At 50.1% G+C, this 56,831-nt stretch carries 61 protein-coding genes and 1 other RNA gene (2 of these 62 cut by a window edge); 27 read left to right on the forward strand and 35 right to left on the reverse strand.

The window, feature by feature from the left end:
• Positions 1-113: the 5' end (the start) of a 1,6-anhydro-N-acetylmuramyl-L-alanine amidase AmpD gene (gene ampD / locus QL223_RS16700; protein WP_281545356.1), read on the reverse strand. Its footprint begins 430 nt before the window's first position; the window shows 113 of its 543 coding nt (coding positions 1-113); it begins with the start codon at positions 111-113; its stop codon lies beyond the left edge, outside the window.
• 192 nt (positions 114-305) lie between these two features.
• Here ampD and nadC point away from each other — a divergent pair, with 192 nt between their 5' ends.
• From nadC to yacG, 8 genes are all read left to right on the forward strand, one after another.
• Positions 306-1,211 carry a carboxylating nicotinate-nucleotide diphosphorylase gene (nadC, locus tag QL223_RS16705; protein WP_281545357.1) on the forward strand — a complete coding sequence of 302 codons (906 nt, stop codon included), beginning with the start codon at positions 306-308 and terminating at the stop codon, positions 1,209-1,211.
• 222 nt (positions 1,212-1,433) lie between these two features.
• Positions 1,434-1,904 (forward strand): prepilin-type N-terminal cleavage/methylation domain-containing protein, encoded by a 471-nt coding sequence (locus QL223_RS16710; protein ID WP_281545358.1) that lies wholly within the window; start codon positions 1,434-1,436, stop codon positions 1,902-1,904.
• A gap of 17 nt (positions 1,905-1,921) precedes the next feature.
• Entirely contained in the window at positions 1,922-3,616 is a 1,695-nt protein-coding gene (gene pilB / locus QL223_RS16715; RefSeq protein WP_281545359.1) for a type IV-A pilus assembly ATPase PilB, read from the forward strand.
• Positions 3,617-3,627: 11 nt separating this feature from the next.
• Positions 3,628-4,851, forward strand: a complete 1,224-nt coding sequence (locus tag QL223_RS16720; RefSeq protein ID WP_281545360.1) for a type II secretion system F family protein — start codon at positions 3,628-3,630, stop codon at positions 4,849-4,851.
• Between the two features lie 371 nt (positions 4,852-5,222).
• Positions 5,223-6,092: an A24 family peptidase gene (locus tag QL223_RS16725; RefSeq protein WP_281545361.1), complete on the forward strand. Its 870-nt coding sequence runs from the start codon at positions 5,223-5,225 to the stop codon at positions 6,090-6,092.
• Between the two features lie 3 nt (positions 6,093-6,095).
• Entirely contained in the window at positions 6,096-6,695 is a 600-nt protein-coding gene (gene coaE, locus QL223_RS16730; RefSeq protein WP_281545362.1) for a dephospho-CoA kinase, read from the forward strand.
• Between the two features lie 12 nt (positions 6,696-6,707).
• Entirely contained in the window at positions 6,708-7,448 is a 741-nt protein-coding gene (gene zapD, locus QL223_RS16735; RefSeq protein WP_281545363.1) for a cell division protein ZapD, read from the forward strand.
• Positions 7,449-7,462: 14 nt separating this feature from the next.
• Entirely contained in the window at positions 7,463-7,660 is a 198-nt protein-coding gene (gene yacG / locus QL223_RS16740) for a DNA gyrase inhibitor YacG (protein WP_002537389.1), read from the forward strand.
• An 81-nt stretch (positions 7,661-7,741) separates the two neighbouring features.
• Here yacG and mutT read toward each other — a convergent pair whose 3' ends face one another.
• Positions 7,742-8,146, reverse strand: coding sequence for an 8-oxo-dGTP diphosphatase MutT (gene mutT, locus QL223_RS16745; protein ID WP_281545364.1), 405 nt, complete (start codon positions 8,144-8,146; stop codon positions 7,742-7,744).
• Positions 8,147-8,475: 329 nt separating this feature from the next.
• Positions 8,476-11,202 (reverse strand): preprotein translocase subunit SecA, encoded by a 2,727-nt coding sequence (secA, locus tag QL223_RS16750; RefSeq protein WP_281545365.1) that lies wholly within the window; start codon positions 11,200-11,202, stop codon positions 8,476-8,478.
• 429 nt (positions 11,203-11,631) lie between these two features.
• On the opposite strand from secA, the gene QL223_RS16755 reads away from it, so the two are divergent.
• Positions 11,632-12,096 (forward strand): DciA family protein, encoded by a 465-nt coding sequence (locus QL223_RS16755; protein WP_281545366.1) that lies wholly within the window; start codon positions 11,632-11,634, stop codon positions 12,094-12,096.
• A gap of 63 nt (positions 12,097-12,159) precedes the next feature.
• On the opposite strand, the gene lpxC is transcribed toward QL223_RS16755, so the two are convergent.
• From lpxC to rsmI, 17 genes are all read right to left on the reverse strand, one after another.
• Complete coding sequence (gene lpxC, locus QL223_RS16760) at positions 12,160-13,077, reverse strand: UDP-3-O-acyl-N-acetylglucosamine deacetylase (protein ID WP_039849731.1); 918 nt, start codon at positions 13,075-13,077, stop codon at positions 12,160-12,162.
• A 120-nt stretch (positions 13,078-13,197) separates the two neighbouring features.
• Positions 13,198-14,379 (reverse strand): cell division protein FtsZ, encoded by a 1,182-nt coding sequence (gene ftsZ, locus QL223_RS16765; protein WP_002537380.1) that lies wholly within the window; start codon positions 14,377-14,379, stop codon positions 13,198-13,200.
• Between the two features lie 33 nt (positions 14,380-14,412).
• The gene (gene ftsA / locus QL223_RS16770) at positions 14,413-15,669 is read right to left on the reverse strand and encodes a cell division protein FtsA (RefSeq protein WP_002537378.1); all 1,257 of its coding nucleotides are present in this window, start codon (positions 15,667-15,669) and stop codon (positions 14,413-14,415) included.
• A gap of 11 nt (positions 15,670-15,680) precedes the next feature.
• A complete protein-coding gene (locus QL223_RS16775) occupies positions 15,681-16,457 on the reverse strand; it encodes a cell division protein FtsQ/DivIB (protein ID WP_281545367.1) in 777 nt (258 codons plus the stop codon).
• Positions 16,458-16,664: 207 nt separating this feature from the next.
• Complete coding sequence (gene murC / locus QL223_RS16780) at positions 16,665-18,128, reverse strand: UDP-N-acetylmuramate--L-alanine ligase (RefSeq protein ID WP_281545368.1); 1,464 nt, start codon at positions 18,126-18,128, stop codon at positions 16,665-16,667.
• A gap of 11 nt (positions 18,129-18,139) precedes the next feature.
• Positions 18,140-19,210 (reverse strand): undecaprenyldiphospho-muramoylpentapeptide beta-N-acetylglucosaminyltransferase, encoded by a 1,071-nt coding sequence (gene murG / locus QL223_RS16785; protein ID WP_281545369.1) that lies wholly within the window; start codon positions 19,208-19,210, stop codon positions 18,140-18,142.
• On the reverse strand, positions 19,182-20,393 hold the full coding sequence (gene ftsW, locus QL223_RS16790) for a cell division protein FtsW (protein ID WP_002537371.1): 1,212 nt from the start codon (positions 20,391-20,393) through the stop codon (positions 19,182-19,184). The genes murG and ftsW overlap by 29 nt, the downstream gene beginning before the upstream one ends.
• Positions 20,390-21,742, reverse strand: a complete 1,353-nt coding sequence (murD, locus tag QL223_RS16795) for a UDP-N-acetylmuramoyl-L-alanine--D-glutamate ligase (protein WP_281545370.1) — start codon at positions 21,740-21,742, stop codon at positions 20,390-20,392. The genes ftsW and murD overlap by 4 nt, the downstream gene beginning before the upstream one ends.
• Positions 21,743-22,825, reverse strand: coding sequence for a phospho-N-acetylmuramoyl-pentapeptide-transferase (gene mraY / locus QL223_RS16800; protein ID WP_281545371.1), 1,083 nt, complete (start codon positions 22,823-22,825; stop codon positions 21,743-21,745). It lies immediately after the preceding gene.
• Positions 22,819-24,183, reverse strand: coding sequence for a UDP-N-acetylmuramoyl-tripeptide--D-alanyl-D-alanine ligase (gene murF / locus QL223_RS16805; protein WP_281545372.1), 1,365 nt, complete (start codon positions 24,181-24,183; stop codon positions 22,819-22,821). Before murF ends, mraY begins: the two co-directional genes overlap by 7 nt.
• Entirely contained in the window at positions 24,180-25,667 is a 1,488-nt protein-coding gene (murE, locus tag QL223_RS16810) for a UDP-N-acetylmuramoyl-L-alanyl-D-glutamate--2,6-diaminopimelate ligase (RefSeq protein ID WP_281545373.1), read from the reverse strand. The genes murF and murE overlap by 4 nt, the downstream gene beginning before the upstream one ends.
• On the reverse strand, positions 25,667-27,415 hold the full coding sequence (locus QL223_RS16815) for a peptidoglycan glycosyltransferase FtsI (protein WP_002537362.1): 1,749 nt from the start codon (positions 27,413-27,415) through the stop codon (positions 25,667-25,669). Before QL223_RS16815 ends, murE begins: the two co-directional genes overlap by 1 nt.
• A 1-nt stretch (position 27,416) precedes the next feature.
• Entirely contained in the window at positions 27,417-27,731 is a 315-nt protein-coding gene (gene ftsL / locus QL223_RS16820; protein WP_281545374.1) for a cell division protein FtsL, read from the reverse strand.
• Positions 27,731-28,684, reverse strand: a complete 954-nt coding sequence (gene rsmH / locus QL223_RS16825; RefSeq protein WP_002537359.1) for a 16S rRNA (cytosine(1402)-N(4))-methyltransferase RsmH — start codon at positions 28,682-28,684, stop codon at positions 27,731-27,733. Before rsmH ends, ftsL begins: the two co-directional genes overlap by 1 nt.
• Positions 28,685-28,696: 12 nt before the next feature.
• On the reverse strand, positions 28,697-29,155 hold the full coding sequence (gene mraZ, locus QL223_RS16830) for a division/cell wall cluster transcriptional repressor MraZ (RefSeq protein WP_002537357.1): 459 nt from the start codon (positions 29,153-29,155) through the stop codon (positions 28,697-28,699).
• A 295-nt stretch (positions 29,156-29,450) separates the two neighbouring features.
• Positions 29,451-29,830: RNase P RNA component class A (rnpB, locus tag QL223_RS16835), an RNA gene on the reverse strand.
• Between the two features lie 55 nt (positions 29,831-29,885).
• The gene (rsmI, locus tag QL223_RS16840; protein WP_002537354.1) at positions 29,886-30,746 is read right to left on the reverse strand and encodes a 16S rRNA (cytidine(1402)-2'-O)-methyltransferase; all 861 of its coding nucleotides are present in this window, start codon (positions 30,744-30,746) and stop codon (positions 29,886-29,888) included.
• Positions 30,747-30,801: 55 nt separating this feature from the next.
• Between rsmI and QL223_RS16845 the strand changes: the two genes are divergently transcribed.
• From QL223_RS16845 to QL223_RS16860, 4 genes are read left to right on the forward strand one after another with little or no spacing between them, the layout of a single operon-like run.
• Positions 30,802-32,643: a penicillin-binding protein activator gene (locus QL223_RS16845; RefSeq protein WP_348651395.1), complete on the forward strand. Its 1,842-nt coding sequence runs from the start codon at positions 30,802-30,804 to the stop codon at positions 32,641-32,643.
• Complete coding sequence (locus QL223_RS16850; protein WP_281545376.1) at positions 32,627-32,995, forward strand: YraN family protein; 369 nt, start codon at positions 32,627-32,629, stop codon at positions 32,993-32,995. The genes QL223_RS16845 and QL223_RS16850 overlap by 17 nt, the downstream gene beginning before the upstream one ends.
• Before the next feature lie 3 nt (positions 32,996-32,998).
• Positions 32,999-33,589: a phosphoheptose isomerase gene (locus tag QL223_RS16855; RefSeq protein ID WP_002537348.1), complete on the forward strand. Its 591-nt coding sequence runs from the start codon at positions 32,999-33,001 to the stop codon at positions 33,587-33,589.
• Positions 33,590-33,591: 2 nt separating this feature from the next.
• Entirely contained in the window at positions 33,592-34,140 is a 549-nt protein-coding gene (locus QL223_RS16860) for a BON domain-containing protein (RefSeq protein ID WP_281545377.1), read from the forward strand.
• Between the two features lie 308 nt (positions 34,141-34,448).
• Here the strand turns inward: QL223_RS16860 and sspB are convergent, their stop codons facing one another.
• The 8 genes from sspB to zapE form a co-directional block, all read right to left on the reverse strand.
• Positions 34,449-34,931 (reverse strand): ClpXP protease specificity-enhancing factor, encoded by a 483-nt coding sequence (gene sspB, locus QL223_RS16865; RefSeq protein WP_281545378.1) that lies wholly within the window; start codon positions 34,929-34,931, stop codon positions 34,449-34,451.
• Positions 34,931-35,566, reverse strand: a complete 636-nt coding sequence (gene sspA, locus QL223_RS16870) for a stringent starvation protein SspA (protein ID WP_002537343.1) — start codon at positions 35,564-35,566, stop codon at positions 34,931-34,933. Before sspA ends, sspB begins: the two co-directional genes overlap by 1 nt.
• Before the next feature lie 86 nt (positions 35,567-35,652).
• On the reverse strand, positions 35,653-36,390 hold the full coding sequence (locus QL223_RS16875) for a cytochrome c1 (protein ID WP_002537340.1): 738 nt from the start codon (positions 36,388-36,390) through the stop codon (positions 35,653-35,655).
• Complete coding sequence (locus QL223_RS16880; protein ID WP_062665984.1) at positions 36,387-37,652, reverse strand: cytochrome bc complex cytochrome b subunit; 1,266 nt, start codon at positions 37,650-37,652, stop codon at positions 36,387-36,389. Before QL223_RS16880 ends, QL223_RS16875 begins: the two co-directional genes overlap by 4 nt.
• Positions 37,652-38,242 carry a ubiquinol-cytochrome c reductase iron-sulfur subunit gene (petA, locus tag QL223_RS16885; protein ID WP_062665981.1) on the reverse strand — a complete coding sequence of 197 codons (591 nt, stop codon included), beginning with the start codon at positions 38,240-38,242 and terminating at the stop codon, positions 37,652-37,654. Before petA ends, QL223_RS16880 begins: the two co-directional genes overlap by 1 nt.
• Before the next feature lie 392 nt (positions 38,243-38,634).
• A complete protein-coding gene (gene rpsI / locus QL223_RS16890) occupies positions 38,635-39,024 on the reverse strand; it encodes a 30S ribosomal protein S9 (protein WP_002537334.1) in 390 nt (129 codons plus the stop codon).
• Between the two features lie 12 nt (positions 39,025-39,036).
• Positions 39,037-39,465 carry a 50S ribosomal protein L13 gene (rplM, locus tag QL223_RS16895; RefSeq protein ID WP_002537332.1) on the reverse strand — a complete coding sequence of 143 codons (429 nt, stop codon included), beginning with the start codon at positions 39,463-39,465 and terminating at the stop codon, positions 39,037-39,039.
• 233 nt (positions 39,466-39,698) lie between these two features.
• Entirely contained in the window at positions 39,699-40,802 is a 1,104-nt protein-coding gene (gene zapE, locus QL223_RS16900) for a cell division protein ZapE (protein ID WP_281545379.1), read from the reverse strand.
• Positions 40,803-40,983: 181 nt separating this feature from the next.
• Between zapE and zapG the strand changes: the two genes are divergently transcribed.
• From zapG to degS, 3 genes are all read left to right on the forward strand, one after another.
• Positions 40,984-41,397: a Z-ring associated protein ZapG gene (zapG, locus tag QL223_RS16905; protein ID WP_002537329.1), complete on the forward strand. Its 414-nt coding sequence runs from the start codon at positions 40,984-40,986 to the stop codon at positions 41,395-41,397.
• Between the two features lie 87 nt (positions 41,398-41,484).
• A complete protein-coding gene (locus tag QL223_RS16910) occupies positions 41,485-42,852 on the forward strand; it encodes a Do family serine endopeptidase (protein ID WP_281545380.1) in 1,368 nt (455 codons plus the stop codon).
• A gap of 141 nt (positions 42,853-42,993) precedes the next feature.
• Positions 42,994-44,058, forward strand: coding sequence for an outer membrane-stress sensor serine endopeptidase DegS (gene degS, locus QL223_RS16915; RefSeq protein ID WP_281545381.1), 1,065 nt, complete (start codon positions 42,994-42,996; stop codon positions 44,056-44,058).
• Between the two features lie 80 nt (positions 44,059-44,138).
• Here degS and murA read toward each other — a convergent pair whose 3' ends face one another.
• The 7 genes from murA to mlaF are packed head-to-tail and all read right to left on the reverse strand — an operon-like array spanning position 44,139 to position 48,702.
• Positions 44,139-45,395 (reverse strand): UDP-N-acetylglucosamine 1-carboxyvinyltransferase, encoded by a 1,257-nt coding sequence (murA, locus tag QL223_RS16920; protein ID WP_281545382.1) that lies wholly within the window; start codon positions 45,393-45,395, stop codon positions 44,139-44,141.
• 16 nt (positions 45,396-45,411) lie between these two features.
• A complete protein-coding gene (gene ibaG / locus QL223_RS16925; protein WP_002537320.1) occupies positions 45,412-45,669 on the reverse strand; it encodes a BolA family iron metabolism protein IbaG in 258 nt (85 codons plus the stop codon).
• A 2-nt stretch (positions 45,670-45,671) separates the two neighbouring features.
• Positions 45,672-45,995 (reverse strand): STAS domain-containing protein, encoded by a 324-nt coding sequence (locus QL223_RS16930; RefSeq protein ID WP_046304895.1) that lies wholly within the window; start codon positions 45,993-45,995, stop codon positions 45,672-45,674.
• A complete protein-coding gene (mlaC, locus tag QL223_RS16935; RefSeq protein WP_281545383.1) occupies positions 45,992-46,639 on the reverse strand; it encodes a phospholipid-binding protein MlaC in 648 nt (215 codons plus the stop codon). Before mlaC ends, QL223_RS16930 begins: the two co-directional genes overlap by 4 nt.
• Positions 46,640-46,644: 5 nt before the next feature.
• Positions 46,645-47,121, reverse strand: coding sequence for an outer membrane lipid asymmetry maintenance protein MlaD (gene mlaD / locus QL223_RS16940; protein ID WP_002537314.1), 477 nt, complete (start codon positions 47,119-47,121; stop codon positions 46,645-46,647).
• 4 nt (positions 47,122-47,125) lie between these two features.
• Positions 47,126-47,896 carry a lipid asymmetry maintenance ABC transporter permease subunit MlaE gene (gene mlaE / locus QL223_RS16945; protein ID WP_192815500.1) on the reverse strand — a complete coding sequence of 257 codons (771 nt, stop codon included), beginning with the start codon at positions 47,894-47,896 and terminating at the stop codon, positions 47,126-47,128.
• A gap of 8 nt (positions 47,897-47,904) precedes the next feature.
• Complete coding sequence (mlaF, locus tag QL223_RS16950) at positions 47,905-48,702, reverse strand: phospholipid ABC transporter ATP-binding protein MlaF (RefSeq protein ID WP_062665965.1); 798 nt, start codon at positions 48,700-48,702, stop codon at positions 47,905-47,907.
• 401 nt (positions 48,703-49,103) lie between these two features.
• Between mlaF and QL223_RS16955 the strand changes: the two genes are divergently transcribed.
• The 11 genes from QL223_RS16955 to QL223_RS17005 form a co-directional block, all read left to right on the forward strand.
• Positions 49,104-50,066: a calcium/sodium antiporter gene (locus QL223_RS16955; RefSeq protein WP_281545384.1), complete on the forward strand. Its 963-nt coding sequence runs from the start codon at positions 49,104-49,106 to the stop codon at positions 50,064-50,066.
• An 11-nt stretch (positions 50,067-50,077) separates the two neighbouring features.
• The gene (gene kdsD, locus QL223_RS16960; protein WP_281545385.1) at positions 50,078-51,043 is read left to right on the forward strand and encodes an arabinose-5-phosphate isomerase KdsD; all 966 of its coding nucleotides are present in this window, start codon (positions 50,078-50,080) and stop codon (positions 51,041-51,043) included.
• The gene (kdsC, locus tag QL223_RS16965) at positions 51,043-51,600 is read left to right on the forward strand and encodes a 3-deoxy-manno-octulosonate-8-phosphatase KdsC (RefSeq protein ID WP_281545386.1); all 558 of its coding nucleotides are present in this window, start codon (positions 51,043-51,045) and stop codon (positions 51,598-51,600) included. The genes kdsD and kdsC overlap by 1 nt, the downstream gene beginning before the upstream one ends.
• Entirely contained in the window at positions 51,597-52,163 is a 567-nt protein-coding gene (gene lptC / locus QL223_RS16970) for an LPS export ABC transporter periplasmic protein LptC (RefSeq protein ID WP_046304886.1), read from the forward strand. Before kdsC ends, lptC begins: the two co-directional genes overlap by 4 nt.
• Positions 52,144-52,653 carry a lipopolysaccharide transport periplasmic protein LptA gene (gene lptA, locus QL223_RS16975; RefSeq protein ID WP_002537307.1) on the forward strand — a complete coding sequence of 170 codons (510 nt, stop codon included), beginning with the start codon at positions 52,144-52,146 and terminating at the stop codon, positions 52,651-52,653. Before lptC ends, lptA begins: the two co-directional genes overlap by 20 nt.
• Positions 52,654-52,659: 6 nt before the next feature.
• A complete protein-coding gene (lptB, locus tag QL223_RS16980) occupies positions 52,660-53,385 on the forward strand; it encodes an LPS export ABC transporter ATP-binding protein (RefSeq protein WP_002537305.1) in 726 nt (241 codons plus the stop codon).
• A gap of 75 nt (positions 53,386-53,460) precedes the next feature.
• Entirely contained in the window at positions 53,461-54,951 is a 1,491-nt protein-coding gene (locus QL223_RS16985) for an RNA polymerase factor sigma-54 (protein WP_281545387.1), read from the forward strand.
• Positions 54,952-54,977: 26 nt separating this feature from the next.
• Complete coding sequence (hpf, locus tag QL223_RS16990) at positions 54,978-55,265, forward strand: ribosome hibernation promoting factor (RefSeq protein ID WP_002537302.1); 288 nt, start codon at positions 54,978-54,980, stop codon at positions 55,263-55,265.
• A 2-nt stretch (positions 55,266-55,267) separates the two neighbouring features.
• Positions 55,268-55,711, forward strand: a complete 444-nt coding sequence (gene ptsN / locus QL223_RS16995; RefSeq protein WP_002537300.1) for a PTS IIA-like nitrogen regulatory protein PtsN — start codon at positions 55,268-55,270, stop codon at positions 55,709-55,711.
• 20 nt (positions 55,712-55,731) lie between these two features.
• Positions 55,732-56,583 carry an RNase adapter RapZ gene (gene rapZ, locus QL223_RS17000; RefSeq protein ID WP_281545388.1) on the forward strand — a complete coding sequence of 284 codons (852 nt, stop codon included), beginning with the start codon at positions 55,732-55,734 and terminating at the stop codon, positions 56,581-56,583.
• Positions 56,580-56,831, forward strand: the 5' portion of a protein-coding gene (locus tag QL223_RS17005; RefSeq protein WP_002537296.1) for an HPr family phosphocarrier protein. The gene runs 24 nt beyond the window's last position; the window shows 252 of its 276 coding nt (coding positions 1-252); the start codon lies at positions 56,580-56,582; its stop codon lies off the right edge, out of view. The genes rapZ and QL223_RS17005 overlap by 4 nt, the downstream gene beginning before the upstream one ends.

The following is a 56,831-nucleotide window of genomic DNA, read 5'->3' on the forward strand; positions in this document are numbered from 1 at the left end:
CTGATGTTATGCACAACCAATAGCGAAATATCTTCTTCAACCGGGCGCTCATTAAAGTGAGGTGAAGGAACATAAGTGGCACTGTCCAACAAATGATCGGTAATGGTTAACATTGAAAACTCAGCCGTAAAACAGGTCTTTGACTATTTTAACTCGTCATCCGCCAAAACAGGCACAACTTTCTAACGAATCGACATACAGAGAACTCACCTCTTACCTCGCAAATTTCCCTTGCCGACGGTAAACTTGCATCCATCACTCAGGGCCAACCTGAATTAAACCGAACTCACAGTGATGGAACCACCATGTCCGATCTTTCAAATACTTCACGCGTCCACGATAGCCAAAGCCGTATCGCCTATCTCAAAGCACACCTCAAAGAAGATGTGGTTCGCTGCGTTACCGATACCTTGAAAGAAGACTTGGGCGGCGAGATTAATGCGGACAATGACATCACAGCCAGCCTGATTGCTGCAGACACTCAAGGTGAAGCAACCATCATCACCCGTGAAGCAGGCGTATTTTGCGGCCGAGCTTTTGCTGATGAAGTATTTCGTCAACTTGGCAGCACTGTCACTATCGACTGGAAAGTAGAAGACGGTGATAAGGTCGGGCCGAATCAGGTACTTTGCGAACTAAAAGGCCCAGCCCGCACTCTGTTGACTGGCGAGCGCAATGCGATGAACTTTATCCAGACACTTTCCGGCTGCGCAACAGAGACTGCCCGCTATGTTGAAAAAATTGCCGGCACCCAAACCCGACTGCTGGATACCCGTAAAACCATTCCGGGACTTCGCAACGCGCTGAAGTATGCCGTTTCCTGCGGCGGCGGCTTTAATCACCGCATCGGTGTTTACGATGCCTACCTGATTAAGGAAAACCACATCATTGCCTGCGGCGGTATTCAAGGTGCGGTAGAAACGGCTAAGAAGTTAAACCCCGGCAAACCGGTTGAAGTGGAAACTGAATCGCTGGATGAGCTGCAACAAGCGATTGATGCCGGAGCAGACATCGTGATGCTGGATAACTTCACCACCGACATGATGCGCCAAGCTGTGGAGCTCAACAAAGGGAAAGTCGCGCTAGAGGTTTCCGGCAACGTTACCCTTAAAACCATCCGCGAGTTTGCAGAAACAGGCGTGGATTACATTTCAGTCGGAGCACTGACTAAGCACATTCGCGCCATGGATTTATCCATGCGCCTTAAGTAACCCATTAATATAAAAACATTAATTGATAAAAGCAGGCATGACGCCTGCTTTTTTATTTCGTGCTTCACATTAAAGTAATTGATTAACAGGTCAATTACAGAAAAGACAATCCACCACTCGAAACCCGAATTTTATCTGCTGTTTTCCCCTCTCCATCCGCCGTATCTTGGAATCACTTTAAGCGCACAGTTGCGTATACAAATTAATCGGAGAGTAGTGGATATGAAAAAGCAAAAGGGTTTTAGCTTAATTGAGCTTCTGATTGTGGTTGGGATTATTGGAGCGCTAACGGCGATTGCTGTGCCAGCTTACTCAGAATATAAACGTCAATCAGATGTAGCAGCTGCTGTAGCCTCAGTCAAAACCTTGCTGACAAAAGCAGAAGAGCATTTATCTGAAAAAGGTTCGAACACCCTTCAAACTTTCATCACAGCCAGTGCCACGGAAGGAGGTCTCGGTCAGACTGAAGGAACTTATTCTGTTGGCGAACTAGGTAACATTACATCACCTACAGATTCTAATACTCTAGTATTCACGATGGGCGCGAATGTTTCATTTCCTGGCAAGAAAATCACTTACACGCGCAGCGATGTGATTTGGAGTTGCTCGATGGAAGAAGATATTTCCGGTGTTGAAGTTAAAGGTTGTAACGCAGCTACAAGCGGCGGAGGCGACCAAGGTGGCGAAGGCTAAAAAAGTCACCAGTCACAATGAATCACACACTTGCTTTTGCTTTGCGCCGAGCTGAATACCTTTCTTCGACGCAAGAGCAAGAAGTAATAACCAAAATCAAAGCCGAGGGTGTGAGCACACCTTCGGCTTTGCTTGCTTTAAAAATCCTGTCCAGTGAAGAGCTAGCCAAAGCCGTTTCAGATATTTTTGGCGAGCCTTTGCAGGATATTAAGCAGTTTCCTTGGGAAGCCACTAACGCGACACTCAACCAAAAAGATTTGGTGCTTTCTTCCCAATGCCTCCCTTTAGACATTCGCAACCAGCAACTGCTTTTAGGGGTTAGCGACCCAACACGTATTGATATTCAAGACGATTTCCAGTTCGCCACAGGCTATTCCGTCAATCCTGTTCTGTTGGAACATGCCCAAATTGAAGGGGCGATTCGACGGCTTTATGGTAAGAATGTCACGGAGAGGGTTCGCACCAACAGCGTCACAGACTCTGAGTTGGAAGCGCTGAGTAACAGCATCGATGACATTGCTGAAAACGAAGATCTGTTTTCAGACGATGCCCCCGTCAGCCGCTATATCCAACAAGTCCTGATGGATGCTGTCCGTAAACAAGCTTCTGATATCCATTTCGAACCTTTCGAGCAAAGCTACCAAATCCGTTTCCGTTTGGACGGTATTTTGCAAACCCACAGCACACCACCTGCCGGTATTTCGCGCCGTCTTTCCACCCGTTTAAAAATCATCGCCAAACTGAATATTGCTGAGCGCCGACTCCCACAAGACGGGCGGATTAAGCTGAACTTGTCCGAAGATAAGTCCATCGATATGCGGGTTTCTACCCTTCCTACGCTCTGGGGCGAAAAGGTGGTACTGCGGATTTTGGATGGTGGCAGTGTCGCGTTGGATATTGACTCTCTGGGTTACAACGCCCAGCAAAAGCAAGATTATCTGAATGCGCTGAATCGCCCACAAGGGATGATCTTGATGACTGGCCCGACGGGAAGCGGGAAAACCGTGTCTTTGTATACCGGTCTGAAGTATCTCAATACGGCAGATCGCAATATCTCCACCGCCGAAGACCCGGTTGAAATCAACCTTCCCGGCATTAATCAGGTCAATATCAACAATGATATCGGATTAGATTTTGCCAAAGCATTGCGTGCTTTTCTCCGTCAGGATCCAGATGTAGTGATGGTCGGCGAAATCCGTGATTTAGAAACCGCAGAAATCGGTATCAAGGCGGCACAGACTGGTCACTTGGTATTGTCGACTTTGCACACTAATTCAGCGGCAGAAAGTGTCACCCGTTTGGCAAACATGGGCGTTGCCGCCTACAACCTGGCCGCTTCACTCACCTTGATTATCGCCCAGCGTTTGGGACGTCGTCTTTGTCCACATTGCAAAGTACAACATGAAACCGATGACCATAATTTAACGGCTTTGACCCAACACTACCCTTCCCTCAAACCTGAGCTGGTTTATCAGGCCTCACCGGAAGGATGCGATCACTGCAACCATGGCTATTTAGGGCGTGTTGGTATTTATGAAGTGATGCCAGTCAGCAGAGATTTGGCAGAAGCGATTGGTAACGGCGCGTCAGCTTCCCGCATAGAAACCCTTGCCATGGGCAATGGCATGTTAACGCTGCAATTATCTGGTATCGAAAAACTAAATGAAGGCATCACCAGCCTTGCAGAACTGCAACGCGTGATCAGTCTGTAAAAGGAAATATCATGGCCACCAGTCCCAATAAACTTTTCTCTTATCAGTGGCGCGGCGTCACCTCTAAAGGCGCCAAAGTGAAAGGCCAGACACTGGCATTCTCTGAGCAAGAAGCCAGACAGGTCCTCCAGGAGCAACACATCCGGTTGGATAAAATTAAAAAACGCTCACCTTCTTCCTGGGTTCGCCGCAGAAACTCGGCGACGGCGAAAGATATCACCCTGTTTTCCCGCCAAATGGCAACCATGCTGGAAGCGGGCGTGCCGCTGGGAGAAACGCTGAGACTGCTAAAAGCCAGCGCAAAGAAAGCAGAAATGAAGCTGATCATCAGCCAGATTTACAGCCACATTGAAGCAGGATCCTCACTGGCGCAATCGATGAAAGCGAGCTCACCTCTTTTTGATCAGTTTTACTGTGATTTGGTTGCCACCGGTGAACAAACCGGTCGATTGGAACAAATCTTTGCGCGCATTTGTGTCTATCGCGAGAAGAGCGAGGAAACCCGCTCGAAAGTGGTTAAGGCGATGATCTATCCTTCTATAGTCTGCGTTATCGCCATAGCCGTGACCATCGGCATGCTGATCTTCGTGATCCCAACTTTCAAAGATGTGTTTTCTTCTTTCGGGGCAGAACTCCCTTGGTTTACCCAAAAGGTATTAAACGTATCAGATGCGATTCGGGACTACGGACTTTATATGCTCGTTGCGATCATTCTGGCTGTTACAGCCTTTAAAGGCTGCGTGAATAAAAGCTACAGCTTCCGTCTTAAAGTCAGCAAATTATCCCTGCATATTCCCGTGATTGGGGACGTGCTGACCAAAGCCACCATTTCTCGTTTCACCCGTACGTTGGCGACCACGTTTAGTGCGGGTATTCCGCTCCTCAATGGGTTATCTGCCGCAGGGAAAACGGCCAATAACAGCCACTTTAAAATGGTTATAGAGGAAGTACATAAGCAAACATCTGGCGGCCGCCCTCTTCACCGCTCCATCAAGGAAACCGGCGAGTTCCCGGACATGATGATCCAGATGGTGATGATCGGAGAAGAGTCTGGTGCGCTGGATGACATGCTGAATAAAGTGGCTGGTATCTATGAAGCCGACGTGGATAACACGGTCGACAATCTCGGTAAGATTCTTGAGCCGATGATCATTGTCACTTTGGGCCTGCTTATCGGCTCACTGGTGGTGGCGATGTATCTTCCGATGTTCAACCTGATGAGTGTAATGGGCTAGGCTTCCGACCCTTCTCTGTTTTGTGCCGCTAACTGCTTCATTTCACATGGAGCGAAGCGGCACAAGTCGTTATCATACCTAGGGTCTGTTCACCTTTGGTGATGATTTTTGCAGCGGTTTGTGGGGACTTTATACAAGGCAGAGGCTTCGATGTGTAGCTGGCCTACATGAGAAGCCGATAACGCAGGAGAAAGTCCCCACAAACGCTGCCCGAAGGGTTCTGCTCTAAGCGTTTTAAGCTTTGTTGAGGTGTATTTGCTTAGAATGACTAGGTAGCACACACCTCGCCGCGCCTAAAACGCTTATAGCGAGAACAAAATTCAACCAACAAAGGTCAACAGACCCTACCACCATTTACACAGGATTGATTGATGGACTGGCTTTTTGACTCTCCGGGTCTGTATGTTTTTCTCGCCTCGCTGTTTGGCCTGATCGTGGGCAGTTTTCTCAATGTGGTGATTTACCGCTTTCCCAAAATGATGGAAAGCCAGTGGCGACAGGAATGCCATGAGTGCTTTCCTGATGACATGCCGGCTCCAAAGGAAAGCGACATCTTCAACCTGAGCTTGCCACGGTCTCATTGCCCTTCTTGCCAAGCGCCAGTTCGCGCTATCGACAACATTCCTTTGTTGAGCTGGCTGATCCTTGGCGGTAAATGCCGCTCGTGCAAAACTAAAATCAGCGTTCGCTATCCTCTCATCGAAATCCTGACAGCAGTCCTTTCAGGCTTTGTGGCATTCACCTTGACTGGGTATTGGTCATTAGCAGTAATTGGCGCGACTTTCACACTTATCGCCCTTTGCTTTATCGACCTCGACACCATGCTGCTGCCGGATCAAATGACACTTCCTCTGATGTGGGCGGGTATTTTGCTCGCGCTTGTTGGCGTTTCTCCGGTGTCGCTGCAAGATGCGGTTATCGGTGCCATGGCAGGTTATCTCTCCCTTTGGACTGTATTCCAACTGTTTAAAATCCTGACAGGAAAGGAAGGAATGGGATATGGTGACTTTAAGCTATTAGCGGCTCTTGGCGCTTGGCTTGGCTGGCAAGCACTGCCGATGGTGGTGCTGATGGCCTCGTTTGTCGGTGCGATTGGCGGCATCATTATGATGCGTGTCAAAGGCACCGGAAAAGAAACGCCTTTCTCATTTGGACCGTATCTTGCGATTGCGGGGTGGATCAGTTTGCTCTGGGGCAATAAGATCATCGACTGGTACTTAACTTCTTATCTGGGTTACTGATTCATGGCATACGTGGTAGGCGTTACAGGCGGCATTGGTAGTGGAAAAACCACGGTTGCCAACCTGTTCGCGGAAAAAGGCATTGAAGTGATTGATGCCGATGTGATTGCCAGACAAGTGGTTGAACCGGGCTCTGAAGGCTTGAAAGCCATTTCAGAGAAGTTTGGCGCTTCCATGCTCAATGACGACGGCACGCTGAACCGAGGTGCACTGCGCGAGCATGTTTTCTCTCATCCAGAAGACAAGGAATGGCTTAACGGCCTGTTGCATCCCAAGATCAGACAAGAGATGATTACCCAAACCGCTCAGGCCAAGTCACCATATTGCCTGCTGGTCATTCCCCTTCTGGTGGAAAACGGTCTTCAATCGCTTTGCCAGCGTGTGCTGGTTGTCGATGTCAGCGAAGCCACGCAGGTGACCCGGACAACCCAACGGGACCAAGTGCCAGAAGAGCAGGTCAAAAATATTCTCGCCGCGCAGGCTACTCGTCAACAGAGACTCGAAGCCGCTGACGATATCATCTTTAATGAAAATGACAGCAAACCGCTGTCAGAACAGATTGAAACACTGCACCACCAGTATCTCGCTCTGGTGGCGCAATAAACGGGAAGCAAGATGAGCAGTGACACCCTTTACGAGCATCCCCTTACCGAGCAGGTTCGTGTATACCTGCGTCTTGAGTATCTTCTCGATCAAATCAACCAATCCTCAACGCTGACTGAAGATGGTCAGTGGCGCGTCTTTTTCCGCAGCCTGTTCGACTTGGTTGAGATTTTGGAACAGGTACAGGTGAAGGGCGACCTTGCCAAGGATTTAGAAAAACAACGTGCCAAGCTCGAAACCTGGCTCGATGTGCCAAATGTCGATACTGAACAACTAAAAGCGCTATTGCTTGAAAGCCGCCAGATCCAGCAAGCATTGCTGCAGGGTTCACGCCTTGGCCAGAAGCTTCGTGAAGATAAGTTTCTGTCATCTATCCGCCAACGCTTTTCCATTCCTGGTGGTACCTGCAGTTTTGATTTGCCTTCTCTGCACCACTGGCTGAATCTGCCGCTGGCACACAAGCAATCTAATGCGGAGCAATGGAAGCAGACTCTGGCTCCGCTGGATGACGCGCTAAGCTTCTGGTTGCGTCTGACCCGCGGCAGTGCTGGCCTTCAGCCATGTACGGTGGTGAATGGGTTTTATCAGCAGGATGTGGAAGGAGCAAGCTTGCTACGCATTCAACTCTCGAATGAATACAATGCCTTCCCGTTGGTATCCGGTCACAAGTCGCGTTTTGCCATCCGTTTTATGCCATTTGATGAGAGTCAGCCTGTCCCAGACATGATGGCCTTATCTCTGGCAGTTTGTTAATTAAAGAGGTTTTTGTGAGTCAAGAAAAGCCAACCATCGTCAATTGCCCACAATGTGGCATTCCTGTGGTTTGGGGCGATGTCAGCCCATTTCGTCCGTTTTGTAGCAAGAAATGCCAACTGATTGATCTTGGCGAATGGGCCGATGAAGAAAAGCGTATTGCCGGTGCACCGGATATGTCTGACAGTGACGGCTGGTCGGAAGATAACTGAGAAAGATATCAGGTTTCTAGGGTCCTAGGTCCTAGGTCCTAGGTCCTAGGTCCTAGGAGCCCATTTTCCATACTGAAACAATTAACCCAGAATCTCGCGGATTTTATCAAGCACCGGATCGTTCGCTTCGGGGAAGGTATAGTTTGCTAGCTGGCTGATAGCCACCCACTCTCCTGGCTGCCCTTCTTTACCAAACGGTTTACCTTCAAATTCTCTGACAAGAAAGAAATCGAAAGCCAACGCTTTATCAGGGTAGTCATGCGCCAGTGAAATAAATGGCTCAATAGTCTTAGCGGTAATCCCCACTTCTTCTTCAAGCTCTCGCTTAACCGCTTCCAGAGCAGATTCGCCGTCTTCGACTTTACCACCGGCAAATTCCCAAAAGCCGCCTTTGTGAGCCTTGGCTGGACGCTGGGTGATGAAAATCGCATTGGCTTCAGGGTTCAAAATGATCCCTGCAGCGATATGAAGTCGTTTCTTTTCCATTTAATTATCTCACTTCCATAAAAAAGGCCGCTAAGCGGCCTTTTCTTTTGCGTGCTTAGGGGCTGTTGACCTTTGGTGGTTAAATTTTGTTCTCGCTATAAGCGTTTTAGGCGCGGCGAGGTGTGTGCCGCCTAGTCATTCTAAGCAAATACACCTCAACAAAGCATAAAACGCTTAGAGCAGAACCCTTCGGGCAGCGTTTGTGGGGAATTTCTGCGGCGTTATCGGCTTCTCATGTAGGCCAGCTACACATCGAAGCCTCTGCCTTGCATAAAATCCCCCACAAACTGCTGCAAAAATCATCACCAAGGGTCAACAGCCCCTAGGGTTTAATCAATCTTACCGTGACACTGCTTGAACTTCTTACCGGAACCACAAGGGCAAGGCTCGTTACGACCTACTTTACGGCCATCACGAACCACAGTTTCAGACGAAGCGCTTTGTGATTCGCCGTCAGCCAATGGGTTTTCCGCTTCGGCATGGTTCATTTGCTGGCGGCGCGCTGCGGCTTCTGCCTGCGCGCGGCGCTGCTCTTCCATGCGATCCACTTCTTCTGGCTGCTGAACGCGCACTTTACTCAGTGTCATGATCACGTCTGATTTCAGTGATTCCAGCAGGCCTTCAAACAGTTCAAACGATTCGCGCTTGTATTCCTGTTTCGGGTTCTTCTGTGCATAACCACGCAGGTGGATACCCTGACGCAGGTGGTCCATTGCCGCCAAGTGCTCTTTCCAAAGCGTATCCAGCGTTTGCAGCATGACCGCTTTTTCGAAGTTGCGTAGGGTTTCAGCCCCCACAGCCGCTTCTTTCGATTGGTATACATCAACGATGTTGTTCAGGATCTGCTCACGCAGTTGCTCTTCATACAACTTGTCGTCGTTGTCCAACCACTGCTGCAAAGGAAGCTCAACGTCGAAGTCAGCTTTCAAGCGACCTTCAAGTCCTGCGATATCCCACATCTCTTCCAGAGATTGTGGCGGGATGTACTGATCAATCACCGCATTGACGATGTCTTCACGGTTTTGCTCAATCATTTCGCTGATGTCGGTATTTTCCATCAGCTCATCACGTAGCTCGTAAACCACCTTACGCTGGTCGTTGGCGACGTCATCGAATTCCAGCAGCTGCTTACGAATATCGAAGTTACGGCCTTCCACTTTACGCTGGGCGTTTTCAATCGCCTTGTTCACCCATGGGTGCTCAATCGCTTCGCCTTCTTCCATACCCAGCTTCTTCATCATGTTCGACACACGCTCAGAAGCAAAGATACGCATCAGTGAATCTTCCATCGACAGGTAGAAACGGCTTGAGCCTGGGTCACCCTGACGACCAGAACGGCCACGTAGCTGGTTATCGATACGGCGAGATTCATGACGCTCGGTACCAATGATGTGGAGACCACCCGCCGCTTTCACTGCGTCATGACGCTCACGCCATTTCGCTTTGATATCGTCAATTTGTTGCTCTGATGGGTTTTCCAACTTAGCAACTTCAGTCTGCCAGCTACCACCCAACACGATATCGGTACCACGACCCGCCATGTTGGTCGCGATGGTCACCGCACCCGGCGCACCCGCTTCAGCAACAATGTCTGCTTCTGATGCGTGGAATTTTGCGTTCAGTACTGAGTGTTTAACACCCGCTTTCTTCAGTGCATTCGAAAGCAGCTCTGATTTTTCAATCGACACCGTACCCACCAGTGAAGGCTGGCCTTTCTCGCTGCGTTCTTTGATATCTTCGATGATCGCGTTGAATTTCTCGCGTTCAGTCATGTAAACCTGATCCGCCATATCATCACGGACCATTGGTTTGTTGGTTGGAATAACCACGGTATCCAGACCATAAATTGACTGGAATTCGAACGCTTCGGTATCTGCGGTACCTGTCATACCTGACAGACGATCGTAGAGACGGAAGAAGTTCTGGAAAGTGATCGATGCCAGCGTCTGGTTTTCATTCTGGATCTTCACGCCTTCTTTGGCTTCAACAGCCTGGTGTAGACCTTCAGACCAACGACGGCCAGGCATAGTACGGCCTGTGTGTTCGTCAACGATGATGACTTCATCGTCTTTCACGATGTAATCAACGTCTTTTTCAAACAGTACGTGTGCACGCAATGCTGCATTGATGTGGTGAAGCAAAGTGATATTGGCTGGAGAGTACAGGGTGTCGTGCTCTTCCATCAGGCCATTTTTCTTCAGCAGCTCTTCAACAAACTCCTGACCGGTTTCTGTCAGGTGAGCTTGCTTGCCCTTTTCGTCGACAGTGAAATGGCCGTCACCACGGTACTCTTCGCTGTCTTCTTTGTCCTGGCGAACCAGCTGTGGGATCAGCGCGTTGATACGGGTGTACATATCAGAGCTGTCTTCTGCAGGGCCAGAAATAATAAGAGGAGTACGCGCTTCATCGATAAGGATGGAGTCAACTTCATCCACTACTGCAAAGTAGCGGGAGCGCTGAACGCGGTCTTCTGCACGGAATGCCATGTTGTCGCGAAGGTAATCGAAACCAAACTCGTTGTTCGTTCCGTAAAGAATGTCTGCAAGGTAGGCTTGCTTTTTCTCTTGCGGATGCATGTTCGGCACGTTCACGCCAACTGTCATATCCAGGAATTCAAACAGCGGACGGTTGGTTTCGGCATCACGCTTCGCCAGATAGTCATTCACTGTGACGATGTGAACGCCTTTGCCCGTCAGGGCGTGCAGATAAGCTGGCAGGGTAGCCGTAAGGGTTTTACCTTCACCGGTACGCATCTCTGCGATTTGGCCATTGTTCAGTACCATGCCGCCAATCATCTGAACGTCGAAGTGACGCATGCCGTAAACACGCTTAGACGCTTCACGCACGGTAGCAAAGGCTTCCGGCAGAATAGCGTCCAGTGATTCACCTTGCTCGATACGTTGGCGATATTCAGCAGTTTTGGCTTTCAGCTCTTCATCGCTGAGCGCTTCAAATTGCGGTTCAAGGTTGTTGATTTCATTTACAACTTTGCGAAGGCGACGCAGTGTGCGGTCATTGCGGCTTCCGATTACTTTGGTAATTAGTTTCGATAACATGGCTTTGCCGTTTCTCTCATTTTGTCGCTTTAGCATATTGGCCAAAGCCTGGATCCAGTGCGGCAGAGAACAATCAGCATATCCCTCTGCCAAAATTCTTTCGGAAGAATTAACGATGCGTTATAGCGTTGATCTGGTGCCTTTGGAGTCAGATTTCAAGGCCTGAGAATCAGTTAATCACGCTAAGGTACTTCAAGGCTGATTATAATAAGGCATATCTATCGCTCATCCCACCTGTAATGCGGGTTCATCGACTTTCGTTGACAAAAATTAGAACCCGTTCATTGACTAGAACCTTTTTAGTGCAGTTTATGTTCAGTTATGGTGCAAAGTTATTACGCCATATCAAGGTTTATGCAGGGATGACATGGAGAGAACAGCCGGGAATTGATACTCTTTAACTAAGCCAATTTGGGATAACAGACATCAATGCGAGACCATCGACCACAAGCCGCCCAGGAGCTGCTGGAAAACTCATTGACCGGACAGGTGCGTCAACGAGCCATGGCGCTTTCCCAGCTTAATGAGCAGGTTCAGGCTTTGCTTCCAGCCCAATCGGCAAAACAATGCCGCGTAGCGAATTACCGTGATGGTATTTTGATTCTGGAATGCGGCTCTTCTGCATGGGCTACTAGGCTCAACTATGACAGACATACACTGATGTCCGCACTTCGAAGAGATACGCTCCCGTCTCTAATGACGATTGAGATTAAGGTAAACCCTGCGCTGGCTGTTGACCTTGTCAGACAGGAAGAGACTAAAGAAGCGGAGAAAAAGTGGCGTAAAGTGAGTCCAATGGCCGCAGAATATCTCAAGGCTATTGCGGAAAGCGCGCCAGATAAGGTCAAAAAGCGGCTTGAAGCTATCGCAGCGATGTCGAACCGAGAAGAATAATCACCTTCCCGCAGCCATAAAAAAACCGAAGCCTTGGCTTCGGTTTTTTTGTTGTTCTTTGGCTTATGCCAGAACCATACCTGGTTGTGCGAATGTCACTGGGAGCGTCTGCTCATCTTCAAATGTCGCCCATTCCCATGCTTCCTGATCAGCCAGTACTGCACGCAGCAACTGGTTATTCAGTGCATGGCCTGACTTATAAGCACGCATTTCACCAATGATGTTGTGGCCGCACATGTAAAGGTCACCAATGGCATCCAATACTTTGTGTTTCACCAACTCATTGTCAAAACGCAGGCCTTCTTCGTTCAGGATGCGGTAATCATCAAGGACGATGGCACAATCAAAGCTACCACCCAGGCACAGGTTACGTGACTGTAGGTACTCGATATCACGCATGAAACCAAAGGTACGTGCGCGGCTGATGTCTTTGATGAAAGACTGAGAAGAGAAGTCCAACACCAGATTTTGTTGCTCTGCTTCAATTGCCGGGTGATTGAAATCGATGGCGAAGTCGAGGCGGAAGCCGTCATACGGCAGCAGCTCTGCCCACTTGTCGCCGTCTTCGATGCGAACAGGTTTCTTAATGCGTACAAAACGTTTTGGTGCATTAAGTGTTTCAATACCCGCAGATTGCAGCAGATAAATGAACGGGCTTGCGCTGCCGTCCATGATTGGAATCTCTGGTGCGTCTACTTCGATAATCACGTTATCGATGCCCATACCAGCCAGAGCAGCATTAAGGTGCTCAACGGTTGAGATACGTACGCCATCATCATTAACCAGTGCAGTACACAGCATGGTGTCGCGCACAGACGCTGGATCCGCCGGAAAATCTACCGGTGGGTTCAGGTCAGTACGGCGATAAATCACGCCTGTGTTCGCTGCAGCCGGGCGCAGGATCAAGGTGACCTTACGGCCAGAGTGCAAACCAACTCCGGTCGTCTGAACAATAGTTTTTAATGTTCTTTGTCTAATCATCTGCCATTCCCAACTGAATACTTGTTTTTGCGCCCCAAATCACTCATTACAGTGTCACACTAGGGCAAAACGGGCAGCATGATACCATGCTGCTGTATACAAACCAAGCACTGCCTATTGTTAATCCGCTTGTTTACGTAAAAACGCAGGGATATCTAGGTAGTCTTGTTCCTGTTTCGGCTTCGGTGCAACGTTAGAAGTCTGTGGTTGAACAGACGGTTCTGCAGGACGTCCACCTTGCACAGGCGTTGCCGCCTTTGGTGTTTCTTGCAAAGGTTGTGCCTTATTTTCTACCGGTGCTGGTTTTTGCTGTGTGCCTGGCACCAAAGTGATGTCCGGCTTACGCTCGTTACCAATACCTGTAGCGACCACAGTCACACGAAGTTCGTCACTCATTTCTGGATCCATGGACGAACCGATAACCACAGTGGCGTTATCTGAGGCGAACGCTTTAACAGTGTTGCCCACAGTTTCAAATTCATCCAGTCGCATATCAAAACCTGCCGTAATGTTCACCAGAACACCACGTGCGCCTGCCAGATCAATATCTTCCAGCAGTGGGCTTGAAATTGCCATTTCAGCGGCTTCTTCTGCACGGTCTTCACCGGTTGCAACGCCGCTACCCATCATGGCATGGCCCATTTCAGACATCACAGTGCGGACGTCCGCAAAGTCGACGTTGATAAGGCCAGGACGAGTGATCAGCTCTGCGATGCCCTGTACTGCGTTACGCAATACATCATTTGCTTTCGCAAACGCATCCAGCAAGGTGATGCCGCGACCCAGAACTTTCAGCAACTTCTCGTTAGGGATAGTGATCAGAGAATCGACGTGCTTGGAAAGCTCTTCGATACCCTGTTCTGCAAACGCCATACGCTTCTTACCTTCGAAGCTGAATGGCTTGGTCACTACCGCTACGGTCAGAATGCCCAGCTCTTTCGCTACCTCAGCAATCACAGGAGCCGCACCGGTACCGGTACCACCGCCCATGCCTGCTGCGATAAATACCATATCGGCACCTTCGAGCTCAGCTTTAATCGCTTCGCGATCTTCCATTGCAGATTCACGGCCTACCTGTGGGTTTGCACCCGCACCCAGACCTTTTGTGATATCGCCACCAATTTGGATAACGGTGCTTACCGCTGTCTTGCGCAGAGCCTGTGCATCAGTATTGACAGTGATGAACTCCACCCCTTCAATTGACTCACGCACCATGTGCTCGACTGCATTACCACCGCCGCCGCCAACACCAACGACTTTAATTACTGCATCGTTGGACATTTCCATCATCGGTTCAAACATGTGTTCTCTCCGTCTTTCCTGTTCGCATCAGGTTTAAAATTCTTTCTTAAGCCAGCCACTAAGTTTACTGAACATGCCTGATACAGTTCTTTTAGGCTCCGGCTCGCTCGATTCGTTCAATAGGTTTTCTTTGCCGTAATGCAGTAACCCAACTGCAGTGGCGTGATAGGTTGCGTTGACATAGTCAGTCAGCCCTGTCACACCATCAGGAAGCCCCACGCGTACCTGGTTCTGGAAGACGCGCTCAGCGCATTCCACCAGCCCATGCATTTGCGCAGCACCACCCGTAAGGACGATACCTGCGGCCAGTTGGTGTTTTACACCTTGTCCGCGTAGACGTTCCTGAACACGTTCCAACTCTTGCTGCACCAACCCCAGCAATTCGCTGCAACGCGGTTCAATGACTTCGGCCAGTGTTTGACGCTGCAGGCTCCGTGAAGGACGACCTCCAACGCTTGGCACATTGACCTTGGCATCTTTGTTCACCAACTCGCTTAACGCACACCCATGCTTCACTTTGATTTTCTCAGCGTCACTAAGAGGTGTACCGAAGGCATAAGCAATGTCGCTGGTGATGACATTTCCAGCGTAAGGAATCACGGCTGCATGACGCAAAGCGCCGCCAGTCCATACGGCAATGTCCATGGTTCCGCCGCCAATATCGACGACGCATACCCCCAACTCTCTCTCGTCGGCAGTGATGACTGCATGGCTTGCCGCCAGACCAGAGAAAATTAATTGGTCCACTTTCAGGCCACAACGTTCCACCGCTTTTTCGATATTTCGCGCAGTATCGTTGTGACAAGTGATAAGGTGCACGCTGGCTTCCATACGCACACCGGAAAGACCAACAGGATTCTTAATCCCTTCCTGATAGTCGATTTTGTATTCCTGCGGGATAACGTGCAGCACGCGCTGCTCGTCGCTGATCTTCACCGACTTCGCCGTGTGAATTACCATGTCGACGTCATCCTGTGTGACTTCCTCATCGGAAATCGTTCCCATACCACGTTCGGTCTGGCAATGAATATGCTTTCCTGATAGCGACAGATAGACTGAACGAATCTTGCAGTCAGACATCAGCTCTGCGTCGTTAACCGCGCGCTCCACTGATTTAACAACAGACTCAAGATCGTTGACACCGCCTTTATCCATGCCTTGTGAAGGTGTAGAGCCCACACCCAGCACATTGATCGCACCGTCAGGCAAAATCTCACTGACCAGAACAGAAACCTTGGAGGTTCCGATATCCAATCCAACAATCAGCGGTCTGTCAGTTGTTTGTTTCATTCCACCTACTCTCAGGTATTCTCGTCACTGGCTTCTACTTCCGGAGCTTTCCAGCCTACCGCAGCACCAGTGTCATAGCGCAAGTCCACATATTGAATCGCTCTGTCGGTCGACTTGAAATCATCAAGCAGTGCGACAAAGCGTTTTAATCGCTCGTTGCGGGACTCACGTCCTAATTCAATGCGCACCCCATCCCGGGTGACAATTCGCCACGAGCGGCGCTCATTGAGCGCCAAGGCAGCAATTTCTAATTTTGTTGGAGCCAGAATGCCACGCATTTCGCGCCACGCTTCCAGCACTTCTTTTTCGCTACCATCTGGGCCATGTAATGAAACTAAGCCCAAATTTTTTACCTCAGCAGGATCCGCGCCAAACACGTCCCCGCCAACATCCAAAAGAAACGATCCATTCCAGACTGCCTGAGGCTGGTATTCAGTCACATTGACTTTGATCGTATCCGGCCATTGCTTTCGGACGGCGACATTCGCGACCCAAGGCAGTGCAGAAATTGCACTGTGGATATCATCCACATCCTGAATCATAAAGCTGTTCAAACCACCGAGTTGTAGCACCGCATTGCGCACTTCCAATGGTGTTAAGTGTTCCAGCTCACCTTGTACAATAATCTGGGACAACGGCAATTGCTCTTCGTCCCCCATCCAGGTGATGACACGGAGCAATGACCAGAGGATAGCCAGAATGACAAATACTAAAAACACCAGCCCCCCCCAATGTTCTTTCAACATTGAAGGCTGAGCCGGTATGTCCTCTACGGTCACATTTGTCATATCAGGCTATTGCCTCTCTATCATCAGGCAACCTGCGGCTTTGCCTTAGCAAAGCCGACCGATTATAACGGTCAGTTTGACAGGTCACCAACCCTTCTTGGCGTTGAAGTGATGAAGCTGAGATCAAATACATGCAAAACAACCAAAAACAGGTTAAAAGTTAGACATCACTCTGCCCAAGCTCAGTCATTCCGCATGTATTCAGGTTTATCCCTGCTCGCTCAACGCCTTTTTATCCAGCTTTAATTCGGCCAGTTTTCTAGCCACTTTACCAATATCACCTGCACCTTGTGTCAGCACCAGGTCGCCCGGTTGAATCACTGCGGCTAACGCTGCAGGTAAAGCATCCACATCCGGTACAAAGATCGGATCGATTTTTCCTCGGCCACGAATAGTGCGACAAAGACTTCGGCCATCTGCACCCGCAATTGGCGCTTCACCAGCAGAATACACATCCAGCATCAGCAATACGTCAACCTGTTCAAGCACATTGGCGAAATCGTCATACAAATCTCGGGTGCGGCTGTAACGGTGTGGCTGGAACACCATGACCAGGCGGTTATCTTCCCAACCCGCACGCGCAGCTTGAATGGTGACATCCACTTCGCTGGGGTGGTGACCGTAATCATCCACCAGCAGCGCATGGCCGTCTTCCACCGGGAACAAACCCAGTTGGTCAAAGCGACGGCCAGTGCCTTCAAAGCTCGCCAGTGCACGCAAAATAGCGTCATCTTCCACACCATCCTCCGTTGCCACTGCAACCGCAGCTGCCGCATTCAATGCATTGTGTCGGCCTGGAATATTCAGTTCGATGTGAATCTCCGGTTTGCCAGCACGCAAAATGGTGAAAATACCTTTCTGACCTTCCTGACGGTAATCTTTCAGGCGCACGTCAGCATCTTCCGAGAAACCATAAGTGATCACCTGACGTCCAATGCTTGGGATCAACTCACGCACCACAGGATCGTCAACACACATCACTGCCTGACCGTAGAAAGGCAACTTGTGCAGAAAATCGATAAAAGTCTGCTTCAGGTTGTCGAAGTTGCCACCATAGGTATCCATATGATCCGCTTCGATGTTGGTGACAATCGCCACCATCGGCTGCAAGTGCAGGAAAGAAGCATCACTTTCATCGGCTTCTGCAATCAGGTAGCGGCTACAGCCCAAACGCGCATTGGTACCAGCACTTTTTACCAGACCACCGTTCACAAACGTCGGATCCAGACCTGCTTCCTGATAAATCAGCGTGGTCAAAGCTGTAGTGGTGGTTTTACCGTGCGTACCTGCAACGGCAATACCATGGCGGTAACGCATCAACTCGGCCAACATCTCTGCACGGCGAACCACTGGGATACGTGCAGCCTTCGCGGCAACCAGCTCTGGGTTGTCCTGACGGATAGCCGTAGAAACCACTACGACGCTAGCGCCATCGACATTGGTCTCGGCGTGACCGAAGAAAACTTTAGCGCCTTTACTCTCCAAACGCTGAGTCACTGCATTCTCAGAAAGGTCAGAGCCCGTAATTTCATAACCTTCGTTGATCAGCACTTCCGCAATACCGCACATACCGGCACCGCCAATACCCACAAAGTGAATGCGCTTCACACGGCGCATTTCCGGCACCATGGTTCGAATTTTTTCTAATTGATGACTATCAAATTTGCCCATCACTTTGTTCTCTACTTCGCTACGTCTTTGATGACACTGGCCACACGCTCAGCAGCATTGGTAATTGCTGCGGCTTTAGCGGCCTTCGACATCGCCATCAATGACGATGAATCTTTATCTTCCAGTGCCGCCGCCAATGCGTCAGCACTCAAATCCGGTTGTTCTATCATTAGCGCCGCGCCACTCTCGACGAGGTGCTCGGCATTCAGTGCCTGCTGGCGATCTTTATGCTGGAAAGGAACGAAGATCGACGGCACACCTGCAGCAGACACTTCCGATACCGTCAAAGCGCCAGAGCGACAAATCAGGATGTCTGCCCAATCGTAGGCTTCAGCGACATCATCAATAAACTCAGTGACTTCAGCATTCGCCACCCCCGCTTTCTGGAAGCGCTCCGCCGTGTCTGCCTGATTGCCTTTACCGGCCTGATGACGAATCACCACTTCACGGTTCAACTTCGCCATCGCTTCAGGCACTGTGTGGTTTAAGATTCGAGCCCCCTGGCTGCCTCCCATCACCAGTACTTTCAGCGGTGTGCCATCTACATAAACCTTATGTTCTGGCAAGGCGCAAACATCCTTTCTTACCGGATTGCCAACGACTTCTTTGTTAACAAACGCACCAGGAAAAGCCTGCAACACACGCTTGGCGATCTTTGCCAACCATTGGTTGGTTAACCCTGCGACGGCATTTTGCTCGTGGAGGACAACAGGAATGCCGCTTAACCATGCAGCCAAACCACCTGGTCCACTCACATATCCGCCCATTCCCAGCACAGCATTAGGTTCCCAGTTTTTGATATGGCGCTTTGCCTGAACAACAGCATTAAGTACCATCCAAGGGGCGAGAAGTTTACGCGCAAAGCCCGAACCACGCAGCCCTTTTACTTCAATAAAGTCGATCTCAATGCCATGTTTTGGCACCAAATCCGCTTCCATCCTGTCTGCCGTTCCCAGCCAGCGAATTTCCCAACCTTGTTCCTGCAACTCTTTCGCTACCGCAAGTCCAGGGAAAACGTGACCGCCGGTTCCACCAGCCATCACCAATAATCGTTTATGCTTTTGTTCGTTTTCGTTTTTCATGAGAGACAATTCGTTGGTGCGCCTGCGCCGTTTCCAAACGGTATTCGTGGTCAATGCGAAGAAGTAGCGCCACCGCCGTCGACATAATAAATAAACTGGAACCGCCATAACTGACCAGCGGTAACGTCAAACCTTTAGTCGGCATAATACCTGCCGCTGCACCGACATTCACCAGCGCCTGAAAAGCAAACCAAATGCCAATACCAAATGCCAGAAAACCACCGAAAAGCTGGTTCGCTTCAAGGCAACGCTTCCCGATAAAGAGTGCACGAAAAACCAATGCGAATACCATCAGCAAAACGACAGTGACGCCAATCAGGCCAAGCTCTTCTGCCAACACCGCAATAACAAAGTCCGTATGGGCTTCCGGTAGGTATTCGAGTTTCTGGATAGAATTCCCCAGCCCCTGACCCCACCAGCTGCCACGGCCAAAGGCCATCAAAGATTGCGTCAGCTGATAGCCACTGCCAAACGGGTCTTGCCAAGGATCTAAGAAGGAGGTCACACGAGCGACACGGTAGGGCTCAGCAATAATCAAAAGACCCACCAGCCCAAGACCGGTAAACAGCAGAACACCGAACTGCCATAGCTTGGCGCCAGCAATAAATAGCATGCCCACCGTCGTGACAAACATGACGACAACAGAGCCAAGGTCAGGCTGAAGCAGCAAAAGACCAGCAATCACCACCAGCACTGCCAGTGGTTTCAAAAAACCGGTGACGCTTTCTCTGACTTCACCATGGCGACGAACAAGATAACCTGCAATAAACAGGAAGAGTGATAATTTGGCCACTTCTGCTGGCTGCAGGTTAAAAAAGCCCATTGGCAGCCAACGGGATGCACCGTTTACCGATTTACCGACCAGCAGAACCGCCAGCAAAAGCGCGAGCGAAATAAAAAGCAAAGGAATGCTGAGTTGTTGCCAACGCGACAAAGGTATCTGCATAGCCACGCCGGCAATGATGAGTGCGCCTACCAGATAGACGCCCTGACGCATGGCGAAATAAAACGGCTCATCAACCAGACGGACAGAAACAGGAATGGAAGCAGAGGACACCATGATGAGACCGACCATCATCAGGCCGAATGACAGCCACACCAGTTGGCGGTCATACAATGCCGTTGGCGCTGGATTCGAGAACCAGCGCATCAGACGGTTGTCTTCCCACTTCGCACTCATCATTCCGTCACGCTCTCCTCAGCGCTTCGCTGTGCAATCTCTTGCGCGTATGCAGCAAAGGTATCGCCTCGCACCATAAAGTTGGTGAACTGATCGAAGCTAGCGCATGCTGGAGACAACAACACCATGTCGCCAGGTTTCGCGGTCGATGCCGCGATATCCATGGCTTCCTGCATGGTTTCAATCACCACGGGCGACTCAACCAGATTTGTAAAAGCATGACCATCTCGGCCATAGCAGTACAAAGTCACATTCAGCTTGTCGAGGATAGGTTTCAGCGAAGAAAAATCTGCGCCTTTGCCATCGCCACCCACCAAAAGATGCAGACGCCCTGCCAACTGCAGGCCATCAAGCGCCGCTTCAGTGCTCGCGGGGTTAGTCGCTTTTGAGTCATTCACCCAAAGCACGCCGTTGTGTTTGATCACTTGCTGACAACGATGAGGTAAACCTCGGTATCCACGCATTGCCTGACATTGCGCTTCACGGCTCACACCCACAGCATCAGCCAGCGCCATCGCCGCCAGACAGTTAGCCACGTTGTGACGGCCCACCAGCGCGATATCGGACACCGCCATCACTGGTTCACCTTTTGCTGTCAGCCACTCTGCGCCGTCTTTCTCGGTGAGTGTGTACTCACCTGACGTGAAGCCGAAGCTGATAGCAGGCACATTGTCGCCTTTGGACTGTGTATTTTTGGTTTGGAGATCGTCTTGGTTCCAGACCGACAGTTTGGTTTGGTCGAAAATACGCAATTTGGCTTCGCGGTAGTCATCCATCCCTTCATAGCGATCCATATGATCTTCTGAAAGATTGAGGAACACTGCCGCTTCCAAATTCAGGGAGGAGGTCGTTTCAAGCTGGAAGCTCGACAGCTCCAGTACATAAAGCTCATGCTCATTGGCCAGCATATCCAAAGCTGCAAAGCCGATATTACCGCCAACACCGACATTAATGCCTGCCGCTTTTGCCATCTCACCAACCAGACTGGTCACGGTGCTTTTACCGTTTGAGCCGGTAATACCAATAACTGGCGCGTTTACATCACGGGCGAAGAGTTCAATGTCACCGACAATCTCAATGCCTTTCGCAGCCGCTTCTTTAAGCTCTGGCGTTGCCAGCGCAATACCTGGGCTTGCCACAATCTGATCAGCTGAAAGCAACCAATCCATATTCCAGCCACCAGCGTGCAATGCCACATTTTTCGGTAACTGCTCTGCGCCAGGCGGGTTTGCACGGGTATCAATCACTTTCACAGTCGCGCCATCATCTTTTCTCACAAGATGATTAACGACAGAAAGCCCGGTCATACCGAGCCCAATCACCACAATGTTTTTCGCGGCGTCTGTCTTCATTTAGCGCACCTTCAATGTTGCCAGTCCTGCAAGAACCAGCATCAGGGTAATAATCCAGAATCGTACAATCACGCGCGGCTCTGGCCAGCCTTTCAATTCGTAGTGGTGGTGGATGGGCGCCATACGGAAAATGCGCTGACCACGCAGTTTGTAAGAGCCCACTTGCAGGATCACTGACAAGGTTTCCATCACGAACACACCGCCCATGATCACCAACAGGAACTCCTGACGCACCAGCACGGCAATCGTGCCTAGGGCACCACCCAGAGCCAGTGAGCCCACATCACCCATAAATACTTGGGCCGGATAGGTGTTAAACCACAAGAAGCCCAGACCAGCGCCAACAATCGCCGCACAGACAATCACCAATTCATCGGCATCTTTGATATATGGGATGTGCAGGTATTCAGCAAAGTTCACGTTACCTGTCGCCCAGGCAATAAAGGCAAAACCACTGGCTACCATCACAGTCGGCATAATGGCCAAGCCATCAAGACCATCAGTGAGGTTCACTGCGTTACTTGAGCCAACAATCACAAAATAGGTGAAGACGATGTAGAACAAGCCAAGCTGAGGCATTATGTCTTTGAAGAAAGGCACCACAAGTTGGGTGGCTGCAGTATCTTTACCGTGAATATAGAGCGCGAAGGCCACCACCAGCGCAATGGCGGATTGCCAGAAATACTTCCAGCGGGCAATCAGGCCGTCTGTGTTCTTGCGTACCACTTTACGGTAGTCATCAACAAAACCAACGGCACCGTAACCCAGTGTCACAAACAATACCGCCCAGACGTAAGGGTTGGATAAGTCAGCCCACAGCAGCACAGTGACCGTAATCGCGGTCAAAATCATGATGCCGCCCATGGTCGGCGTACCACGCTTGCTGAAATGAGACTCTGGACCTTCGTTACGCACGACCTGACCAATTTGCAGCATCTGCAAACGGGCAATCAGGCGAGGCCCCATCCAAAGTGACAGCGTCAATGCAGTCAACACGCTCAGGATGGCGCGGAATGTCAGATAATCAAACAGTCGGAAAAACGGAATGTGTTGGGTTAGGATATCTGATAGCCAATCTAGCATTTGGCTGCCTCCTCTAGTGCTGCAACCACTTCAGACATCTTCATTCCGTTGGCCCCTTTGACCAAAACGGATACTTCGCGTTTTGTTTTCATCAGTTCTACTACATGCGCAATCAATGCGCTTTTATCTTCAAAGTGCTGACCCCCGCAACGTTCGCTGATCGCGGCGCTGGCAGGTCCATAAGTAATCACGGTTTGGATAGAGGCTTTGCTGAGGTGCTCTGCAACTTCTCCATGCACCGATTCGGAATGTTCGCCCATCTCCCCCATATCAGCCAAGACGATGACTTTGTCGCCGTCGAAGCCATCCAGTAAATCCACCGCCGCTTTCATTGCTGCGAGACTGGCGTTGTAACTGTCATCAATCAGGCGAAGACCCGGGCGCGGGAAGCTTATCGCACCGCGACCTTTGACAGGCGACACAGAAGCGAGACCTCGGATCACATCATCCATCGTCACCTTACTATCGATTTTGGTCGCAGCAATGGCAGCAAGAATCGCGTTCGCCACGTTGTGTTCACCGGGAAGGCTGAGTGTCACCGGATAGGTGCCTTGCGGTGAAACCAGTTCGAAGGCATAACAGCCGTTATCGACCTGATGAATATTCTCGGCACGGTAGTCTGCAGGCTTGTCAGTCACTGTCATGGTAAGTACTTGCTTACTTTTCAGTACGTCATCCCAAAATGCGCCACCATTGCTGTCCTGATTAACGATGGCAAGCTCGCCGTCAGCAAGCCCCTGGAAGATTTCACCTTTGGCTTTCGCTACGCCATCAAGGGAACCGAAGCCTTCCAAATGCGCAGCAGCCAGATTGGTGACCATCGCCAGATCAGGCTTAACCAAAGACGTGGTATAGGCAATTTCACCAATATGGTTAGCGCCCAGTTCCATCACCGCGTACTCATCGGAAGGTTGTAGGCGAAGCAAAGTCAGCGGTACACCGATGTCATTGTTGAAGTTGCCGGCGGTATAAAGCGTCTGACCTTTTGGAGACAAAATGGCAGCCAGCATTTCTTTGACTGTGGTTTTACCGCAACTACCTGTGAGCGCAATCGTCTTCACGTCACATTGAGATTTCACCCATGCGCCCAGTTGCCCCAAAGCCAGCTTGGTGTCTTTCACAATCAGTTGTGGCAGTGCGACATCGACAGGTTTGGAAACCAAAAGCGCTGACGCGCCATTTTCATGCGCAGTTTCTACAAAATCATGGGCATCGAATCGCTCGCCCACCAGCGCGACAAACAAAGCACCATTGCCAAGCGTTCGCGTGTCGGTGGAAACGGCATCAATCACCACATCTTCGCCGACCAGATCAGCGTCTAAAACAGTCTGCAGTGATTTCAATGAAACTGGGATCATGCCTCTTCCTCCAACAAACGGCGTACGGTCTCACGATCGGAATAGTGAACAGTACCTGATGCCAGCACTTGATAGTCTTCGTGTCCTTTTCCTGCGACCAGAATCACGTCTTTTTCTGACGCATTTTCAAATGCATAGCTACACGCTTCCGCGCGGTCGTGAAGGATAATAGCCAGATCGGGATCGACCATGCCTTTAAGCATGTCAGCCACAATCGCTTCCGGAGATTCAGAGCGGGGATTGTCGTCGGTCAGAATAGCGACATCAGCCAATCTTTCAGCAATGTCTGCCATCATTGGGCGTTTACCTGTATCCCTGTCGCCACCACAACCGAAAATACACCAAAGCTTACCGTCGCAATGACGGCGAAGAGCCATCAGCGCTTTTTCAAGGGCATCGGGGGTGTGAGCGTAATCCACCACCAGCATGGGATTGTCAGCGCGATGAAAAACTTCCATGCGCCCAATCACCGCCTGCAATTTGCTGGCAGTAGCCATCAGGGCTTCTTTTTCGTAGCCAAGTCCCAAAAGCGTGGTCAGGCTGACCAAAAGGTTCATCACATTGAATTCGCCAACCAGTGGCGCGGTAAATTGGCCAGCGCCCCATGAAGAGTCAAAGCTGATGGTCACGCCGCTTGTCGCGTAGTCAACAGATGTTAGCCAAAGTTTGCGGCCTTGATGCTGAACAACATTGTCCTCCAACATAGAAACCGCCACCGCTTCCGGCATGTTGCTGACCCAGTTTGCACCAACCTGATCGTCAACGTTAATCACGGAAACCGGTGAGCCATAATGGGTAAACAGGCGAAGCTTGGCTTCAGCGTATGCTTCCATGGTGCCATGGTAATCAAGGTGATCACGGCTGAGGTTAGTGAAGATAGCAGCGTCAAAAGCCACGGCTTTCACGCGATCTTGCACCAAACCATGAGAAGACACTTCCATCGCCACGTGAGTCGCCCGCTGATGGTTAAACGCTGCCAGTTGCTGCTGAATATCCAACGCGCTGCCCGTGGTGTTCAAAGCTGGCTCTAATGCATCAAGGAAGCCGTTACCTGTGGTTCCCATCACTGCAGCTTTACCTTCAAGCAGGTCAATCCACTGCGCAACCAACTGGCTCACCGTGGTTTTACCATTGGTGCCTGTCACACCAATCACTTTCATCATTTTGCTGGGTGATTGATAGAAACGGTCAGCAATTTCCGACAGGGTGGATTTCAAGTGAGGGAAGGCAACGACAGGCACACCATTTTGCAAGGTGACATCAAAATGGCCGTTAGTATCACCATCATCGGCAATCACCGCCGTTGCGCCGGCTTCAATAGCAGCAGGAATAAAACGTCGCGCGTCCAGGGAATGCCCCTGAACGGCAATAAATACATCACCCGGTTGGATCTGGCGGTTATCCAGCGTCAAACCGGTAATAGGTGTCTCTGGGATGGCGTCATACCAAGGCGCCAATAATTCTTTAAAGCTCGTGTTCGGCATCAGTTCCGATTGTCCGTATTAGCAATCTGTAAAAATGGCTGCTGAGCGTCCGGTGCGATATTGAGGATCTGCAACGCGCTCTTCATCACGTCAGAAAACACGGGGGCCGCAACCTGACCACCGTAATATTTGTCGCCTTGGGGTTCATTGATCACCACCACCATGGCAATGCGCGGCTCGCTCAAAGGTGCGATCCCCGCCGTATAACCGATATATTCATCACCGTAGCCACCGGCCACCGCAACTTTCGCTGTACCTGTTTTTGCCCCGACACGATAACCGTCAACCGCTGCGCGGCGGGCACTGCCGCCTTCCTGCGTCACGGACTCCAGCATGTCGAGGACTTTTCGGGTGTTTTCTTGTGATGCGACCTGTTTACCCGGTACCACGGATTCTGTTTTCAAAATCGACAGCGGGCGATTCACACCTTCCGCGCCAAGTACTGCGTAAGCACGGGCGAGCTGAGCCGGCGTGATAGAAAGGCCATAACCAAAGGAAAGCGTCGCGCGTTCAAAATCAGACCAACGACGACGGTTCGGATAGAGTCCATAAGACTCACCAACCAGGTTCACACCTGTTGCGTCGCCGATGCCAAAGCTGCTGTAAAGGCCAAGCAGTGCTTCGACCGGCATAGAAAGAGACAGTTTACTGACACCGATGTTACTGGATTTTTGGAGAATTTTACGGAGATTTGCTTCACCGACTTTGGAAACATCACGAACTCGCGCGCCACCGATGCTCATCACGCCGTTACCCGTATCAATGATGGTCGACTCATCCGCTACGCCGTTTTCCAGTGCTGCCAATACCACCAGAGGTTTGATAGTGGAGCCAGGCTCGAAAACGTCAGTAATGGCACGGTTGCGCATTTTAAAGCTTTTCAGATCGGCGCGGTTATTCGGGTTGTACGACGGTGCATTCACCATCGCCAGTACTTCACCAGTACGCACATCGACCATGACCAATGAGCCTGATGTCGCACGGTAGTCCGCAACCGCTTGCTTAATTGCGCGATAAGAAATCGCCTGAAGGCGCTGATCGATACTGAGTTGAAGTGGCTTGCCTTCTTCCTTGGCCTCTTTGGAAATCACTTCCACGACGCGACCATAGCGGTCTTTGCGCACGGTACGACGGCCCGGTTCGCCACTCAGCCAACCGTCATAGCCACGTTCGATCCCTTCAAGGCCACGACCATCAATGCCAGTTACGCCCACAAGGTGAGCACTGACTTCACCGGCCGGATAAAAACGACGGGACTCATCATTCATGCCAATTCCCGGTAAGCGAAGACCGGAAACATAGTCAGCTACAGCAGGGCCAACCTGACGTTGCAGGTAGATAAAGCGTTTGGTTTTATTACGCTCGATGCGGTTTACCATTGCCTGACGATCGATACCCAACACATCAGCCAGCGCGTACCAGCGGTCAATGTCTTTCAGGCCACCGTTTTTAAACACAGTCACCGGATCCACATACACGGCCTCGACTGGCACACTGACGGCCAATGACTCGCCATTGCGATCGGTAATAATGCCACGTGCGGAATGAAGGGCTTTGACACGGACAGAACGCATATCGCCTTCCTGAAGAAGGCGATCTGGTTCGATGACCTGAATGAATGCAGCGCGGGCAATCAAGGCGACCATGGCAAGGGAAATACAGAAACAGACCGTGACAAAGCGCCACCGAATCAAATTCGGTGTTGGCTTTTTCGCTCGCTGATTGGTCGGTTTCGTTTTTCCCTTCACGCTATTGGCTCACTATGACTTCACGTCGACTGTCTGGACGGATCATGTCCTGATCCTGCCGTGCCATGGCTTCGACACGGCTGTGTTCTGATAACGCATGCTCCTCAAGCAACTGGTTACGCCATTCGACTTCCAGTTGCTCGCGCTCCATCAAAAGTTGGTCATGATGGGCTATCACAGCTCGCGTTTGCTGGGTGATGTAAACCACGCCCAATGCAGAAAGCAGCACCAGAACCAAAAGCACCATAGGAACCCGACCGATACTGGTCAGGTCCTGCAGAATTTGCCTTGTCAGTCCTGGATTTTCTGCCGACATCAGTCACCCAATTTTTCTGCCACACGCAGCACCGAGCTTCGGGAGCGAGTGTTGTCTGAGACTTCCACGTCAGACGGTTTCAGTGCTTTGCCCACCAACTTCATCTTTGCCTGACCCAGTGCACGGATTTGATCTTCGGTCAGTGGCACGCCATGTGGCACATCCGGCCCTTTGCTTTGTTTACGCATAAAGCGTTTCACCAAACGGTCTTCCAATGAGTGGAAGCTGATGATAGACAGACGTCCACCCGGCGCCAGCACTTCAAGCGCACCTTGCATCGCCGTTTCAATCTCTTCCAGCTCACTGTTGATGTAAATGCGAATCGCCTGAAAACAGCGGGTCGCAGGGTGCTTTTTACGATCACGGGAAGGTGATACCGCAGCAATCAAGTTGGCCAGCTGCAAAGTGCGGGTTAACGGCTCTTTGGTTTCATCTTCGCGGTGCGCAACAATCGCGCGGGCAATACGCTTGGCAAATCGCTCTTCGCCAAACTCTTTCAACACCCAGGCAATGTCGTCCGCTTCCGCTTCGGCAAGCCATTGAGAAGCTGGAATACCTGAAGTCGGATCCATGCGCATGTCCAAAGGACCATCGCGCATAAAGCTAAAGCCACGCTCTGGATCGTCTAATTGCGGTGAAGACACCCCAAGGTCCAGCAACACACCATCAATCTTGCCACTCAGACCACGTTCTTCGATGTATTGTTGAATGCCGGAAAATGGGCCATGAATAATGTTGAAGCGTGGGTCATCAATCGTGCCTGCTTCTTCAATCGCCTGCGGATCGCGGTCAATACTGTAAAGCTGACCACCGTCACCCAGACGACGTAAAATTTCTCGGGTATGTCCACCACGGCCAAACGTACCATCGACATAAATGCCGTCAGGTTTGAGTGCGAGGCCTTCGATGGATTCGTGGAGGAGGACGGAAATGTGTGAAAACTGCTCTGACATAATATTGATTACCTAAAGCGATAAGTTACTGAGCCTGTCGCTCAGCGCTTCCGCTGATTCGGCTTGATGTTGAATATCCTGGTCGATCTGTTGCTGCCACTTGTCGCTGTTCCAAATCTCAAACTTGTTGAGCTGTCCCACCAGCATGGCTTTACCATTCAAACCGGCGTAATCGCGCAGTGTAGGTGCTATCAGAATTCGCCCCTGTCCGTCCATCTCACACTCAAACGCATGACCAAGCAGCAATCGCTGTAAACGACGCTCGGCTGGATTGAGGCTGGATAAGCGGGATAGCTTGGCTTCGATGCGCTCCCATTCAGGCAAGGGGTAAAGCAGCAGGCATGGTAACTGATGATCAATGGTGCAGACAAACACGCCATCGCACAACGCATCGAGTTCTTCCCGATAACGCTTTGGCAATGCGACGCGACCTTTCGCGTCGGGCGATATGGCGCTGACGCCCCTCAACATGTCACTGACTACCCTTTTTCACCAGAATAACCCACTTTATTCCACATTTTCCCACTAGGAAGTGTAAGTATCAGGCAAAAAGAAAGTCAAGCAAGCATCGAGCGCGACAAAGATCACGTAATCGCGAAGCGCATTCTATTTCAACAGCTTGAACACCTTGCTGAGCCGTGCATTTTTTAACCGCACGGCATTCCCCATTAGGGCCTGTTGACTTTTACTGAAGCCAAAACAAAAGAAGGCGAGCTAATGCTCGCCTTCTCTGGGGCAAGTTTATTGCTAAACTCGCCCATTTTATTTAGTGAGTCGGCCTATAAGCCGGGTTCTGTACCGTAAAAACGGTGGTAGCCATTCGTCTAGGCCTGCAATCGCTCACAGGCTCCAGCAACCTACCCGTCCCCAACGCGGGCCGCGCCAAAGGGGACCTATTTGGTCTTGCTCCGGGTGGAGTTTACCGTGCCACGAACTGTTGCCAGTCGCGCGGTGCGCTCTTACCGCACCCTTTCACCCTTACCTGTTCTCCGAAGAGTCATCGGCGGTTTGCTCTCTGTTGCACTGGTCGTAGGCTTGCGCCCCCCAGGCGTTACCTGGCACCCTGCCCTGTGGAGCCCGGACTTTCCTCCCCCTCGTCAGTCTCCCAAAGGACATCAACGAAGCAGCGGCTACCCGGCCAACTCAGGCGGCGGATTATATAGAGTTCACCGCCACGGATCCAGCGAAAACACCGGACTTCTTACTCTAGGTTTTCTAAACCCCACTTATAGAGGGCATTTTTTTTCACGTTATACAGCTCAGCCGCAATCGCAGACGCCTTCTTCAGTGGCAGTTCCTTCGCCAGCAAAGTAACCGCTTTGGTTGCCTCCAATGGCAAATCCTCTTTCTCGGCGCGGTGACCCGCAATCAAAAGCACCATCTCACCACGGATACGGTTACTGTCTTCATTCAGCCATTCAATCAACTCACCCAGCGGCGCGCCATGAATGGTTTCATAGGTTTTGGTCAGCTCCCGTGCCAAGACTACCTGACGCTCCGCACCCAATACCGCCAGCATGTCGTCGAGCGTATCGAGAATACGGTGTGGCGATTCGTAAAAAATCAGAGTTCGTGGGTCTTCTGCAATGTCAGAAAACTTATCACGGCGACCTTTGCTTTTTGGCGGCAGGAAGCCTTCGAAGCTGAAGCGATCAGAAGGTAAGCCAGACGCACTCAACGCGGTGATAACTGCACAAGGCCCCGGTAAAGGAACAACTTTGACACCCGCCTGACGACAACGGGTCACCAAATGGTAACCTGGATCGGATATCAACGGCGTGCCCGCATCAGACACCAGCGCGATGTTTTGCCCACTGACTAATTTTTCAATCAGAAAATCTGCTTTCTGTTGTTCATTATGGTCATGCAGCGCGAAAGTTCGGGTGGTGATTCCAAAATGGGACAGTAGTTTACCAGTGTGGCGGGTATCCTCGGCAGCGATGATGTCGACCTGCTGCAAAATCTCCAAAGCACGCTGGGTGATATCTCCCAGGTTTCCGATCGGTGTCGGCACGATATATAAAGTTGAGACGTCAACCATGGTTGAAGTTTCATCAGTCATTTGTTTCACAACCCTTCGGCGATTAATATAGAGGGCAACAAGTTACGGACAGAAGATGTTCATGCGTAAAATAACCCATAAGTGCAAAAGTGTATCACGAGTTCTTCCACCAATCGCGCTGGCATTGGTGCTTTCGGCGTGTACCACCACACCACCTGTTGAGCAAGGACCGCAATATGACATCACAGCGCCGGCGCTGGAGTCATCGACTTTCTATTTGCTGAAAGCAGAAACCGAAACCGGAGAAGCAAAAGCTGACTGGTATCTGTTGGCGTTAAAAGCACTGATTGCTGAAAAACAGTACGCACAAGCCGATGTTTTAGTCAGTCGTTTGGCAAAACTGCCACTGACCCCACTGCAACTTTCCGAATGGCAACTGAACCGCGCTTTGTTATCTCAGCAAAAAGGCGATCTGCAGACCGCTGTTGATAACCTGAACTTCCAGCCATCTTGGGGTATTCCGGCTATTCAATATCAGCGCTATTACCTTTTGAAAGGTGAACTTTACGAAGCACTGGGCAACATGCCAGGCGCTGTGCTCTCTTATGCAGAGGGCTCTCCTTACATCACGGACAATTACGATAAGCAGCAAAACTGGGAAAACGTTTGGACACTGCTGGTGAAAATGCCACCTTCAGAGCTGAACTCTCTGTCTGCAACCACCAATCCAGTTCTGAATGGCTGGGTCGAGCTGGTAAACCTCTTGCGCCGTTACTCGGGTCGCCCTGCTCAGCAACAAGAAGCCCTGAACCAATGGCTGGCAGCCAACCCATCTCATCCGGCTAACCGCTACCTACCGAATGACCTGACTGCACTTCAGTCGATGGAGATCCTCCGTCCTGATCGCATCGGCGTGATGCTGCCACTAAGCGACAAATTCGCGGCACAAGGCGAAGCTATTCGTAATGGTTTGGTACAAGCGCTCCTGGATGATGATTCTGGCAATACTGCGCCTTCAGTGATGTTCTATGACACCAACGGACTGTCAACGACTGACATCGTGAATCAGATGCGTGCTGACGGCATCCAGTTTGCCATTGGCCCTCTGCGTAAAGACAAAGTGGAAGAATTCCTGACTGTCAGCCAAAACGCGATTCCCACATTGGCGCTGAATATTCCAAACGAAGACGAGGGCGCGGCGAATACTTGCTTCTTCACACTCTCTCCAGAGCAAGAAGCTGAGCAAGCTGCACTACATATTGAACAGAACAAACATCAATACCCATTGGTGATTGCTCCAGATAATGGCTTTGGTCGACGCGTCAGTGAAGCCTTCTCTAAACAGTGGGAAGAGCAAACTGGCGAACCTGCGGAAGTGGAGTTTTTCAAGAATCGTGCGGCCATGCAGAAAACCGTACAACGCGTATTTGGCTTAACAGAGAGCCAAGGGCGTATTCAGCAGATGCAACAGCTTCTGGGAATGGAAATGGAATCAGAGCAGCGCAGCCGCCGCGATGTTGATGCCGTTTACCTTGTTGCCAACGCAGGCGAACTCACGCTGCTTAAGCCTTTCATTGAAGTCGCCATCAACCCAGACGTTCAACCACCGAAATTGTACTCAAGCTCACGCTCTAACAACCGTGTGAACGGCGTTGGCGAAATTGGGGAACTTCGCGGTATCGAATTCAGTGACGTTCCACTTCTGGTTGAACCTAACAATCCTACCGCTGCGCGCTTCAACCAACTCTGGCCAGGGCTGGATAATGGCATGACTCGCCTTTACGCACTGGGGATGGACGCGTATGCGTTGATTGAAGCACTTCCTCAAATGCAGGCATTGCCGGAATACCGTTTTGAAGGGTTGTCAGGTGAATTGTCACTGGGTGATTACTGCACCGTCAACCGTAGTGTTTCCTGGGCGATGTTTGGGGATCAGGGGATTGTTTCGGTTAAGTAAAAAGCAAACCGGCGATCACTACGAAACACAAGCCTGCCGCTTTCTCGAGCGGCAGGGTCTTAAGACCATCGAAAAGAATGCCCGCTTCAAGGGCGGCGAATTGGATCTCATCATGCGGGAGCAAAACTGCATCGTTTTCGTTGAGGTCAAATACCGTAACCAAACCACCTACGGTGGCGCTGCAGCCAGTATTTCTCCACAAAAACAACAGCGCATGCTCAAGGCGGCCTATTTGTGGCTGGCGAAAAATGGCCTGTCCGCGACACATACCGAGTTTAGATTTGATGCCGTGACTTTTGAAGGCAACGTAAACTCGGTAAACTGGATGAAAAATATCGTATTTGAAGGGTAATCAATGCTAGATAGCATCAAAGAGAGTTTCACCGAGAGTATCCAGACACAGATCGCTGCAGCAGAAGCCTTGCCAGAGCAGATTTCCAAAGCCGCGATGGTCATGGTGCAGTGTCTGCTTAACGGCAACAAAATCCTGTGTTGTGGTAATGGTGGCTCCGCAGCAAATGCCCAGCATTTCGCTTCCTGTCTGCTTAACCGCTTTGAAACAGAGCGCCCTAGCTTGCCTGCATTAGCGTTGACAGCGGATACCGTCACCCTGACAGCGGTCGCGAACGATTACCACCACGATGAAGTCTTCTCCAAGCAGGTACGAGCATTCGGACAAGGCGGAGACGTGCTATTGGCACTGTCTACCAGCGGTAACAGCAAAGACATCATCAAGGCAATGGAAGCCGCGGTTACCCGTGACATGACCATTGTTGCGCTTACCGGCAAAGATGGCGGTGAAATGGCAGGCCTCTTGGGTGAGCAGGATGTGGAAATCCGTATCCCTTCCCAGCGCACATCCCGCGTACAGGAAGTTCACCTGATCACCTTGCATACCCTCTGCGATCTTATCGATCAATACCTGTTCCCGACGCACGGAGAATAACCATGAAAAAGGCGCTTTTACTTGCAGCAGTATTGGGGTTGAGTGCCTGTTCCGCGATTTACGAGCAGGATACCCGTACCGCGAAGACGGAATGGCAAGACACACAACTAGGAATGGAAGTCGCTGGGATAGTTAATAAAGCCCCTTTTAAAGGCGATACCCGTGTTAACGCCGTTTCCTACGATGGCAAACTGTTATTGATTGGTCAGGCGAAAACCGAAGACCTCAAAAACGCTATCGTGACTAAAGTTCGAGAACTCGAAGGCATAGAGACCATCTACGACCAAATACGCATCAAGGCGCCGTTGTCTGTGGGTGATGTTTCCAAAGACACTTGGATCACCACTAAGGTGAAATCTGCGCTCATCGGCAGTAAGAAGCTCCGTAACGTGAACATTAAAGTGATCACAGAAGACAGCGAGGTCTTTTTGCTAGGCTATGTCACCCGCGAGCAAGCTGATGAAGCCACGGAAATCGCCCGTAACTTGAGTGGTGTTAAGCAGGTTATAAAAGGCTTTCAGTATTACGAGCCAAGTTCGATCGGCGAGTAACTTTTAGGGGCTGTTGACCTTTGGTGATGATTTTTGCAGCAGTTTGTTGGGATTTTATTCAAGGCAGAGGCTTCGACGTGTAGCTGGCCTACATGAGAAGCCGATAACGCAGGAGAAAACCCCAACAAACGCTGCCCGAAGGGTTCTGCCCTAAGCGTTTTATGCTTTGTTGAGGTGTATTTGCTTAGAATGACTAGGCGGCACACACCTCGCCGCGCCTAAAACGCTTAGGGCTAGAACAAAATTTAACCACCAAAGGTCAACATCCCCTGGATTCAGACATGAAAAAAGCAGCCTAGGCTGCTTTTTTATTTGACGACGGTTAGCGTCGGACGACCTTTCGGTTTCTGCGCTGGTTCTGAAGTTGGCTCATCAGTCTCCACAACAGTTTCAACGTCTTCCTGTACTTCATCGACAGCATTGATTTCCGGTTCAGATTCAATGCGCTCCAGCTCTTCATCGTATGCTGGCTCTGGATCGAACATGGTGCCAGCACCATTTTCACGTGCATAAATTGCCATCACAGCATACATAGGCACAGTCACCAGCATCGGTCGACCACCGAATCGTGCATTGAAACTGATTTCGTCATTACCCAATTCAAGGTTGCCAACCGCACGCGGTGCAACGTTCAATACGATCTGTCCATCCTGTACGTACTCAAAAGGTACATTCACGTAGGGCATGGTTGCATCCACAACCAAGTGTGGCGTCAGATCGTTGTCGAGTAACCAGTCGTAAAACGCCCGTAACAGATACGGGCGTCGAGGCTTGAGATTGATGTCGCTCATTATTGCGCCAGACGCATCTCACGCTCAGCTTCAGTCAGAGAAGCCAGGAATGAATCACGTTCAAATACGCGCGCCATGTAAGTTTTCACTTCTTTAGCGCCAGGACCGCTCAGTTCGATGCCCATTACCGGCAAACGCCACAGCAGCGGAGCCAGGTAGCAATCAACCAAGCTAAACTCTTCGCTCATGAAGAACGGATACTCGGCAAACACAGGAGCAAGAGCCAAAAGCTCTTCACGCAATTGACGACGCGCTTTGTCGGCTTCTTCTGCATTGCCTTTTTCAATTTTCTCAGCCAGTGTGTACCAGTTACGTTCGATGCGGTACATCATCAGACGGCTGTTACCACGTGCTACCGGGTAAACCGGCATCAGCGGCGGATGTGGAAAACGCTCATCCAGGTATTCCATGATGATGTTTGCGTTATACAACGCCAACTCACGGTCAACCAGAGTCGGAACCGAGTTATACGGATTCAGATCGAGTAAATCCTCTGGCAGGTTATTTGGATCAACAAGCTCAATCTCGTATGTCACACCTTTCTCTGCCAGAACGATGCGAACCTGATGGCTATACATGTCTGATGCGTCTGAATACAACGTCATCACCGAGCGTTTATTGGCAGCAACAGCCATTAACCCCTCCAGAATGTTTCATCTATAGAAAAAACAATGGGAGCACCTGCTCCCATTGTGGATCAGCAACTCACTAGATTAACCGATCAGTGAACGTCACGCCAATACTCTTTCTTGAGCAAAATGGCTAGGATGAGGAAAATGACCATAAAGCCAATCACCCAGTAACCCATTTGCTGACGCTCAAGCTTGTTAGGCTCACCTGAGTACTCAAGGAAGTTCACCAAGTCACGGACCGCGTCGTCGTACTCTTCAGGGCTCAACTCACCGTTACCCAATGATTCGATACCGATGAACTCCTGAACCTGTTCACCATCAACCAGTACCGTTTTGTACTGCTTAACAGGTGTACCTTGAAGCTCTTCCAGTACGTGAGGCATACCCACGCTTGGGAACACTGAGTTATTCACACCAAACGGACGAGAGTCATCTTGGTAGAAAGAACGCAGGTAGGTGTAAATCCAGTCTGTACCACGAACACGAGCAACCAACGTCAGGTCTGGTGCCGGGCCACCAAAGAAGGTCGCACCATCTTCTGCGGTCATCGCATTGGTCACCAGATCACCGATTTTCGCATTGCTGTCAAAAACCAGATTTTCCAGCATCAGTTCTTTCGGGATATCCAAGTCTTCTGAGATACGCTCATAGCGCTGGTACTGAGTGGCATGACAGCCAAAACAGTAGTTCATGAAAAGCTTGGCACCGTTTTGCAATGATGCTTTATCTGACAAATCGTTGTTTGCTGCATCCAATGGAATGCTTGGACCCGCCGCCATCGCCAGAGAAGGCAGCAGAGCAAACAGCATTACAATCCACTTCTTCATTTGTAGTTCACCCTCTCCGGTAATGGTTTCGTCGCTTCGTTTTTGCTGTAGAAGAACAGCGCAACAAAGAACATGAAGTAACCAAAGCTAAAGATCTGTGCCATCAAGGTATAAGTTGGGGTTGCTGGCAGCGCACCCAGGATACCCAACGCAATGAACGAAACAGTAAATTGCGCAATGTTTGCCAGATGGATTTTGCTGCGGTAACGGTATGAACGTACTTTACAGCGATCCAGCCATGGCAGCAGGAACAGAACGGCAATGGAGAGGCCCATCAGCACAACGCCCATCAATTTGTCAGGAACTGCACGTAGGATGGCGTAGAACGGAGTGAAGTACCACACTGGCGCAATGTGCTCAGGTGTCTTCAGCGGGTTAGCTGCTTCAAAGTTAGGTGGCTCAAGGAAGTAGCCGCCCATCTCTGGATTGAAGAAGATAACGTAAGCAAACAGAATACCGAACAGACCCACACCAATCAGATCCTTCACTGTACCGTATGGGTGGAAAGGCACAGAGTCGATGATGTCGTACTTCTTGGTGTAGTACTCGTGGAATGGGAACTGAGTTTCGTAACCTTCGCCTTTAGTGCCTTTAGGCAGCTTGGTTTCGATACCATCCGGGTTGTTTGAGCCCACTTCATGAAGTGCCAAGATGTGCAGTACTACCAGCAACAGAATCACGATGGGTAGCGCTACAACATGGAGTGCAAAGAAGCGGTTCAGTGTTGCACCAGACAGAACATAGTCACCACGAATCCACAATGTCAGGTCGTCACCGATAACCGGAATAGCACCAAACAAGGAAATGATTACCTGTGCCCCCCAGTAAGACATCTGACCCCATGGCAGCAGGTAGCCCATGAAAGCTTCCGCCATCAACGCCAGGAAGATCAACATACCGAAGATCCACAGTAGCTCGCGTGGTTTCTGGTACGAACCATAAATCAGACCACGGAACATGTGCAGGTAAACGACCACGAAAAACGCAGAGGCACCGGTGGAGTGCATGTAGCGCAACAGCCAACCGTATTCCACATCTCGCATAATGTATTCAATTGACGCAAAAGCCCCTTCCGCAGAAGGGTTGTAGCTCATCGTTAGCCAAATACCGGTTAAAAGCTGATTGACCAGTACCAGCATGGCCAGTGAGCCAAACAAGTACCAGAAGTTAAAGTTTTTCGGCATTGGGTATTCGGATAAATGCTTTTTATAAGCATTCACCGCTGGAAGACGTTTCTCAAACCAGTTAAGCAAGTTTTCCATTACGCTGTCCCCTCATCTGCGCCAACCAAAATACGGTTATCGTTAAGGTACGTGTAAGGTGGAACAACCAGATTAAGTGGTGCTGGTACGCTTTTAAATACACGGCCAGCCATGTCAAACTTGGAACCATGACAAGGACAGAAGAAACCAGAAGATACGCCTTCTACCTGCTCGCCAAAGCTATCTGGCAGGTAAGTTGGTGAACAGCCAAGGTGTGTACATAGGCCTACAGCGACGAAGATTTCTGGTTTAACAGAACGGTACGTATTAACGATGTATTCAGGCTGTTGTGGTTCAAGGGATTCGGGATCACGTAATTTGTCCCCAATCTGGTCTAATTTTTCTAACGTCTGCTTACTACGGCGCACGATCCACACGGGTTTACCCTGCCAAATCGCCCTAACAAGCTGACCTTCTTCAATCTTACTCACATCGACTTCGACCGGGGCACCGGCAGCTTTCGCTTTGGCGCTTGGATTCCAAGACTTGATAAAAGGTACAGCGACTGCAGCTGCACCCACACCACCAACCACTGCGGTTGATAGAGTCAGGAAACGACGTCGGCCGGAATTCACTGGCGCATTGCTCATCCAACATTCTCCCATGTGCTCCCGCATGGATTCTTATAACTTTCCTTATGCGTCCCTGGAGCGTACGGCTAACTCAAATTAAGTATTCTTATTGCGTAGAAACGGGTGGTTTGTCCAACAAAAACCTATTAATACGTCGCCTAAATGATAAGGAAAACCCCACTTTTTGACAAGATAAAGCTACCTTTTTGTAACAAATGTGAGGTATACACCGTTTTTTTAACTAACTGCCAAAAAAGAAAAAATTTGCGGAAATATCAAAATGAGGAAATTGGGGACAAGCGCACAGTTCGCGCATTGACGGGAGGGATAAATGCCTGAATGGAGGTAATAAAAAGCCCGGCATAAGCCAGGCTTTTTGGACCATAATTCCCGGATAATCCGGAAGCGAATTAACGCTTAGAGAATTGTGGACGACGACGTGCTTTACGCAGACCAACTTTCTTACGTTCAACGCGACGTGCGTCACGAGTAACGAAGCCAGCTGCGCGCAGTGCAGGACGCAGAGTCTCATCGTATTCCATCAGCGCACGGGTGATACCGTGGCGGATTGCACCTGCTTGACCAGAGATACCACCACCAGCAACGGTGATGTACAGGTCCAGCTTCTCAGTCATTTCTACCAGCTCAAGAGGTTGCATAACAACCATGCGAGCGGTTGGACGACCGAAGTAGGTTTCCAGAGAACGCTTGTTGATTACGATGTTACCGCTGCCCGGCTTGATGAATACACGAGCTGCGGAGCTTTTGCGACGACCTGTGCCGTAGTATTGTTCTGCCATTTTGAAGTCCCCTTAGATGTCCAGTACTTGCGGTTGTTGTGCCGCGTGCTTGTGCTCTGCGCCCGCGTAAACTTTCAGTTTACGGTACATTGCACGACCTAGAGGACCGCGTGGTAGCATACCTTTAACAGCAAGCTCGATAACCATTTCTGGTTTCTTAGCGATCAGTTTGTCGAAGCTGATTGACTTGATGCCACCCATGAAACCAGAGTGGTGGTAGTACATCTTGTCAGTAGTTTTCGCGCCAGTTACTTTAACTTTTTCCGCGTTGATAACTACGATGTAGTCACCAGTGTCAACGTGCGGAGTGTACTCCGGCTTGTGCTTACCACGCAGACGAGATGCGATTTCAGTTGCGATACGACCCAGAGTTTTACCTTCTGCGTCTACAATGTACCAGTCGCGTTTTACAGTTTCTGGTTTAGCAACGAATGTTTTCATGCTAATAATTACCCGATAAATTTAGATTTCACTTAAGGAGCTCTCGCTCCCACTGTTAAGAGCCCATTCAGCACCCCTTCGAGTGGTGGTTCCCTCGGCCGAAGCCTTTCAACAGTAACGGTGGGTCGCAGGATTATAAGGAAGGGTGGAGAAAAAATCACCTTTTTTTCAAAAAAAGTCCTGACTTTTTCTCCATTGGATTTTTATCAATACTGTCATTACCGCAAGACTGGTTATGGAAGATGCTCCAAAGCCAAGTAATCATGGCTTTGCATCTCCTTCAAACGCGAAATGCAGCGCCTAAATTCGAATGACAAGCGCCCATCTGTGTACAGTGAATTCAAGGCAACTTCAGCTGAAATGATAAGTTTCACGTGTCTTTCGTAGAATTCATCGACCATCGCGATAAATCGACGCGCAGCATCATCCTTTGAGAGGCCCATTTGCGGTACGTTTGCCAGTAAAACCGTGTGGTAAAGGCGAGCTATCTCTATATAGTCAGATTGGCTACGCGGACTATCGCATAACGTGGCGAATTCAAAGTGAACTACCCCTTCGGCTTCACGCTCTGCGATCAGCTTTCGGTTGTTAATTTCGATTTCCAGTGATTCATGACAAGGCTCGGTGGCCAGCTTATAGAAGTACTCTTTGAGGTTTTCGCCTGCAGCTTCATCTAACGGAAAATGAAAGATCTCTGCCTGCTCCAACGTTCGTAAACGATAATCCGTGCCCGCATCAACGTTCACCACTTCGCAATGCTGATTAATAAGGGCGATGGCAGGGAGGAATCGAGCACGTTGCAAGCCGTTTCGGTAAAGTTCATCTGGAACAATATTTGACGTCGCAACCAGACAGATCCCACGCTCAAACAAAGCTTCCATCAGCGTCCCTAAGATCATCGCATCCGTAATATCAGAAACGAAAAACTCATCAAAACAAAGAATATGGGCTTCATCGGCGAGCTTATCGGCAATCTTCTGCAAAGGATCCTGTTCGCCATCAAGGAGCTTCAACTCGTGATGGACACGGTGCATAAAGCGGTGAAAGTGCATCCGCAGTTTCTTATCAAACGGCAGGCTTTCGAAGAAGGTATCAACGAGATAAGTTTTCCCACGGCCAACACCACCCCAGAAGTAAAGACCCTTTTCCGGTGCTTTCACTGGCGTTTTCTTCTTAAACAGGGATTCCAGAAAGCCCTGTTTTTCAACCGGTGCATGCGCCCTTTCTACTAGGCGATGGTAAAGATCTTCCAGTTTCTCAACCGCATTGCGTTGGGAAGCATCTTCAAAAAAGTCCGGTCTTTGTAAGTCGTTATGGTATTGCTCTAGTGGTGTCATCCTTGAACCTAGCTCTCACTCGCACCCGTGGCGTTCTCAAAATCAATAGTACCATGCGTCTATCTTGGCATGTATAGTAAACCAAGAGTATTAAGGGGTTTGTAGTTTTCTTTTGATTGCCATTTCATCGGCAAAAAAACTGCAATTTATCCAACCGGTTGGAATAAGTTAAGGAGCACTTATGGCTTGGATCAACACGCTGGTATTTGTGATCATTGGTATTGTCATTGGCTTCATTATTGCCCGCCTGACAATGCGTGATAATTCTCAACAAAAAGATCTGAAAAAAGAGTTAGAGAAGTCGCGCTATGAATTGGAACAGTATCGTCAGGAGTTGGTAGACCACTTTGCGCAGAGCGCAGAGCTGCTCGATAATATCTCCCGCGATTACAGTAAGCTGTATCAACACATGGCCAATACTTCAGCAGAGTTAATGCCGAACTTGCCTGAGCAGGACAATCCTTTTGCAAAACGCATCAGCAAACTGTCGGAAGTAACTGAAGAGCAAGAGCCTTCTCAAGAGCCGCCTCGCGACTACTCTGATGGCGCGTCGGGTTTGCTAAAAGACCAAAAAGAAACCAGCAAAGCGAGTTAACTCGATCACAAATATCAAATAACGGGGCATTGAACTTTTTTGACCTACCCCCACTCTTAAAACGTACCTATAGAGGGGAGTGTGTTTATGAAAAAGAAGTCTTTGCTTACTTTAAGTGCGATTGCACTTGCCGTTAGTACAACCATGACAGCCTTGCCGACAACTGCAGCATTACCAGCCGCAGTTGCCGGTGAGAGTCTGCCTAGCCTCGCGCCTATGCTTGAAGCTGTGAGCCCAGCGGTCGTCAGTATTGCTGTGGAAGGCAGCCACACATCAAAACAACGCATTCCTGAATCTTTCCGTTTCTTCTTTGGCCCGGACTTTCCATCTGAACAAGTCAGAGAACGTCCTTTCCGTGGCTTGGGGTCGGGCGTCATTATTGACGCAGAAAAAGGGTTTGTGATCACTAACCATCATGTGATTGATGGTGCGGATAAAATCCGTGTTCAATTACACGATGGCCGCGAATACGATGCAGAGCTTATCGGCAGCGATGGCATGTCTGACGTCGCATTGCTCAAACTGGAAAAAGCGGATGACCTGACTGAAATCAAGCTCGCTGATTCAGATGCGCTGCGTGTTGGTGATTTCGCCATTGCGATTGGTAACCCATTTGGCCTTGGCCAAACCGTCACGTCGGGCATCATTTCAGCGCTGGGCCGCAGTGGTTTGAATGTCGAAAATTTTGAAAACTTCATCCAGACTGATGCGGCGATCAACAGCGGTAACTCTGGTGGCGCGCTGGTCAACCTGAATGGTGAACTGGTCGGCATTAACACCGCCATTCTCGGCCCGAACGGCGGTAATGTCGGTATTGGCTTTGCCATTCCCGTGAACATGGCGAAAAACCTCGTTGACCAGATCCTAGAGTTCGGTGAAGTGAAACGCGGCGTGTTGGGCGTACAAGGTGGCGAACTGACATCAGAGCTTGCAGAAGCATTTGGTTATGAAACAAACCATGGCGCTTTTGTCAGCCAAATCGTACCTGACTCTGCTGCTGAGAAAGCTGGCATTGAAGCCGGTGACATTATCGTTTCGGTGAACGGCAAAGAGATCCGAAGCTTTGGCGAACTTCGCGCGAAAATCGCGACGCTGGGCGCGGGCAAAGACGTGAAGCTTGGCATTATTCGTGACGGTAAAGAGAAAACAGTTACCGCTAAGCTGAAAGAAGCCAGCCTTGCCAAAGCCAATGCTGAAACCCTGCATGAAGCACTCAAAGGCGCTGAGCTGGAAAACTATAAAGAAGGCAAAGTGTCCGGGGTTCGCGTTTCAAGTGTCGAAAAAGACTCTATCGCCGCCCGCTATGGCTTAAAGCAGGACGACGTGATTGTGGGGCTGAACCGAAACAAGGTGAAAAACCTCGGCGACCTGCGCAAACAACTTGAGAGCAAACCGTCTGTGTTGGCGCTTAACATTCTGCGCGGCGAATCTACCATGTATCTGGTGATCCGCTAAGCAAACGCTTTACTCAAAGCGTTTCAAATCAGGAGCCTGACAGTGTCAGGCTCTTTCTTTATTCGGCCTTGTCAGCTACTCATACTGGCCATTCGATGGTATTCTCAGTGCTTTCTATTTCACGGTTTTATGGGGAATTGCATGCTGGCTTTTTTAGCACGTTCTGTGGTGTACGGCGTTTTGGTCGCTGCTGTGCTGCTTATTGCCATTCCTTCGTTACGAAGTTCCCAGCTGTTGCCTGAAGCGACACTTGCCACGTTTGAAGCCAACAACAACCTGATTTCCTATAACTATGCCGTCCGACGCGCCTCCCCTGCCGTTGTGAACATCTACACCCGCCGTTATAGCGCAGAAAACCGCTTGCAGCTCAATGCCGAAGGGCTTGGCTCTGGCGTCATCATGAGCGACAAAGGCTACATTGTGACCAACTACCACGTCGTCGCCAGAGCTGACCAAATCATTGTTGCGTTGCAGGATGGCCGTATCAGTACTGCGCAACTGGTAGGTAAAGATCAACGTACCGACTTGGCGGTATTGAAGATTGAGCTAGATAGCCTGCCTGTGATCCCATTTAACGACAGCTATGAGCCTGCCGTCGGCGACGTTGTACTTGCTATCGGAAACCCCTATAACCTCGGTCAAACCACGACCTTCGGCATTATCTCTGCAACGGGTCGTGCAGGGATGAGCTTTAACCGCCAGCAGGACTTCCTGCAAACCGATGCGGCGATCAACAAAGGTAACTCTGGCGGTGCCTTGGTCAACAGCCGTGGCGAGTTAGTCGGTATCAATACCGCATCATTCCAGCAAGCCACCGATGTAGATACTTATGGCATCTCTTTTGCCATTCCTTACTCACTCACATTAAAGATCATGCAAAAACTGATTGCTGATGGTCGAGTTATCCGCGGCTATATTGGTGTGGAAGGACGCGAAGTGAATCCTGTGATGGCAAGGCTTCTTGATGCGGAACAATTAAGCGGCGTGATGGTGGGAAGCATGGACCCGAATGGGCCTGCGGAAAAATCGGGACTTAAGGTCAACGACCTGATAATCGCCATAAACGAAAAGCCTGTTAGCAGTGTCCGCAATGCCCTGGATATCGTGGTTGATATCCGCCCTGGCACAAAAGTCCCTTTCAAGGTGATCAGAAACGGTCAACCTATTGATGTCATTGTCACGATCGGCGAAGAGAAAATTCAATAGGCGTTTAAGATCAATAAAAACAACAGAAACAAAAAAAGGCCACTTCTTGAGTGGCCTTCTTCATCTATTGCTATTGGCAGTTAGTCACTGAAACGTTCAATGCTGACACCCAGCTTTTTAAGCTTATCTTCGATGTGCTCGTAACCACGATCGATGTGATAAATGCGGTCAACGATGGTTTCACCTTTCGCAATCGCACCAGCAATCACAAGACTCGCAGAAGCACGTAGGTCAGTTGCCATCACCTGAGCACCACTCAGACCATCGCAATCCCCACAAACAACCGTATTACCTTCGATTTCTGCGTGAGCACCCATGCGTTGCAGCTCTGGCACATGCATGAAACGGTTTTCAAAAATCGTTTCTGTGATGATACCGGTGCCTTTCGCCATCAGGTTAAGCAGTGTAAATTGCGCCTGCATATCGGTTGGGAAACCCGGGTGTGGAGCGGTACGGATATTCACTGCTTTCAGCTCGCGATCCGTCATGTCTAGCGAAATCCAGTCTTCACCACTTTCCACCAGCGCGCCCGCTTCTTCCAGCTTAGCCAGTACCGCTTCCATCAATTTTGGTGAAGTGTTGTGACACATCACTTTACCGCCAGATACCGCTGCACCGACTAAGAAGGTACCGGTTTCGATACGGTCAGCAACCACTTCATGGTAGCCACCGCCCAAGCGCTCAACACCTTCAATTGTGATAGCGTCTGTACCTGCACCGGTGATTTTCGCACCCAGTGCGTTCAGAAACTTCGCACAGTCCACAATCTCAGGTTCACGCGCTGCGTTTTCAATCACTGTGGTGCCTTCTGCCAGCGTTGCCGCAGACATTATGGTCACTGTTGCGCCAACACTGACTTTATCCATAACGATGTGCGCACCTTGCAGGCGGCCATCAACGTGGGCCTTAACGTAACCTTCGTCCAGTGTAATGGTCGCGCCAAGTTGCTCCAGACCATGAATATGCAGGTCAACCGGACGTGCGCCGATGGCACAACCGCCTGGCAATGACACTTCACCTTTACCAAAACGGGCAACCAGTGGACCTAACGCCCAAATAGATGCACGCATGGTTTTCACCAGATCGTAAGGTGCACAGAATTCGTTGATGTTACTGGCATCAACGTGAACAGAACCGTTGCGGGATACTTTGGCACCCAAACGTGATAACAACTCCATGGTGGTGTCGATGTCACGCAATTTAGGAACGTTCGCGACTTCTACAGGCTCTTCAGCCAGCAGCGCGGCAAACAAAATAGGCAGTGCCGCATTCTTGGCACCTGAAATTGTGACTTCACCACGCAGTGGGCCACCACCGTGGACACGGAATTTTTGCATGCTGTTCCTCGTGAACTTATAGCGGTTGCATCAGTTTTTTGTCGCGCGCCCACTCAGTTGGAGTCAGCGCTTTGATGCTAAGAGCATGGATTGCATTGGTTCTGATGTGTTCCATCAGTGGGCCATAGATAGTCTGCTGTTTCTTCACGCGTGACATGCCATCGAACATATCGCCAACTGCGATCACTTCGAAGTGACTGCCGTCACCTTTAACATGGATTTCTTCCAGCGTTAGAGCTTGCTCTAGAATGGCTTTGATTTCAGTAGGTTCCACAACTATTCCCCGTCAACCGATGCACTTTCATCAGTAAAAAGACTTTCCACGTTGCTCAGCTGCAGCAAGACGCTAAGCTGCGAAGGAGTGTTACTCAACATCAGGGTTTGTTGTCTGTCGTTGAGCTCTTGCTGCAAGTGGAGCAACATTGCCATACCCGCCGAATCGACACGTTTTAACGAAGACAGATCGAGTACAACCTGCTTGTCTGACGGCAGCCAATCGGCGCGGCGGCTCCAAAATGCTGGAACTGTGTCACGATCAAGCTCTCCTGACAAGCAGTAATGCCCATTTGTGAGTTGCTGAAGTGATAATGCTTCACTCACGATGCGCTCTCATCACGGGTAATAGGTGCTTTCGCGCGTTCAATCAGTTGCTTGGCGACGTCTTCGATGCCATTACGACGAAGTTCACCGCTCCATTCGCTGGTTTTGGTGTCCAGCATACTCACACCTTCAACCTGTACATCAAAGCCTTGCCACTCTTCCGTTTTGCCGTTTTTACGCAGGGCAAAGTCCAGACGGATTGGCGGGCGGGCTTTGTCCAGAATATCAACGCGGACAGACACCACTTTACGTTTGGCATCTATTTTCTTAGCTGGTTCCACATTGATTTCCTGATCGGTGTATTGCGTCAGGATCTGGGCATACGATGCAACGAGATAGTCATAGAAAGCTTCAGTGAACAGGTCTCGTTCTTCTTTGCTGGCTTTACGCGCCTGTGGGCCCAGCACTTTCAGTGCGGCGTAACGGACATTGATATATGGCATCAACTCCTCTTTGACCACAACGCGCAAAAGCTCTGGGTTTTCGATGTACTGATCTTTATCGGCTTTCAAGCGACTAAACGCATTTTCCGCCACACTATTGATCAGAAGATACGGGTCTTTCGCATCAATTTGGCCCGCAACAGAGACCGATGAAATCGCAACAGTCAGCGCTGCGAAAAGCGTAACAAACCACTTTTTCATGACTTTTACTCCTCAGACCCACCGACGCTGTAAAGGAACTGACCAATCAAGTCCTCCAACACCATCGCTGAGCGTGTATCTTCCAACAAGTCGCCATCCTGAAGGACATCTATATCCTCATCCAGAAAGCCCGGGCGAATGCCAATGTACTGCTCCCCCAGAAGCCCTGAGGTCAGAATCGCTGCCGAGCTGGTTTCTGGGAAATAGCCATATTTGCGCTCAATGTCCATCGTCACGGTCGGAATATAATCCGGCGCCGTCAGAGCGATGTTACTCACACGACCCACCACAACGCCGCCCACTTTCACTGGAGAGCGAACTTTCAAACCACCAATGTTGTCGAAATGCGCTTCGAGCGAGTAGTGTTCAGAGCGCGAAAAGCTTTTGACATCAGCGACCTGAAAAATGAGCAGCAGCACCGCGGCAATACCGGCTATGACAAATGTGCCTACCCAAAATTCTGTTTTTCGGTTTTGTTGCATTTAATTAGCTCCCAAACATCAGTGCCGTGAGGACAAAATCCAATCCCAACACTGCTAAAGACGAATGCACAACGGTACGTGTAGTGGCTCGGCTGATCCCTTCTGAAGTAGGGATCGCATCGTAACCATTAAACAAAGCAATCCAGGTCACGGTAATGGCAAACACCAGACTCTTAATAAAAGACTGTCCAATGTCGTAACCCAGCTCAACGGATGATTGCATCACCGCCCAGTAGCTGCCGTAATCAATACCTTTCCAGTCGACACCTACGAGCTGTCCGCCCCAGATGCCCACCATCATAAAAATCATTGCCAGAAGCGGCATGGAGATAACACCAGCCCAAAAACGTGGCGCAACCACACGGCGGAGCGGATCAACTGCCATCATTTCAAGGCTTGAAAGCTGTTCTGTTGCTTTCATTAGGCCAATTTCTGCCGTCAACGCTGAGCCTGCGCGGCCCGCGAATAAGAGCGCTGTCACTACCGGGCCAAGCTCCCGCAGCAGCGACAATGCCACCATCTGCCCAAGAGAGCTTTCCGCGCCAAAGTCGGCCAGTACCAGATAGCCCTGTAGGCTCAATACCATGCCGATAAAGAGACCTGACACCATGATGATCGCCAGTGAGCGCACACCCACGGAATAAATCTGGGTCAGCAACAACGGGAACATTTTTCTTGGTTGAGGTTTGCCGATCAGCGCACCTAGCAGCACAAAGGTCGCACGTCCCATGGTCTGGGACACCGCCATCGCGCGGGCGCCGATTGCCTGCACCATGCTTACAATCACGAGAAAAGCTCCTGTTTGATATCTTTGGCCGGGTAACGAAACGGCACGGGACCATCAGCATCGCCTTGAAGAAACTGACTGACTCGGGGATCAGGATTGTCACGTAAAGACTGCGGAGAGCCCGATGCGATGATCTTGCCATCGGCCAGCAAATAGACATGATCCGCAATGCTCATCACTTCAGGCACATCGTGAGAGACCACAATAGAAGTCAAACCCAGTGCCTGATTGAGATTGCGGATAAGGGAAACCAAGACACCCATAGTGATCGGGTCCTGACCCACAAAGGGTTCATCGAACATAATCAGTTCGGGATCGAGAGCAATCGCACGAGCCAACGCCGCTCGCCTTGCCATACCGCCAGAAAGACTGCTTGGCATCAAATCGGCTGCTCCTCGCAAGCCAACCGCTTCAAGCTTTAACAGCACAATGGTTTTGATCAGGGATTCTGAAAGTTCAGTGTGTTCGCGTAGTGGAAAAGCGACGTTATCGAAGACCGTCATGTCAGTGAACAGCGCGCCGGACTGGAAAAGCATGCTCATGCGCTTGCGCACATCGTAAAGCTTGCTTCTCGAAAGCGTCGGGATGTTTTGACCAGCGAATTCGATGGTGCCATTTTCTGGCTGAAGTTGCCCTCCAATCAGTCTCAACAGGGTTGTCTTACCGATACCAGACGGCCCCATGATTGCCGTTACTTTTCCAACGGGAACAGTAAGGCTGACATTGTCAAAAATCACTCTCTCGCCACGCGAAAAAGTCAGGTTGTTCACTTCAACCAGGTTTGTAGTACTCATCAAGGCCCTTTGACGTTGTTATCCTTGAGCGTTAATTGCCCGATCATAGAGGTGAGACAATGGCAAAACAAGTAATTGTACACCATTCATTTGCAAAATCTTTATTAGAAAAATATCAATTCTCAGACATTCGCTGTCTTTTCCTATATGCATCCACTGGAATTAAGATCACTCATTTTAGGCTAGAAACGGTCGCTCATTTTTACCTTTATTTTGTATGGTTTTTTATTATTTTGTGAATCAAAGACGAGGCTACACGCTGTTAAGATACCTCACTGTCTGGCGAATAAAGAGAAGCTTGCTGAAACTCATCCGTCCTTTTCCTTCACTTTTACTCAATTAGCGGTCAAAATTGCCCTTTTGTATTGTTCTTAGCCCTAGCTAATTCTGAAGGTATCTAAATGTTTGAAGCGACCGCCATTCTCGTCGTGGGCTTGTGTTTGTTGGTATGGAGTGCTGACAGACTGGTCTATGGAGCAGCCGCTATCGCCCGTAATGTGGGCATTTCTCCACTCGTCATCGGTATGACTATTCTGGCCATGGGAAGCTCTGCGCCAGAAATGGTGGTGTCGGCAACCGCAGCATTAAGCGGGAAAACCGACACGGCAGTGGGTAATGTGCTCGGTTCAAACATTGCCAACATCGCCCTGATTTTGGGTGTAACAGCTTTGATTAAACCACTCGCTATAAGTTCCGGTATCCTCCGCCGCGAGTTACCGCTTATGTTAGGCGTGACTGTGCTGGCAGGCGCTATTTTGTGGAACAACTACCTGAGCTTTTTTGAAGGTGTGCTCCTCGCGGTGTTTTTTGCGGGCTTCCTACTTTTGATGATGAAGTTTGGCCGTGAGAGTGGAGAAGATGATCCTATGCTCGCTGAGCAGGAGTCTGAAATTCCTGAAGGCGTCAGTAACGTTTCCGCGGGTATCTGGGTTGTTGTTGGTCTGGTGCTTCTGATTTTCAGCGCAGACATGGTGGTTGATTCTGCCGTTATCATTGCAAAAGCCTTTGGTATGAGCGACCTGGTGATTGGTCTGACGATCGTCGCCGTCGGCACAAGCCTTCCTGAACTGGCAGCATCGATTGCTGGTGTGATGAAAGGCGAAGACGATCTGGCGGTGGGCAACATCATCGGCTCTAACATCTTCAATATTCTCGCGGTAATGGGCATTCCGGGTATACTGGCGCCATCGGCCATTAACCCGTTGGCGATGGATCGTGACTTTTATGTCATGCTCGCACTGTCTGTATTGCTGTTCCTGTTTGCAGTAGGTAAAGCGCGTACTATCAACCGCTGGGAAGGCATTGCACTTCTCGTTTGCTTCGTGGGTTACCAAGGCTACCTGTTCTCGCATCTTGCGGCATAACCGGACTGACTATGACTTTTGATTTTCGCCAGGCAGGCATTGCAACACTGAAAACTGAGCTTGACGCCATCGTCCAGCTTGAGCAGTACATCAATGAAGACTTTGATAACGCCTGCAAGCTTATTCTTGAAGCCAAAGGAAAAGTCGTTGTGATGGGCATGGGGAAATCCGGCCACATTGGTAACAAGATTGCTGCGACACTGGCAAGTACCGGCACACCTTCTTTCTTTGTTCACCCCGGTGAAGCCAGCCATGGCGATCTGGGCATGATTGAAAAAGGGGATGTGGTTCTGGCGATTTCAAACTCCGGTGAAGCCTCGGAGATCATCACACTGCTGCCAGTGGTAAAACGCCGCGGTATTGCGCTCATCACCATGACGAGCAATCCTTCTTCAACCATGGCGCGACTGGCGCAAATCAACCTTTGTATCAAAGTGCCAAAAGAAGCCTGCCCGATTGGACTTGCTCCCACTTCCAGTACCACAGCAACCCTCGTGATGGGTGATGCATTGGCGGTAGCACTGATGCAAGCCAAAGGCTTTACAGCAGATGATTTTGCCCTGTCCCATCCAGGCGGCGCATTGGGTCGCAAGCTATTAATGCGCATCGCTGATGTCATGCATTCCGGCGACAAACTGCCAAAAGTCGCGCCAAACGACTCCATCCGTGATGCGCTATTGGAAATGTCTGCCAAAGGCCTTGGCATGACCGCAGTTGTAGACGACAGCGACGCTGTGCTTGGTATTTTCACCGATGGTGATCTGCGCCGACTGCTGGATCAGCGTATCGACGTCCATACCACCGAGATCGGCGAAGTGATGGGCAAAAATCCAACACTGATTGGCCCAGATGTGCTGGCCGCTGAAGGCCTGAAGCTAATGGAAGAGAAGAAAATCAACGGATTGCTGGTCACAGATAATGACAAGCTGATTGGCGCACTGAATATGCACGATCTGCTGAAAGCTGGAGTGATGTAATGCAACCCATGACAGAAACCCTGTATGGCCCTGTATCTACTGAATTAGTGGAACGAGCCCGTGACATCAAATTGCTGATTTGCGATGTAGACGGAGTGTTCTCAGATGGCCGCATTTACATGGGTAATGATGGTGAAGAGCTGAAAGCCTTCCATACCCGTGACGGCTACGGCGTAAAATCGCTGATGAATGCCGGTGTCCAAATCGCCATCATTACTGGCCGCAAATCGGCCATCGTTGAACGTCGTATGGGCGCTTTGGGCATCCAGCATATTTATCAGGGTCAAGATGACAAAGCCTCAGCTTATGAGGATCTCGTCAACCGCTTAGGCGTGCCTACTGAGCAAACAGCTTACATCGGTGACGATCTTATTGACTGGGCGGTCATGTCTCAGGTCGGCCTGTCTGTTTGTGTGAACGACGGCCATCCCCTTTTGGCTAAGCGCGCAGATTTGGTCACCCGCACGCCGGGTGGTTACGGTGCCGTGCGTGAAGTTTGTGATTTGATTCTTGAGGCGCGCGGCGAACTCGATGCGCATAAAGGGCTCAGTATATGATGTTGCAACGCCTTGGTATCGTTGCCCTTCTCGCCGTCTGTGGTTATGCCGGGTACTACCTGCTAACCCAACATTACTGGGAAGCAGAAGTACAAGTTGCACCGGATGCTGAAAAGCCCTTGTTTACGGCGGATAACATCAACTCCACCACTTACAACATGCAAGGGATCCGAAGCTACCGCATTGAATCTGTGCATGTAGAGAACTATCAGCAACTCGACGAGACCCACTTTAACGAGCCCGTACTTTGGACATATAGTAACGGGGAAGAGGAAGAGTGGCGTGTCAGTTCCGAGTTTGCAGTTCTTGAAGATACTAAAACCCTGGTGATGACGGGTCGGGTCAGGATTTTTAACCTGTTACCAGACGCTCAAATCAAAGTCGTCACCACTGAAGAACTTACTCTGGATCTCGTCACCCGTGATTTCTGGTCAGATACCGAAACCGAAATTACCGGTGTGGGTCTGCAAACCCGTGGCGAGAGAGTAAAAGGCAATTTTGGCTCCCACCAAATGGAACTGATTGACCAAGTGAAGAGCAGGTATGAACAACAAAAGAACTAAATTTTTTGCCATGGTATTGATGCTGTTGTCAGGCACTGCGATGGCGCTGTCAACAGATTCCGAGCAGCCAATCTATATTGATTCCGACTCGCAAAACCTCGACCTAAACACCAACACCGTGATTTTCACGGGCAATGTTTATCTGCGTCAGGGCTCTATCCGTCTGAATGCTGACAAAGTTGTCGTGACCCGCCCAAGCGGCGAGGAAGGTGTGGAAGTGATCGATGCCTACGGTAAGCCGGCCACTTTCGAACAGACCATGGATGATGGCAAAAAAATCAATGGTGAAGCGTTCGACCTTCGTTACGAAACCGGCAAAAGCTTCCTGACCATGAAGCGCAATGCCGTGTTAACTCAGGAAGGCGGGAATCAGGTTGAAGGCCAGAAGATCACCTACAACATCGACAAACAATTGCTGGTTGCAGAAAGTGATGACAGCAGTCGCGTCACGACCGTTTTGCAGCCACAGTCAAAACAAGAGAAGAACTAACTCTGCATGGCTATTCTCACCGCTAAAAATCTCGCTAAAAGCTATAACGGCCGTAAAGTTGTTACTGATGTTAGTCTTGAAGTGAAGTCCGGCGAAATCGTAGGACTACTTGGCCCAAACGGCGCCGGTAAAACCACCTCTTTCTACATGATTGTTGGCTTGGTTGCGCGCGATGAAGGCATTATCAAAATCGACGATTTGGATATTAGTATCCAGCCGATGCACAACCGTTCCCGCATGGGTATCGGTTATCTGCCTCAAGAAGCATCTATTTTCCGCAAACTCAGCGTTTACGACAACCTGATGGCAGTATTGCAAACCCGTTCGGATCTGACCAAAGAAGAGCGTCAGGACAAAGCGGAAGATTTGCTGGACGAATTTAACATCCAGCACATCCGCAACAGCATGGGTATGGCGCTGTCTGGTGGTGAACGCCGCCGCGTGGAAATCGCACGAGCATTGGCAGCAAATCCGAAATTTATTCTTCTTGATGAACCATTTGCGGGTGTTGACCCAATCTCGGTCATTGATATCAAGAAGATCATTGAGCATCTTCGCGATCGCGGTCTTGGAGTATTAATCACCGATCACAACGTACGTGAGACACTCAGTGTTTGTGAACACGCCTATATTGTTAGCCAAGGGCACTTGATTGCCCACGGCACACCTGATGAAGTGCTCAACGACGAGCACGTAAAACGAGTCTATCTCGGTGACCAGTTCAGGCTATAGTTATAGGAGAACGGTTGGCGAATCGCTCCTGTATATGCACTGATAATAGATAAAAGGAAAGGTGCCAGTATAACTATGAAACCCTCGCTTCAGCTCAAGCTTGGCCAACAACTTGCAATGACTCCACAGCTGCAACAGGCAATTCGCCTGCTTCAGCTGTCGACGCTTGATTTGCAACAGGAGATCCAGGAAGCGCTGGAAGCTAATCCACTCCTCGAGCAAGACGAAAACGCCGATAACAATATCGACGGCGATAGCGCGCAGGAGTTTGAGGGTGAAGAGAAAGTCAGCGCCTCCACGTCAGAGTCAGAAACAGATGGCCCTGACACCATGGACAGCTCTGATGCCATGGGTCAGCAGGAAATGCATGACGACTTACCTGTCGACACCACCTGGGATGATTTTTATAGTGCCAATACTGGCAGCACAGGCATTTCCATCGGTGATGACACGCCCGTCTATCAAGGCGAAACCACCGAAACCCTCTACGATTACCTCAACTGGCAGCTCCAACTCACCCCATTTACCGAAGTCGACCTTGCCATTGCCACCGCCATCATTGATGCGGTAGACGACAAAGGCTATCTCACCGTTTCGGCTGAAGATATTCTCGAAAGCCTTGGTGCTGAAGACGATGAAGTTGAACTCGATGAAGTCGAAGCCGTACTCAAGCGAGTCCAACAATTTGACCCACTGGGTGTCGCATCTCGCTCGCTGCAAGAGTGTTTGCTGATCCAACTTGCTGCGTTTGCCGAAGACACGCCTTGGCTGGCAGAAGCAAGAATGGTACTTCGTGAGCATATGAATCTGCTCGCGAACCGCGACTATCGCCAATTGATGAAAGACACCAAGCTTCGCGAGCCGGAGCTAAAAGAGGTCATGCGCCTCATCCACAGTCTTGAGCCGCGTCCGGGTAACCTCATCGTCACCAATGAAGCGGAATACGTGATTCCTGACGTTTCCGTGTTTAAAGACCGTGGCAAGTGGGTGGTGCAAATCAACCCGGATGCCGTGCCACGCCTGAAGGTTAACCAGCAGTATGCTGCACTCACTAAAAACGGTTGCAGCGCTGCAGACAGCCAATTTATCCGAAGCCATTTGCAAGACGCCAAGTGGCTGATCAAAAGTCTCGAAAGTCGCAACGAAACACTACTGAAAGTGGCGCGTTGTATTGTTGAGCATCAACAGGATTTCTTCGAATATGGCGAGGAAGCCATGAAGCCGATGGTTCTGAACGACATCGCGCTGGCCGTGGACATGCATGAGTCCACCATCTCCCGTGTTACCACACAGAAATATATGCACACACCACGTGGCATATTTGAATTGAAATACTTCTTCTCAAGCCATGTCAGCACAGACAATGGCGGTGAATGCAGCTCTACGGCAATCCGCGCGCTGGTGAAAAAATTGGTGGCGGCTGAAAATCCGGCCAAACCACTCAGCGACAGCAAGATTGCCACACTGCTGGCGGAGCAAGGGATCCAGGTCGCGCGACGAACGATAGCAAAATATCGTGAGTCTCTGGGTATTGCACCGTCCAATCAGCGCAAGCGCCTTATCTAGGCGTCTCAACCAAAAGGAAGATGTTTATGCAAATCAATCTCACCGGTCACCACGTTGAAATTACCGACGCTCTGCGAGACTACGTGACAACCAAGTTTGATAAGCTTGAGCGCTTTTTTGATCACATCAATAACGTTCATGTAGTGCTTAACGTCGAAAAACTGCAGCAGATTGCCGAAGCGACCCTGCATGTGAATAACGGCGAAATTCACGCAAAAGCCGACTCAGAAAACATGTATGCGGCGATCGATTCGCTGACCGATAAGCTGATTAAACAGTTAACCAAACACAAAGAAAAGATGAATCACCATTAATCATGGAACTCAAAGACGTACTCAAATTGGACTGCACCAAAAGTGCAGTCCTTTGTTCAAGTAAGAAACGTGCACTTGAAGTGATTAGCGAACTGGCTGCCAGCCAATTGGATCAAAACCCGCAAAAGCTGTTCGAGTGCATGCTTGGCCGAGAGAAAATGGGCAGTACGGGCATAGGGAATGGAATTGCCATTCCCCATGGCCGTATCTTCAACAGTGACCATGCCGTTGGTGTGCTGGTCCAGTGTGCAGAGCCTATCGAGTTTGATGCTATCGACAACCAACCTGTTGATCTGCTGTTTGCCCTGCTGGTACCGGATGACCAGTGTAAGGAGCACCTCAAAACACTTTCATTGATTGCGCAGAAGCTCGGTGACAAGCAGGTTTGCCGCCAACTTCGCAATGCAAGCTCTGACCAAGAGCTCTACGATATAATTACAGGATAAGCAGTTCAGGGACGCGCATCATGCAGCTTAAAATTGTCAGCGGCCGTTCAGGCTCCGGAAAGTCCGTTGCGCTTCGCGTACTGGAGGATCTGGGCTACTACTGCGTTGATAACCTTCCAGTTAACTTACTGCCGCAGTTTATCGCCGCGCAGAACGATCAAGACAGCCTTATCGCTGTCAGTATCGATATCCGCAATATGCCGGCCGATCCCGACGAAATTACGCAGACACTGGCGAAGCTGCCAAACGATGTCGACATTGATATTTTCTTCCTCGATGCTGACGACTCAGAGCTCGTTAAACGTTTCAGTGAGACCCGACGCCTTCATCCTCTAAGCCGCGATAACCTCTCTCTCGAGCAAGCTATTGAGCGTGAAAAGCAACTGCTGACCCCACTCAAAGAGCGCGCCGACAAAGTTATCAACACCTCAAAACACTCAGTGCATGATTTAAGCGAAGCCGTTCGCTCATTGGTGCTGGGCCGTACCAACCGTGATTTGGTGATGGTGTTTGAATCTTTTGGTTTCAAGCATGGCCTGCCGTCTGATGCGGATTACGTGTTTGATGTCCGGTTCTTGCCTAACCCACATTGGGAACCTGCATTGCGTCCACTTACGGGTCTCGATGAGCCGGTGAAAATGTTTCTCGCTGGCGAGCAGGACGTCGCCATGCTGATTGCGCAAGTCAAAAGCTTCCTTGAGTCCTGGCTGCCCGCGCTGGAAAACAATAACCGTAGCTACCTGACGGTTGCTATCGGCTGTACTGGCGGTCAGCACCGTTCCGTGTATATCGCGCAATACCTTGCCGATTACTTCGCCGCGACAGGACACCAGGTTCAAGTCCGCCACCGCACTCTCGAAGGACAAGTATGAGTCAACTTAGCAAGGACGTATTGATCCGCAATCGTCTAGGGCTGCATGCCCGCGCAGCGGTTAAACTGGTCGAATTAGCACAAAGCTTTGATGCACAGGTGATGTTGACCAAAGACGAGCAGACCGTCACCGCAGACAGCGTGATGGGCATTCTTCTTCTCGACTCCAGTCAGGGTGAACAAATCACGGTTTCAGCGGAGGGTTCCGAGGCGCAGCAGGCTTTTGATGCCATTACTGCGCTCATTGAA

The organism is Grimontia sp. SpTr1, assembly GCF_947387585.1.
Classification (GTDB): domain Bacteria; phylum Pseudomonadota; class Gammaproteobacteria; order Enterobacterales; family Vibrionaceae; genus Enterovibrio; species Enterovibrio indicus.

Bases quoted from the DNA above. Each gene is read 5' to 3' on its own strand.
- nadC (WP_281545357.1), top strand. From the start codon at position 306: ATGTCCGATCTTTCAAATACTTCACGCGTCCACGATAGCCAAAGCCGT.
- QL223_RS16710 (WP_281545358.1), top strand. From the start codon at position 1,434: ATGAAAAAGCAAAAGGGTTTTAGCTTAATTGAGCTTCTGATTGTGGTT.
- pilB (WP_281545359.1), top strand. From the start codon at position 1,922: ATGAATCACACACTTGCTTTTGCTTTGCGCCGAGCTGAATACCTTTCT.
- QL223_RS16720 (WP_281545360.1), top strand. From the start codon at position 3,628: ATGGCCACCAGTCCCAATAAACTTTTCTCTTATCAGTGGCGCGGCGTC.
- QL223_RS16725 (WP_281545361.1), top strand. From the start codon at position 5,223: ATGGACTGGCTTTTTGACTCTCCGGGTCTGTATGTTTTTCTCGCCTCG.
- coaE (WP_281545362.1), top strand. From the start codon at position 6,096: ATGGCATACGTGGTAGGCGTTACAGGCGGCATTGGTAGTGGAAAAACC.
- zapD (WP_281545363.1), top strand. From the start codon at position 6,708: ATGAGCAGTGACACCCTTTACGAGCATCCCCTTACCGAGCAGGTTCGT.
- mutT (WP_281545364.1), bottom strand. From the start codon at position 8,146: ATGGAAAAGAAACGACTTCATATCGCTGCAGGGATCATTTTGAACCCT.
- secA (WP_281545365.1), bottom strand. From the start codon at position 11,202: ATGTTATCGAAACTAATTACCAAAGTAATCGGAAGCCGCAATGACCGC.
- QL223_RS16755 (WP_281545366.1), top strand. From the start codon at position 11,632: ATGCGAGACCATCGACCACAAGCCGCCCAGGAGCTGCTGGAAAACTCA.
- lpxC (WP_039849731.1), bottom strand. From the start codon at position 13,077: ATGATTAGACAAAGAACATTAAAAACTATTGTTCAGACGACCGGAGTT.
- ftsZ (WP_002537380.1), bottom strand. From the start codon at position 14,379: ATGTTTGAACCGATGATGGAAATGTCCAACGATGCAGTAATTAAAGTC.
- ftsA (WP_002537378.1), bottom strand. From the start codon at position 15,669: ATGAAACAAACAACTGACAGACCGCTGATTGTTGGATTGGATATCGGA.
- QL223_RS16775 (WP_281545367.1), bottom strand. From the start codon at position 16,457: ATGACAAATGTGACCGTAGAGGACATACCGGCTCAGCCTTCAATGTTG.
- murC (WP_281545368.1), bottom strand. From the start codon at position 18,128: ATGGGCAAATTTGATAGTCATCAATTAGAAAAAATTCGAACCATGGTG.
- murG (WP_281545369.1), bottom strand. From the start codon at position 19,210: ATGAAAAACGAAAACGAACAAAAGCATAAACGATTATTGGTGATGGCT.
- ftsW (WP_002537371.1), bottom strand. From the start codon at position 20,393: ATGATGAGTGCGAAGTGGGAAGACAACCGTCTGATGCGCTGGTTCTCG.
- murD (WP_281545370.1), bottom strand. From the start codon at position 21,742: ATGAAGACAGACGCCGCGAAAAACATTGTGGTGATTGGGCTCGGTATG.
- mraY (WP_281545371.1), bottom strand. From the start codon at position 22,825: ATGCTAGATTGGCTATCAGATATCCTAACCCAACACATTCCGTTTTTC.
- murF (WP_281545372.1), bottom strand. From the start codon at position 24,183: ATGATCCCAGTTTCATTGAAATCACTGCAGACTGTTTTAGACGCTGAT.
- murE (WP_281545373.1), bottom strand. From the start codon at position 25,667: ATGCCGAACACGAGCTTTAAAGAATTATTGGCGCCTTGGTATGACGCC.
- ftsL (WP_281545374.1), bottom strand. From the start codon at position 27,731: ATGTCGGCAGAAAATCCAGGACTGACAAGGCAAATTCTGCAGGACCTG.
- rsmH (WP_002537359.1), bottom strand. From the start codon at position 28,684: ATGTCAGAGCAGTTTTCACACATTTCCGTCCTCCTCCACGAATCCATC.
- mraZ (WP_002537357.1), bottom strand. From the start codon at position 29,155: ATGTTGAGGGGCGTCAGCGCCATATCGCCCGACGCGAAAGGTCGCGTC.
- rsmI (WP_002537354.1), bottom strand. From the start codon at position 30,746: ATGACTGATGAAACTTCAACCATGGTTGACGTCTCAACTTTATATATC.
- QL223_RS16845 (WP_348651395.1), top strand. From the start codon at position 30,802: ATGTTCATGCGTAAAATAACCCATAAGTGCAAAAGTGTATCACGAGTT.
- QL223_RS16855 (WP_002537348.1), top strand. From the start codon at position 32,999: ATGCTAGATAGCATCAAAGAGAGTTTCACCGAGAGTATCCAGACACAG.
- QL223_RS16860 (WP_281545377.1), top strand. From the start codon at position 33,592: ATGAAAAAGGCGCTTTTACTTGCAGCAGTATTGGGGTTGAGTGCCTGT.
- sspB (WP_281545378.1), bottom strand. From the start codon at position 34,931: ATGAGCGACATCAATCTCAAGCCTCGACGCCCGTATCTGTTACGGGCG.
- sspA (WP_002537343.1), bottom strand. From the start codon at position 35,566: ATGGCTGTTGCTGCCAATAAACGCTCGGTGATGACGTTGTATTCAGAC.
- QL223_RS16875 (WP_002537340.1), bottom strand. From the start codon at position 36,390: ATGAAGAAGTGGATTGTAATGCTGTTTGCTCTGCTGCCTTCTCTGGCG.
- QL223_RS16880 (WP_062665984.1), bottom strand. From the start codon at position 37,652: ATGGAAAACTTGCTTAACTGGTTTGAGAAACGTCTTCCAGCGGTGAAT.
- petA (WP_062665981.1), bottom strand. From the start codon at position 38,242: ATGAGCAATGCGCCAGTGAATTCCGGCCGACGTCGTTTCCTGACTCTA.
- rpsI (WP_002537334.1), bottom strand. From the start codon at position 39,024: ATGGCAGAACAATACTACGGCACAGGTCGTCGCAAAAGCTCCGCAGCT.
- rplM (WP_002537332.1), bottom strand. From the start codon at position 39,465: ATGAAAACATTCGTTGCTAAACCAGAAACTGTAAAACGCGACTGGTAC.
- zapE (WP_281545379.1), bottom strand. From the start codon at position 40,802: ATGACACCACTAGAGCAATACCATAACGACTTACAAAGACCGGACTTT.
- zapG (WP_002537329.1), top strand. From the start codon at position 40,984: ATGGCTTGGATCAACACGCTGGTATTTGTGATCATTGGTATTGTCATT.
- QL223_RS16910 (WP_281545380.1), top strand. From the start codon at position 41,485: ATGAAAAAGAAGTCTTTGCTTACTTTAAGTGCGATTGCACTTGCCGTT.
- degS (WP_281545381.1), top strand. From the start codon at position 42,994: ATGCTGGCTTTTTTAGCACGTTCTGTGGTGTACGGCGTTTTGGTCGCT.
- murA (WP_281545382.1), bottom strand. From the start codon at position 45,395: ATGCAAAAATTCCGTGTCCACGGTGGTGGCCCACTGCGTGGTGAAGTC.
- mlaC (WP_281545383.1), bottom strand. From the start codon at position 46,639: ATGAAAAAGTGGTTTGTTACGCTTTTCGCAGCGCTGACTGTTGCGATT.
- mlaD (WP_002537314.1), bottom strand. From the start codon at position 47,121: ATGCAACAAAACCGAAAAACAGAATTTTGGGTAGGCACATTTGTCATA.
- mlaE (WP_192815500.1), bottom strand. From the start codon at position 47,896: ATGGTGCAGGCAATCGGCGCCCGCGCGATGGCGGTGTCCCAGACCATG.
- mlaF (WP_062665965.1), bottom strand. From the start codon at position 48,702: ATGAGTACTACAAACCTGGTTGAAGTGAACAACCTGACTTTTTCGCGT.
- QL223_RS16955 (WP_281545384.1), top strand. From the start codon at position 49,104: ATGTTTGAAGCGACCGCCATTCTCGTCGTGGGCTTGTGTTTGTTGGTA.
- kdsD (WP_281545385.1), top strand. From the start codon at position 50,078: ATGACTTTTGATTTTCGCCAGGCAGGCATTGCAACACTGAAAACTGAG.
- kdsC (WP_281545386.1), top strand. From the start codon at position 51,043: ATGCAACCCATGACAGAAACCCTGTATGGCCCTGTATCTACTGAATTA.
- lptC (WP_046304886.1), top strand. From the start codon at position 51,597: ATGATGTTGCAACGCCTTGGTATCGTTGCCCTTCTCGCCGTCTGTGGT.
- lptA (WP_002537307.1), top strand. From the start codon at position 52,144: ATGAACAACAAAAGAACTAAATTTTTTGCCATGGTATTGATGCTGTTG.
- lptB (WP_002537305.1), top strand. From the start codon at position 52,660: ATGGCTATTCTCACCGCTAAAAATCTCGCTAAAAGCTATAACGGCCGT.
- QL223_RS16985 (WP_281545387.1), top strand. From the start codon at position 53,461: ATGAAACCCTCGCTTCAGCTCAAGCTTGGCCAACAACTTGCAATGACT.
- hpf (WP_002537302.1), top strand. From the start codon at position 54,978: ATGCAAATCAATCTCACCGGTCACCACGTTGAAATTACCGACGCTCTG.
- ptsN (WP_002537300.1), top strand. From the start codon at position 55,268: ATGGAACTCAAAGACGTACTCAAATTGGACTGCACCAAAAGTGCAGTC.
- rapZ (WP_281545388.1), top strand. From the start codon at position 55,732: ATGCAGCTTAAAATTGTCAGCGGCCGTTCAGGCTCCGGAAAGTCCGTT.